This window comes from Mariniflexile sp. TRM1-10 (assembly GCF_003425985.1).
Taxonomy (GTDB): Bacteria; Bacteroidota; Bacteroidia; order Flavobacteriales; family Flavobacteriaceae; genus Mariniflexile.
This window is the reverse complement of the sequence record NZ_CP022985.1, coordinates 1190927-1248597: the sequence shown is the minus strand read 5'-3', so window position 1 is coordinate 1248597 and position 57671 is coordinate 1190927. Positions and strand designations below refer to the sequence as shown.

Annotated in this window: 32 protein-coding genes (2 of these 32 running past the window's edge); 16 read left to right on the top strand and 16 right to left on the bottom strand. The window is 34.7% G+C overall.

The window, feature by feature from the left end; translation table 11 throughout:
• The 4 genes from uxaC to CJ739_RS05290 all read left to right on the top strand — a co-directional run.
• Positions 1–1050, top strand: partial view of a glucuronate isomerase gene (gene uxaC, locus CJ739_RS05305; protein WP_117173143.1) — the 3' portion only. 351 nt of this gene lie to the left of the window's left edge; the window shows 1050 of its 1401 coding nt (coding positions 352–1401); the start codon falls outside the window, past its left edge; the stop codon is at positions 1048–1050.
• Between the two features lie 57 nt (positions 1051–1107).
• Positions 1108–2406, top strand: coding sequence for an MFS transporter (locus CJ739_RS05300; protein ID WP_117173141.1), 1299 nt, complete (start codon positions 1108–1110; stop codon positions 2404–2406).
• Between the two features lie 70 nt (positions 2407–2476).
• Entirely contained in the window at positions 2477–3922 is a 1446-nt protein-coding gene (locus CJ739_RS05295) for a tagaturonate reductase (protein ID WP_117173139.1), read from the top strand.
• A gap of 24 nt (positions 3923–3946) precedes the next feature.
• Entirely contained in the window at positions 3947–5554 is a 1608-nt protein-coding gene (locus CJ739_RS05290) for a UxaA family hydrolase (protein ID WP_117173137.1), read from the top strand.
• Positions 5555–5664: 110 nt separating this feature from the next.
• Here the strand turns inward: CJ739_RS05290 and CJ739_RS05285 are convergent, their stop codons facing one another.
• A complete protein-coding gene (locus tag CJ739_RS05285) occupies positions 5665–6705 on the bottom strand; it encodes a LacI family DNA-binding transcriptional regulator (RefSeq protein ID WP_117173135.1) in 1041 nt (346 codons plus the stop codon).
• Between the two features lie 415 nt (positions 6706–7120).
• Between CJ739_RS05285 and CJ739_RS05280 the strand changes: the two genes are divergently transcribed.
• Together CJ739_RS05280 and CJ739_RS05275 are read left to right on the top strand one after the other, a co-directional pair.
• On the top strand, positions 7121–10414 hold the full coding sequence (locus CJ739_RS05280; protein ID WP_117173133.1) for a SusC/RagA family TonB-linked outer membrane protein: 3294 nt from the start codon (positions 7121–7123) through the stop codon (positions 10412–10414).
• 19 nt (positions 10415–10433) lie between these two features.
• Positions 10434–12554, top strand: a complete 2121-nt coding sequence (locus tag CJ739_RS05275; protein ID WP_117173131.1) for a RagB/SusD family nutrient uptake outer membrane protein — start codon at positions 10434–10436, stop codon at positions 12552–12554.
• A gap of 298 nt (positions 12555–12852) precedes the next feature.
• Here the strand turns inward: CJ739_RS05275 and CJ739_RS05270 are convergent, their stop codons facing one another.
• The 11 genes from CJ739_RS05270 to CJ739_RS05225 form a co-directional block, all read right to left on the bottom strand.
• Positions 12853–15738 carry a polysaccharide lyase family protein gene (locus CJ739_RS05270; protein WP_117173129.1) on the bottom strand — a complete coding sequence of 962 codons (2886 nt, stop codon included), beginning with the start codon at positions 15736–15738 and terminating at the stop codon, positions 12853–12855.
• Between the two features lie 84 nt (positions 15739–15822).
• A complete protein-coding gene (locus CJ739_RS20275) occupies positions 15823–15978 on the bottom strand; it encodes a hypothetical protein (protein WP_162880135.1) in 156 nt (51 codons plus the stop codon).
• Between the two features lie 12 nt (positions 15979–15990).
• On the bottom strand, positions 15991–17058 hold the full coding sequence (locus tag CJ739_RS05265) for a hypothetical protein (protein ID WP_117173127.1): 1068 nt from the start codon (positions 17056–17058) through the stop codon (positions 15991–15993).
• Between the two features lie 154 nt (positions 17059–17212).
• The gene (locus CJ739_RS05260; RefSeq protein WP_236951610.1) at positions 17213–19009 is read right to left on the bottom strand and encodes a prolyl oligopeptidase family serine peptidase; all 1797 of its coding nucleotides are present in this window, start codon (positions 19007–19009) and stop codon (positions 17213–17215) included.
• Between the two features lie 88 nt (positions 19010–19097).
• Positions 19098–22097: a glycoside hydrolase family 2 protein gene (locus CJ739_RS05255; RefSeq protein WP_117173125.1), complete on the bottom strand. Its 3000-nt coding sequence runs from the start codon at positions 22095–22097 to the stop codon at positions 19098–19100.
• A gap of 7 nt (positions 22098–22104) precedes the next feature.
• Entirely contained in the window at positions 22105–25014 is a 2910-nt protein-coding gene (locus tag CJ739_RS05250; protein ID WP_117173123.1) for a glycosyl hydrolase 115 family protein, read from the bottom strand.
• A 108-nt stretch (positions 25015–25122) separates the two neighbouring features.
• Positions 25123–26247 carry a glycoside hydrolase family 88/105 protein gene (locus CJ739_RS05245; RefSeq protein ID WP_117173121.1) on the bottom strand — a complete coding sequence of 375 codons (1125 nt, stop codon included), beginning with the start codon at positions 26245–26247 and terminating at the stop codon, positions 25123–25125.
• 130 nt (positions 26248–26377) lie between these two features.
• A complete protein-coding gene (locus tag CJ739_RS05240) occupies positions 26378–29113 on the bottom strand; it encodes a glycosyl hydrolase (RefSeq protein WP_117173119.1) in 2736 nt (911 codons plus the stop codon).
• 77 nt (positions 29114–29190) lie between these two features.
• The gene (locus tag CJ739_RS05235) at positions 29191–30459 is read right to left on the bottom strand and encodes an oligogalacturonate lyase family protein (protein WP_117173117.1); all 1269 of its coding nucleotides are present in this window, start codon (positions 30457–30459) and stop codon (positions 29191–29193) included.
• A 233-nt stretch (positions 30460–30692) separates the two neighbouring features.
• Positions 30693–32069, bottom strand: coding sequence for a glycoside hydrolase family 28 protein (locus CJ739_RS05230; RefSeq protein ID WP_117178753.1), 1377 nt, complete (start codon positions 32067–32069; stop codon positions 30693–30695).
• 268 nt (positions 32070–32337) lie between these two features.
• Positions 32338–32931: an RNA polymerase sigma factor gene (locus tag CJ739_RS05225; RefSeq protein ID WP_117178751.1), complete on the bottom strand. Its 594-nt coding sequence runs from the start codon at positions 32929–32931 to the stop codon at positions 32338–32340.
• A 109-nt stretch (positions 32932–33040) separates the two neighbouring features.
• On the opposite strand from CJ739_RS05225, the gene CJ739_RS05220 reads away from it, so the two are divergent.
• From CJ739_RS05220 to rhaM, 6 genes are all read left to right on the top strand, one after another.
• Positions 33041–34198 (top strand): FecR family protein, encoded by a 1158-nt coding sequence (locus CJ739_RS05220; protein WP_117173114.1) that lies wholly within the window; start codon positions 33041–33043, stop codon positions 34196–34198.
• A gap of 92 nt (positions 34199–34290) precedes the next feature.
• Positions 34291–37716 carry a SusC/RagA family TonB-linked outer membrane protein gene (locus CJ739_RS05215; RefSeq protein WP_236951609.1) on the top strand — a complete coding sequence of 1142 codons (3426 nt, stop codon included), beginning with the start codon at positions 34291–34293 and terminating at the stop codon, positions 37714–37716.
• A 40-nt stretch (positions 37717–37756) separates the two neighbouring features.
• On the top strand, positions 37757–39718 hold the full coding sequence (locus tag CJ739_RS05210; protein WP_117173112.1) for a RagB/SusD family nutrient uptake outer membrane protein: 1962 nt from the start codon (positions 37757–37759) through the stop codon (positions 39716–39718).
• A 210-nt stretch (positions 39719–39928) separates the two neighbouring features.
• Entirely contained in the window at positions 39929–41269 is a 1341-nt protein-coding gene (locus CJ739_RS05205) for a glycoside hydrolase family 88/105 protein (protein WP_117173110.1), read from the top strand.
• A 15-nt stretch (positions 41270–41284) separates the two neighbouring features.
• The gene (locus CJ739_RS05200) at positions 41285–42664 is read left to right on the top strand and encodes a sulfatase family protein (RefSeq protein ID WP_117173107.1); all 1380 of its coding nucleotides are present in this window, start codon (positions 41285–41287) and stop codon (positions 42662–42664) included.
• A gap of 320 nt (positions 42665–42984) precedes the next feature.
• On the top strand, positions 42985–43308 hold the full coding sequence (rhaM, locus tag CJ739_RS05195; protein WP_117173105.1) for an L-rhamnose mutarotase: 324 nt from the start codon (positions 42985–42987) through the stop codon (positions 43306–43308).
• Positions 43309–43345: 37 nt separating this feature from the next.
• Here the strand turns inward: rhaM and CJ739_RS05190 are convergent, their stop codons facing one another.
• From CJ739_RS05190 to CJ739_RS05175, 4 genes are all read right to left on the bottom strand, one after another.
• Positions 43346–44851 (bottom strand): rhamnogalacturonan acetylesterase, encoded by a 1506-nt coding sequence (locus tag CJ739_RS05190; RefSeq protein WP_117173103.1) that lies wholly within the window; start codon positions 44849–44851, stop codon positions 43346–43348.
• A 151-nt stretch (positions 44852–45002) separates the two neighbouring features.
• On the bottom strand, positions 45003–47864 hold the full coding sequence (locus CJ739_RS05185) for a glycoside hydrolase family 2 protein (protein ID WP_117173101.1): 2862 nt from the start codon (positions 47862–47864) through the stop codon (positions 45003–45005).
• Between the two features lie 6 nt (positions 47865–47870).
• Positions 47871–49172 carry a rhamnogalacturonan acetylesterase gene (locus CJ739_RS05180; protein ID WP_117173099.1) on the bottom strand — a complete coding sequence of 434 codons (1302 nt, stop codon included), beginning with the start codon at positions 49170–49172 and terminating at the stop codon, positions 47871–47873.
• Positions 49173–49292: 120 nt separating this feature from the next.
• On the bottom strand, positions 49293–50339 hold the full coding sequence (locus CJ739_RS05175) for a GntR family transcriptional regulator (protein ID WP_117173097.1): 1047 nt from the start codon (positions 50337–50339) through the stop codon (positions 49293–49295).
• Between the two features lie 286 nt (positions 50340–50625).
• Between CJ739_RS05175 and CJ739_RS05170 the strand changes: the two genes are divergently transcribed.
• The 4 genes from CJ739_RS05170 to CJ739_RS05155 form a co-directional block, all read left to right on the top strand.
• Positions 50626–52107 (top strand): glycoside hydrolase family 28 protein, encoded by a 1482-nt coding sequence (locus CJ739_RS05170; RefSeq protein ID WP_117173095.1) that lies wholly within the window; start codon positions 50626–50628, stop codon positions 52105–52107.
• Between the two features lie 121 nt (positions 52108–52228).
• Positions 52229–53527 carry a DUF4861 domain-containing protein gene (locus tag CJ739_RS05165; RefSeq protein ID WP_117173093.1) on the top strand — a complete coding sequence of 433 codons (1299 nt, stop codon included), beginning with the start codon at positions 52229–52231 and terminating at the stop codon, positions 53525–53527.
• A gap of 17 nt (positions 53528–53544) precedes the next feature.
• Complete coding sequence (locus CJ739_RS05160) at positions 53545–56976, top strand: DUF4450 domain-containing protein (protein WP_117173091.1); 3432 nt, start codon at positions 53545–53547, stop codon at positions 56974–56976.
• Between the two features lie 147 nt (positions 56977–57123).
• Positions 57124–57671, top strand: the 5' end (the start) of a protein-coding gene (locus CJ739_RS05155; protein WP_117173089.1) for a family 43 glycosylhydrolase. 1081 nt of this gene lie beyond the right edge of the window; only the first 548 of its 1629 coding nucleotides appear in the window; the start codon lies at positions 57124–57126; its stop codon lies beyond the right edge, outside the window.

Genomic DNA, 57671 nt, shown 5'->3' with positions numbered 1-57671 from the left:
TTATTAAATGAAAAATCTGCTGAGAAAATTTGGGAACAAACTCAAGAGAAATTAACATCTGGTAGTTACAGTTGTCGCCAATTACTTCAGAAAGCAAACGCAGAATTGGTTTGTACTACCGAAGATCCTATAGATAATTTACAGTACCATCAACAATTGGCTAAAAGCGATTTTAACGTTAAAGTTAGTACTGCTTTTAGACCAGATAAAGCCATTTTAATTAATGCAGATGGCTATAATTCATATTTGGATTCTCTTGCAAATGCTGCGGGTGTTTCGATCAATTCTTATGAAGATTTATTAAGTGCTTTAAGAAAACGTATTGAGTTTTTTAATGCCAACGGATGCAAACTTTGTGATCATGGATTGGATCAAATTTATTTTGAAACCTACACCGAAAGCGAAATAAAATCAATTTTTACCAAGAAAAGAGAAGGTAAAGCGATCTCAAATGACGATGCTTTAAAATTCCAAAGTGCTGTTTTAGTATTTTTATGTGAAACGTACCATGAATTTGGTTGGGTGCAACAATTCCATTTAGGTGCTTTAAGAAATAATAATGCGCGTATGCATCGTATTTTAGGACCAGATACTGGTTGGGATTCTATTGGCGATTATCCACAAGCACAAAAATTATCAGCTTTTTTAAACGCTTTAGATAGTAAAGATAAATTAACAAAAACCATTATATATAACTTAAATCCTGCTGACAATGAGGTTATGGCTACCATGATTGGTAACTTTAACGATGGGAGTGTAAAAGGTAAAGTGCAGTTTGGTTCTGGTTGGTGGTTTTTAGATCAAAAAGATGGTATGATAAAACAGTTAAATGCACTCTCTAATATGGGGCTTATTAGTTGTTTTGTAGGGATGTTGACCGATTCTAGGAGTTTCTTATCGTTCCCAAGACACGAGTATTTCAGACGCATCCTTTGTAATTTATTGGGTGATGAAATAAAAAGAGGCGAGTTGCCTAATGATATGGAATGGATAGGGAAAATGGTTTCAGATATCAGCTACAATAATGCAAAAGAATACTTTAAATTTTAAATAAAATTGTTACTTTACCAACCAAAGGTATAATTAACACCAATTAAACTAATAATTATGAATAAAACGCAGAAGATAGGTAACTATCGTTATAGAATTTTAGCACTGTTAATGTTTGCTACCACTATTAATTACTTTGATAGAAGTATCATTGGTGTAATGGCCCCAACATTAGAAAAATTGTTTGGATGGACAAATAGTGATTACGCTAATATTATGATTTCGTTTAAGGTTGCCTATGCACTTGGTATGCTTTTTATGGGAGGTTTAATTGACCGTTTAGGGACTAAAAAGGGATATACCTTGTCAATTGCTATTTGGAGTATATTTGGAATGATGCACGCTTTGGTGCGTCCAGGATTTAGTGTCATTGGATTTGCTGCAGCACGATTTGGTTTAGGCTTTGGGGAATCTGGAAATTTTCCGGCTGCCATTAAAACCACTGCAGAATGGTTTCCAAAAAAGGACAGAGCGTTTGCAACAGGTCTATTTAATGCGGCAACAAGTATAGGAGCTATTGCAGCACCGTTTGTTGTTGGTTGGATAGTCCATGAAGATGGTAAGAATTGGCAATTACCTTTTTTAATTACAGGAGCTTTAAGTGCACTTTGGGTGTTTTTATGGTTTAAAATGTATAAAAAGCCAGAAGTCCATCCTCATGTTACCAAAGAAGAACTAGCTTATATTCAAAGTGATTCCAATACAGAAAATGAAGAAAAATTACCTTGGACAAGTGTACTTGGAAAAAAAGAAACTTGGGCATTTGCTTTAGCAAAAACTACCGATGCTGTATGGTGGTTCTATCTTTTTTGGGGCGCGAAGTTTTTAGCAGATACTTTTGGTGTTAATATTCATAATATAGCACTGCCATTCTTTGTAATTTATATTTTGGCAGATGGAGGAAGTATTTTGGGTGGTTACCTTTCAGGAGTTTTTATAAAAAAGGGATGGTCTATCAATAAAGCAAGAAAAATAACGCTTTTAATTTGTTCCTTAATTATATTACCAGTAGCATTTGTGGCTATAACAGACAATAAATGGTTGGCTATTTTCTTGATAGGATTGGGAGCAGCTGGTCATCAGGCTTGGTCTGCCAATATCTTTACTTTGGCTTCAGATGTATTCCCTAGAAAAGCAACGGCCTCTGTAGTAGGTATTGGTGGAATGGTAGGTGCTGTAGCAGGTATTATTGCAGATTTTGCTTTAGGTTCTGTTCTAGATACAGCAGGAAATACTGGTTATTTTTGGGCGTTTCTTATTGCAGGATCCTGCTATTTAATAATATTAGGATTTGTTCATATATTAATGCCTAAAATGACGCCTTTAGATGAAAATTTAAAGCATATTATAGAATAATTAAATGATGTTTGTTTCTTACTGTTGTTTCAATTACTATGCAGTAGATAAAAGAGTATACAACTAAAAAATGAAAAAATTAAATAGAAAAAATGTTGGGTTGGAAGAAAAACTTCCAATCAAAATAGTACAATTTGGAGAAGGTAATTTCTTAAGAGCCTTTATAGGCTATGCATTTCAAGAATTGAATAAAGCTGCCGATTTTAATGCAGGGATAGCTGTAGTTCAACCAATTGATAGAGGTTTAGTAAGTATGCTAAACGATCAAGATGGTTTATATACACTTTTTATGAAAGGTGTTAAAAAAGGTGAAGAAATTCAAGAAGTTGAGTTAATTTCAAATATTGTTAAAGCAGTAGATCCTTACGCTAACTTTAACGATTATTTAAGTTTGGGAAAGGAAGATTCATTAGAATTTATTATTTCCAACACAACCGAAGCTGGTATTGCTTATGTAAGCTCGGACACACCTGAAATGCAACCACCAAGTTCGTTTCCTGCAAAGTTAACGTTACTTTTACATGAGCGTTTCAAGCATTTTAAGGGCGATGCAAGTAAAGGATTAACTATCATTCCTTGCGAGCTTATTAATCATAATTCCGAAACTCTAAAAGAAATCATTTTAAAGTATGTTTCCGATTGGAATTTGGGTGATGATTTTAAAACATGGTTATTAGAAAGCAATTCTTTTCACAGTACATTAGTAGATAGAATTGTTCCTGGATATCCAAAAGATGACATTGAAGCCTACAATGCACAATTAGATTATCAAGACAATTTAATAGTTGCTGCCGAAGTATTTTTACTTTGGGTTATTGAAGGAGGCGATGATTTAAAAGCAAAATTACCATTCGACAAAACAAATCTAGATGTTAAGATTGTTGATGATATGCAACCATATCGCACCAGAAAAGTACGTATATTAAATGGTGCACACACTGCAATGGTGCCTTTTTCATTACTTTACGGAAACAAAACAGTAAAACAATCTGTAGATAATGAATTTACGGGGCCTTTTATAAACAAAGCGGTATTTGGTGAAATAAACGATACCCTTGAAATGGATAAAGACGAATTAAATAGTTTCTCTGATGAAATTTTCGATCGTTTTAGAAACCCGTTCATCGTCCATAATTTATCAAGTATTGCACTAAATTCAATCTCTAAATTTACAGTAAGAGTACTACCAAGTTTATTGGGATATATAAAAATCCATAATAAGGTGCCAACCAATTTAACCTTTGCCTTTGCTGCTTTAATACGTTTTTATAAAGGTACATGGCATGGAGAGGCTTTACCGGTTCAAGATAGCAATGATATTATTGCAACTTTTGCCGACATTTGGAAATCTACCGATTATACTGAAATTGCTAAAAAGGCATTAAGTATTGAAGACTATTGGGGTGAAGATTTAACAAAAGTTGATAACCTAACCGAAGCCGTTGCTTTAGCTTTACAAGAAATTGATGCCAACGGTATTGAAGCTGGATTTGCTAATTATAGCAAAAGGTTTTAAACACAACTAATTTAAATTATTAGTATGCAAAAGAAAATCATGAAAGTAAATGCATCAGATAACGTTGCAGTTGCTTTAGTCAATTTAAAAGCAGGAGAAGTTATTTCTTTTGAAGGACAAGATATTAAAGTACTGTCAGATACAAAATCTAAACATAAAATAGCTTTAGAAAGATTTGAATCTGGTGAGAGAATTATCATGTATGGTGTTCTTGTTGGATCTGCCAATGGAGTTATTGAAAAAGGGGATGTTTTAACTGTTGAAAATGTAAAACATCAAAGCGAAAAAGTATTTGGTAGAACAGAAACTTTTAGTTGGACAGCACCAAATGTTGATAAATGGAAAGATAAAACCTTTTTAGGCTATCATAGAGAAGATGGACAAGTTGGTACAGAAAACGTGTGGTTGTTTTTTCCATTGGTATTCTGTGAAAACCGAAACATTGAAATTTTAAAAGAAGTTTTTGAAAAAGAGCTCTTAAAGCAAAAAGTGAATCCACATCAAATGTTACTTCGCTCGTTAGTTAGTGGTAATGAAGAAACAGAAGTAGTATCAACAACGCCAGATGTGTTCGATAATATTGATGTGAAATTTATAACCCACCCAGGTGGTTGTGGAGGTATTCGTCAAGATTCTGAAAGTTTAGCAAAACTTTTAGCAGGGTACGTTAATAATCCAAACGTTGCAGGAGCAACCGTTTTAAGTTTAGGCTGTCAAAACCTTCAAATAAGTGTATTTAAAGAAGCCTTGCATAACATCAATCCAAACCTAAACAAGCCAGTTCTTATATACGAACAACAACAAATGGGAACGGTAGACGAGATGTTAACGGCAATCGTTAAAGAGTCTTTTGAAGCTATTAAAAAAGCCAATAACATTAAACGCGAACCAGCCCCTTTGTCTAAACTACGCGTAGGTTTGGAGTGTGGTGGTTCAGATGGTTTTTCAGGAATATCTGCCAACCCAACTTTAGGAGCGGTATCAGATTTATTAGCAGCCCTTAACGGAACCGCAGTTTTAGCAGAATTCCCGGAATTATGTGGTGTAGAACAGGAATTGGTAAACCGATGTGTTGACGACGAGGATGGCAAAAAGTTTTTAAAGTTAATGAAAGCTTATGAAAAATCTGTGGTTGATGCAGGTTCAGGGTTTGATATGAATCCGTCACCAGGAAACATTAAAGATGGTTTAATAACCGATGCGATGAAATCTGCAGGAGCTGCTAAAAAAGGAGGTACATCGCCTGTGCAAGATGTTTTAGATTATGGTGAGTATATTACTAAGCCAGGTCTTAATTTATTATGTACGCCAGGTAATGATGTGGAAAGTACAACAGGCTTAGTAGGTTCTGGGGCCAATGTGGTTTTATTTACTACAGGCTTAGGAACACCAACCGGAAACCCCATTGCACCAATTATTAAAGTTTCTTCAAATACAGAGCTTGCAGAACGCATGCCAGATATTATTGATATTGAAACAGGCGCCGTAATTCGCGGTGAAAAAACAATTGAAGAAATGGCTGATGAAATGCTTGAATTTATTATTAAAGTAGCCAGTGGAGAAGTTCAAACAAAAGCAAAATTGTTAAACCAAAATGATTTTATACCTTGGAGACGAGGTGTGTCTTTATAAAAAGTAAACAAGTTAAAGAATTTGTTTAATATTTGAAAGCATAAAAAAACCAAGAACTATATCTTGGTTTTTTTATGCTTTTATTAAACGGGTTCATTTTATGAACATATTTAGCTATTTGCCAGCACAGGAGATTTAAGCGAAGAATCTCTAATTATTAATTCTGGTGATAAAATAACCTGTTTTTCAGATTTTATTTTTTTACCGTTATTGGCTTCTTCTAAAAAAACCTGTGCCGAAATTCTGCCCATTTCTATTGGAGATTGATCTACAGAAGTTATTGAAAGTTCCATAAATCGAGTAAATGGTTCGTTACTAAAACCCACAACACTAATATCTTCCGGGATTCTAAGCCCATGGGCTTTAATTTCTTCAATAGCACCTAATGCAGTAAAATCACTGGCAGAAAATATAGCATCAGGACGTGTTTCCATAGCTAAAAGTTGTTTTGTTACTTTTCTACCTTCAAGAACTTTACTCATGGTTTCTATTACTAAACCTTCATCAAATACAAGGCCATTATCAATAATCGCTTGTTTATAACCCAAATACCTGTTTTTGAAAATTTGTATTTCACGATTATTAGACAAATGTGCAATATGCTTACAGCCTTGGTCTATTAAATGTTGAGTCGCATCATAAGCGCCTTTAAAATCATCAATGGTTACAGAACTAATCCCTTCAATGTCTTTTTTTCTATCGAAAAATATTAAAGGAACTCCTTTTCTAAGAAGTTTTTGGAAATGGTCGTTTGTTTCTAACTTAGCATTGGAGATGGACATTAAAATACCGTCTACCTGAGCGTTTAGCAACGAGTTGATATTTTCCATTTCTAAATTTTCTTGATCATGAGTCTGACAAATAATCACGTGATAGCCGTTTGGATGTAATTCTTCTTCAATACCACGAATTACCGAGGCAAAAAAGTTACTATCTATACGAGGTACAATAACTCCAACATTAAAGCTTTTGCCACTTTTAAGTGCTAGAGCAAGCTTGTTTTGCTCATAGTTCATTTCTTTAGCGGTATCATTAACCAGTTTACGTGTAGCTTCACTTATTTTAGGATTGCCATTTAAAGCTCTCGATACAGTAGCAGCGGTTATGTTAAGCTTTTGAGCTATATCATAGATGGTTGTTTTTTTTCTCATGAGTTAATTGGCTGGGTTTATGTGAGTACAAACTTACTAAGTTATTTGAAAACAGTTTAATGATAATTAGTTAATAAAAATAAAAATTATTTTTTATGGGCGCAATATATAATTTTTAGGTTATTTAAAATTTACCTTTTGCTTATTTAATAAAAATTTAAGCAATAATAGTGCAATATATAGATATTTTTTTATTTTTGTTGTAATCGATTGCAATTTTTAGTTTCTTATTTTTCGTAAATAATCGAAAATTTTAGTAAATAAAACAAAAAAAACATTCTTTTTGCTGTATCTCTCTCCATTAAAAAGAATAATAATCATTAACCATCTATTATAATGCCTATGGGTAAAAAGAACTGCCTTTACATTAAAAAGCAATTAAAAACAATTAACACAAAAGACAAACTAATCAAGAATGAAGACAAAAATGAATTTTAAATATTATTTCCTGTTATTAGGTATACTATTTTACTTGCCAATTTATGCGCAAAACACATCCAATGTAAAAGGAAACGTTTCAGATGAATCTGGAATACCATTGCCAGGGGTGTCTATCGTCGTAAAGAATACAACAAAAGGAACTGCTACCGATTTTGACGGAAATTATTCGATAGATGTTAAGTCTAGCGATATATTGGTATTCAGCTTTTTGGGTTATAAAACTCAAGAAATTCCTGTTAGCGGAAAATCTACCATAAATGTAAGTCTAAGTGAAGACAAAAATGTTTTAGATGAAGTGGTAGTCATAGGGTATGGGAGTACCACAAGACGGGATGTTACTGGTGCCATTGCTTCTGTAACAGGAGAAAAATTAGCGGCAGTACCAGTGCCTGATGCAGCTCAGGCTTTACAAGGTAAGTTGCCAGGGGTTAGTGTTACTACTCAGGATGGACGTCCTGGAGCCGATATTGCCATACGTGTTCGTGGCGGTGGTTCAATATCACAAAGTAATCAGCCACTTTTTATAGTTGATGGGTTTCCTGTAAGTTCTATTAGCAATATTCCTGGAAGTCAAATACAAAGCATTGACGTTTTAAAAGATGCCTCTTCTACAGCTATATATGGAGCACGTGGTGCAAATGGTGTTATTATTGTTACTACAAAAAGTGGTAGAAGTGGTAAAACAACAGTTAATTATGATGGGTACACACAGTTTAGTATGATACCAAAATACATCCCAGTTATGGGAGCTTATGATTATGTTGCATATAACTGGGCATATGCAGATGCGGTTGGTAGCCAATATTCAGATGCTTGGGAAAAACTATGGTTAATAGGTGATGAAAGTGGTTCCAATACTGCTGGAATTGATTATTACAGGAATGTTGGAAGTCGAGATTATACAAAAGAATTGTACAATTCAGCTTTTACACATAATCATAATTTTAATATATCTAGTGGTAATGAAAACACGAGATACCTTTTAGCGTTTAATCATTTAGATCAAGAGGGTAACAAAGTAGGATCAGGTTATGAAAGAAGCAACTTATCTATCAAGCTGGATCAAAAATTAGGAGACAAATTAGATTTTTCTTTAAATACCCGTTATGCTCAAGAAAAATCATTAGACAACGATGGTAATTCTACGGCTTATTATTTCCGTCCTATCAACACAAGTGATGTTTTGGGTGATTTAGATGTCACTAGTAATTCGCAATTAGGAGATTATAACAATATCCTTCAAGATGCTTACAATCCAGTTTCAATAGTAAATGATAATGTGCAATTAGATAGAAGACGTTCTTTAGTTAACAATGCGTCATTAAGTTGGGAAATAATTGATGGCCTTACTGCAAAAACAGATTTAGGTTTAGGTGTTACTTGGAGAAGACAAAAACAATGGACAGGAGCATATACCAATAACTATTTTGATGATTTTGGAGAGAAGACTTTTGGAGGTAACGCACGTATTATATCAACTGAAGGTTGGAATTTACGTTGGGTGAATACCTTAAATTATGAAGTTCAAGGTTTAGGCGAAAACCATAAATTAAGCATCCTTGCAGGTATGGAAGTAGCCGATTCTGGCTCTGAAACTCTTGATGCTAGGGGGGTAAGATATCCTAAAGCTTATGATGCCGATCGTGCTTTTGCAAACATGCGAGATTATGATACAACCGAAGGTGATAAAAATTACTTTACTTCAACAGTATCACCGGCAAATAGATTACAATCTTATTTTGGTCGTTTAAATTATTCCATGTTTGATAGATATTTACTAACAGCAACAGTTCGCGCCGATGGGTCATCAAGATTTGCTCCAAGTAACCGTTGGGGGTATTTTCCAGCAGCAGCATTTGCATGGCGTATGTCTGAAGAAGACTTTTTGAAAAACTCTAGTTGGATTAATGACTTAAAAATGCGTGTATCTTATGGTTCTGTAGGTAGTGATGCCATTAGCTCAGAGTTATGGAAACAAAGTTGGGCTTCGGGTGTAGGAACGTATTCTATTAACGAGGAATTACAACCAAATTATACGCCTGCTTCAGATTTATTGGCTAACCCAAATTTAAAATGGGAAACCACCATTACTAGAAACTTAGGTTTGGATTTTACATTATTTGATAATAAATTATCTGGTACTATAGAAGTATATAAAAATACCGTTAAAGATTTATTATTAGTCTCTCCTGTTTCAGGATTAACAGGTTTTAGATTTACGCAAGAAAACGTAGGGTCCACTAGCAATAAAGGGCTAGAAATATCTTTAAATGGCGATTTAATTTCTTCTGAAGATTTTAATTTACAAGCAAGTATTAATGTGAACTTTAATAAAGGGAACGTAGATGAATTGGCAGATGGTATCGACGGCAGTTATAGTGCTGGTTGGGGCGGTGTTGCGCAAAACCCAAGAGAAGACTATGTATTTGAAGTTGGTAAACCAGTTGGATTAATTCAAGGTTATACACATGATGGTTGGTATACTACAGATGATTTTGATTATGACCCAAGTACTCAAATTTATACGCTAAAACCTGGAATAGCCGATTACGCTAGTGGTGTTTTAGGATTCGTTTATGGAACAAACGCTAACAAGCCAGGTTCCCAAACAGCATATCCAGGTGTTCAAAAAGCAAAAGACCTTAATGGTGATGGCATTATAAACGATGAAGACGTTACCATTATTGGAGATACGAACCCAAGTAATACGGGTGGTTTTAGTTTGTCTGGAAATTATAAAGCGTTTGATTTTGCCTTAAACTTTAACTGGAGTGTTGGAAACGATATCTATAATGCAACACATCAACAGGCTTATTTAGGAAATAAAGAAGCAGGAGTTTATAGAAATAGATTTCAAGAACTGGCTGGACATTATAAAATTTATGACATCGTCAATGGTCAATTAACAAAGGTTGTAGATCCAGCGGCTTTAGATGCACTTAATGCAAATGCAACTACGCACTTACCATATCCTGAAAGTACCATAGTTTCTACTTTTGCTATTGAAGATGGCTCCTATTTAAGGCTTAATACAGCTACACTAGGTTATACACTTCCTCAATCTGTTGTCGATAGATTTGGAATAAATAAATTCAGAGTGTATGGGTCGGTCTTTAATGTATTTACCCTTACAGGGTACAGTGGATTTGACCCTGAAGTAAATGCTGACGAGAGAGGTAGGAATGATTTTTATCCGACACCAGGGCTTGATTTCGGTTCATATCCACGTTCACGCACGTTTACGTTTGGAGTAAATATTGAATTTTAATTTAATCAATTTATAAATTATGAAAAAGTTATTGTATAGCATGCTTACTGTATTTATATTAATAAATACGGCATGTTCAAAAGATTTTTTAGATGTAGAAGCACCATCTAATGTAGATGAAGACTTTGTGTTGGTATCACCAGAAGATGCACAAAAAGTATTAGCAGGGATTTATGATATTTGGTATGATTTGGACAGACTGTTGTATTATGAAACGGAAGTAGTAGGTTCTGATTCTGAATGTCATCCAGAGAATTATGCCTCTCAAAACCGTCACATTCCAGAAGGGTTGTTTGCTACAGAACACCTTATAGACGATTCTAATGCGCGCCCAACATTTAATGAATGTTATCAAATCATTAATCGTTGCAATATTATTTTAGAGGCTTTAGAGGCAAAGGATGCCTATCAACAAGCAAAAGCCGTAGGGGAGCCAAGTGCATGGACTCAGGTTTATGGAGAAGCAGTTGCTGCTCGTGCCACCTGTTATAAATTATTAGTGCGTTATTTTGGTGATGTGCCTTATTTTGATTATGCTGTTAGAACAAAATCACAAACCGATACCATGGGTCTTACATCAAGAGATGTTATTTACGACAAGGAGATAGAAGCGCTTCAAAAAGCAGTGCCTTTAATGTACCGATTGGGAGCAGGAGGTTTAACTGCTGAACGTTTTTCTGGGACTTATGGCGATGCCTTAATAGGTCGATTAGCGTTTGATGCAGCAGGTTATCAATTGCGCCGTACCGATTTTGATTATGGAAACGTGTCTTTTGATCAAATAGGTATTGAAAATGCTACTTGGAAGGCTAAATATGTAAGACGTACCGATTGGAAATCCTATATGGAAATAGCTAAAGAATATTATTTAAAAGTAGTTAACAATCCAGGCAGTGCACGCTTAATTGAGTCTGATGAAAGAGGGGCAGGCTTTAACAATCCATTTCAAAGAAATTTCCAATATTTAATGGATTTAGAGGTAAGTCCTGAGTCTTTATATGAATCAGGTTATACACAAGGCTTTAATTCAGATTTTCCATATTCATTTGGACGTCCTTCTGGAGGGCCTGGATCTAACGGATATCCTGCCAAAAACTATGGACAAGCACGTATTTATGCGAGCTTTTATTATGGTGATTTTATGCCAAATGATAAACGTCGTGATGTTACGGCTTGTGTAACAGGTAATTCTGGAAAAGCTTCAGAGGTATTAATGAATTTTGCCCCAGGAAGTCGTGAAAAAGGAGGTTTGGCCATGAATAAACTAGATGAAGCGCGTTTTAAAGATCCTTATGAGGCTAGACAACGTCAATCTGGATGTAATTGGCAACAATTACGTATGGCCGATGTTATGTTAGATCTTGCTTATGCTTCTGCGGCTTCAGGTGATGAGTCAACTGCTAAAACATACTTAAAGAAAGTGCGTAGTCGTGCATTTTCTGCTGCAGATCAAGCAACTTTTGTTACAGCATATGTTGATGGAAAATCGGGTCAGGCATTATTAGATGCTATTGCTTTTGAGCGTAAGTTAGAACTAGCTGGCGAAGGTAAAACCCGTTGGGACATGACACTTTATGGTAAAATGCCAGAAAGAATTAAACAGCTTCGAGATAGACAAATTGATATGTTTAACGGTTTAAAAAATAATGGCTATTATACATTTCCAGAAACTGGAATGACGATATCAAATTATGTTTGGACAAAATATGTTAATATTAAAACAGATATTGATCCATCTTTAAACTTATTGACAGCTCAAACTCCAGAAGGTATTACAGTATCAGATCCTAGATATCCTGTTTTAGTTCCAGGATGGCGTGGCACTAGTGATACTTGGACAGATTATATTAGCACATTACCTAGTAACAAGGTTAATTTAGCTATACGTGGTTTATATGAATATATAGACCCAAATGGGCCAGTTGCCTTGGCTCTTGAAGCCGATGGTTACGTTAAATCACCTTGGGGTATCAATATTGTTGGCAATGAAAGTCAATATACTTCAGATATTTTTAAAGGGTATCCAGATTCTTATTATAATGAAGGTCAACCGCCACGTTATATAAGGGCAATACCTTCTGAAACATTAGACCAATCTAATGGTAATATTACGCAAGGATATGGACATGCATCTGAATAGTTAATGTCTCTAAATGATTGATAATTTTAAAGACCCGCTGCATAAACGTAGCGGGCCTTTATTTACATGATAATTTAAACACTCACTAATTATGTTTGAACAGATTATTGAGTTTTACTTACGTCCAATTTACTTTCAAGATGACCCAGATGCTTTTTAAAGCAGAAAACAAATTAAATATTTGGTGTTTGGTTAATGGTAATTTAGAAAATGATTAGAATTATTTATAGTAAAAAGCCGTCTCAATATAAATTTTAAGACGGCTTTTCTTGTTTGTGAATCTTTTTTTTATAAAAATCTATTTGATCACTATTTTTGAGGTATAATTTCCTTTTTCAGTATCTATTTTTACAATATATATCCCAGAAACTAATTTGTTTTTTATATCAATGGAATATGTGTTGGAAATAGACTTTATGGGAGTTGTTTTAATTAGTTGTTTCCCTAATAAATCATAGACAGATAAAGTTAAACTATCAAAATTTTCATTTTCAATTTTCACATGAATAGATTCAGATGCAGGATTAGGGAATATTTTAATTCCAAGATCATTTTTGTCAAAATCATGAGTGTCTAATGTCGCTGTCAAATTTCCTTCTAAACTTATATAGTCATACATCATATGACTTGAAAATGAACTTGATGGCATAACAAAAGTAAATGTGTTTGCTCCTAAATTTAAATTACTATAAGGAATATTAAACGAGTCTATTCCGTATTTGGCATGATTTGATTGTCTTATAAAAGCATTTCCACGATCTGGTACATTTGGATAGTATGTTGAAGGCGTAATGCGTGTTCCATTTACATATAAATCAAATCGTGACCTATCCACACTTGCAAAGGCTATAGTTAATTTTGCATTACCAGTAGTGGGTATGTTCCCTTCTAGATTAAAATTAATATTCCAATCCCATATATCTTCATTTCCATCAGATTTGTAATATCTTGAATGCACATAAGGAAGCGCCGTAGACCAGTTTTTATCGGCTACATTATATTCTATTGGATTTGGAAAGGTACTTTCGAACTTATCTTCTACATAGCCTTCACAGTAATCGAAATCACCAAATTTATATTCACCAGCTGTTCTATCAGGAATACCTATATCCCATACAAGGTTTCCATTGTTACGGGGTATTGTCCAGTTAATATTACCTAAATTTGTTGTTCCTCCAGCGGTCACTGTAACATTTTCTATCCTGTATTCATCAATTTCACCCGTTTTAAAAGCAAACAGCGTATAGGTTCCTGGACGTATATGTTTAATATCAAAATTGCCAGAGGCATCTGTTTTAACCCAATATTGATAGCTTCTGTCTTCAAACTGCCAATCACCATCAGATTCAGGAAGTAATTGGGTAACACCAATCCAAGCGTTTCCGCCATCTATTTCTGGTTTTTCAGAATCTGTTATTGAAAAATTACCAACTATATTACCTCTACCATCGGCAAGTGGATATTCTGGTGTATTGGTTAACCATGCATAAGGCCATTCTGCACGTTCTTGTGCTGCTCTTGCTTTTGCATCTGCCCAATTTTCGTCGCCCGTAGGTTTTTCAGAAGTGTACCATAAATAGGGACCATAAATTTTGGACCATTCTTCTCCCTGTGGGATATTAAAGCCTCGAGAATTGTAATGAACATTGGTCATATCTATATGAATGATGCCTGCAGCTGCATTTAAATCATGACTGGTTGGTCCTGCTGGAAAAAATTCGTGACTTCCAAATACGGCCCAAGTTCCAATAGAATTTACATCACTGGCATGGCCCCAAACAGGGAGATCGTATAGATTTTCACAGTATTCATATTTTCCATCATACTTTCCTGCTCTAACACCTGTATTCAGTTTTACAATTTCTTGAATAGGTGTTGAAGATGCATTTTGAAAATCAAAAACAGAGGGCATTTGCCAACTTTTTTGTTCAGTAACGTAAATTTTTTCAGTTAAGTAATTAGTGCCATCATTTCCAAGCCAAAGTACTTGTCTCCAAGAGCCCAAATCAAAGTCTGGATATTCGGCTTTATGTGTTAAAATAGAATAGGTATATATACCTGTATCATTTTTTTTAAGCACATAATGTATATCGGCATCACAAGGTGCTAGAAAAGTGCCATCAGAATACGTTCTTTTGAATGAAACATCAATATAATCTTCGGTTTCTTCTTTAATAGAAAATACAGTTCCTGAAATTTTATCAAAGCCATAAGAACCTGTAAAATCGTAATAAGTGCCAACCCTACCACTATTTGCTGGATTTGAAGTAGCAACTGTTTCCTTGCCATTTACTATTAACGACTGAATATTACTTGTTGCTTTGTCTATTTTTGCTTGTAACGGACCACTGTCAAGAATTATATAACTTGCATATTCTGTTATTAAGCTATTTGGGTTTTGGGATATAGCCACCGTTGTTTTAGAACCATCAAACGTAACGGCTAAAGTTGTACTTACTGGTGAGGTAATCTTTCCGTTTGAAATGTAGTTATTTATAGTGGTCGTGTGATCGCCTGTAATTATTAAGGCACCTAAATTAGCAATATGGATACTTCCATTGGTTCCAATATTAACACCCGATGGTACTTCTACAGTGCCTCCATCTATGGTTAAAACGCCAGTAGGATTTGTGCCGTTGGGGCTAGTTCCAACTTCTAAATAGGTTCCAACATATAAAGTGCCTCCTAATACGTTTACAGTTCCATTTCCGCCAGTATCGTAGCCTATGTAAAATTGAAATCTACTATGCAGGTTGCCTCCATTTAAATTTATAATTCCATCTGTTGCTTTACCAAGGTAAACAGCACTTCTAAAATTAAGGTCTGCAGGAGCGTTTAGCGTTATGGTGCCATTAAGATAGTCATTATTCCAAGGAAGTAATATACCATTAAATATTGCGTTAGCACCCTGAGAAATATTTAATCTTCCTGGACGATAATTAATATTACCAGCATTGCCTCCTGTTTGTATAGGGTTATTTGGTGAACCTACACCAATAACAAGGGTTTCACTTTGTATGTTGGTAAAGTCAATAGCGGTGTTGCTCCAATTGTTTGCGTTATAAAAATCGGTATCAACTGCACCTATCCAATTTGTTTGGGCAAATAGGGAATGTGTGAAGCTGAAAAATATAAATACAGTAATGTACGATAGTAATTTTGGGGATTTTAATTGTTTTGTCATGATTACACGTTAGTTTTTTATACAAATGAGGATGTATATTATAATAATACACATCCTTATTTTTAATTTATTGGTATATTGAACTCATTTAAGTTTTTCAATTTGCTGAAAAATTGCTGATTTCAGCTCTGTTTTTGCCTTTTCTTCCTTCCGTAGCGCTGCTATGCAACTCAAAAAGCCTTCAACAGAACTAAAACCCCCTAATTTTCGCTTAATTTCAAAAACTTTAAATGAGTTCATTAAAACAAAATATTATTTCATTAATAATTTAATGGATTTTTGACCTTCAAGAGTTCTAACAGTAGCGATCCATAAACCAGATTTAAAACTAAAGTTAGTATCTTCATTTGTTTTAAATGATTTTACTAAAGCACCTGTAATACTGTAAATGTTAATTTCTGAAGTTGATTTAACATTAGATACATAAATTTTATTTCCAATAGCATTAACATTTGTAGAAACAATTGATGTTTCATCATTAATACTTAAAGGTGTTGTAGCGGTTACATAAGTAACAGCAGCAGTTGAATCGTAAGTAACAACAATTTGTTTGCCTGCTGCAGGTTTTATTTTGCCAGCTGTAACATAACCTTGAACGAATGTTTGTTGGTCGCCTCCCATCTGTAGTGTTCCATTATCAATCATCAAATAACCAGAAGCATTTGGATCGCCTTTACCATTTTCTGCAATAGTAAGCGCAGCAGTACCATTCAATAATGGGTTAGTTTTAAGAGTGCCTTCGTTAAGATTTACTATTCCAACAGCATAATAATTACCTATTATAATAGCCCTTCCATTACTATTTTGATCTACAGATACTGTACCTCCATTTATATTCATTGTACAGTCACTTCTTTCACTAATAATTAGAAATGACTTTGAATTAAGAGTCCCACCATCGATATTTACTGTTGCAGGATTGCTTGTAATCCCTAAATAAAGTGCATTTCTAAAATTCATACTACCTCCATCTTCAAGCTTTAGGTTGCCTCCTGTATAATTATTTCCACTACTGGTAATGTTTATAGGTGCAGATACTGTTAATTGTCCACCAGATTGAATTATTAAATGGCTGATATAATTAGTAGAATTTCCAGAATCAACGGTGCTTAAAGCCATATTGTATATGGAGCTATTAGTAGAGGCGGCAATAGTAACATCGCTGGTAGAATTTGGTATTGTGCCCAAATCCCAATTGGCTGTGTTTAGAAAATTGGAATCAGATACTCCTGTCCATGTAATTACTTGCGCATTTATTGCCCCCACAGAGAAGACCAAAACACACATGGTTAAAATGTTTTTTAGTAAAGTTGTTTTCATAATTTAGTTAAGTTGTATTAATTAGTTAATAAATAGTTATTAATGTAATGCATTACACTTCTTAAAAATATTATGATACAATTGTCTTAGCATCCTGTACCTACCTGTTATTCATCAGAATATAGATGAAATACATTTTTACAGGGCAAATGGTTTAGTGAAGTTTTAATTTTGAAAAAGTTGAAGCTGATGTTTTAAAAATACTACCATGTCTGGCACCTTTTGGAAATTGTACGTTATCTGAAATGTCTTCCCATGTTTTTAGATCTTTAGATTGTATGGCACCATATTTATGATCTCTATATTTATCAAAATAGACAATCCAATTGCCATCAATTTGAATGGCTGTTGGTCCTTCTGCCCAATAATTGCCTGTAATGGGTTCACTGGCATTCGTGTAAGGGCCTGTCAAATGGTCGCTAAAAGCTACCTTAAGGTTTTTTTGTGCAGGTTTTTTGGTTTCGTCTTTTAGAAACATCACAAATTTGTTATCTAACTTCTGAATGGTTCCATCAATCACATTGAATCCGGGTTCGTATAAAAGTTTGGTTTTACTAAAAGACTTAAAATCTTTGGTGGTTGTATAGTACATTCTGTGGTTATAGCCGTCGTCTTCGGTAGATTGTGTTTCTGGAAATGCTCCTACAATAGTAGAAGCCCAATAGATGATATATTCTTTTGAAGTCTCATCATAAGTTATTTCTGGAGCCCAGGTGTTTCGTGTGCCTTTTTCATGTTCCATAACAGGGATGAATTCTTGCTTAGACCAATTTATTAGGTCTTTTGAAGAAGCGTAACCAATACCTTTATCTGTCCAGCTCACTGTCCATACCATATGGTATAAGCCATCGCCGCCTTTAATAATACATGGGTCGCGCATTAATTTATCCTTGCCAACTTCGGGTGTTAAAAAAGAGGTATCGTTTTTAAGAGCTTCCCATTTGTAACCATCTTCACTAAAGGCTAAATGCAAACCATCTTCGCCGTTTCCTTTAAAATAAGAAAACATATAAATATCTTTTTCAGGAATAAATTTATTTGCTGTCAGCCAGTTTTCACAAGCTTTTGGCCAATTAAGATGTGTTCCAAACCTACCCAAACCAAAACCGTGACCACCATTTTCGTAAATGTGCATTTCGGTAGGTACGTTGTTTTCTTTTAAAGCTAAGTAATAGTTGATGCTGTTTTCAACCGGTACAGCACCATCATCGGTAGCATGAATTAGAATGGTTGGTGGTGTTTGCTCATTTACTTGTTTTTCGTTTGAATATTTTTCAATTAATGCTTCCGAAGGGTCTTTCCCTAATAAATTTTCTTTTGAACCATTATGGGTAATGCCATCTTCCATAGAAATAACGGGATAGATTAGCATTGAGAAATCGGGGCGCGCACTTGTTTCATCTGAAGCATATACCTTATCATTATAATGGGTAGCTATTGTTGAAGCTAAATGCCCACCTGCTGAAAACCCTATGACGCCAATTTTATTGGGGTCTAAGTTCCAATTTTTGGCATTTCGTCTTAACGTTCTAATGGCTTCTTGCGCATCTTGTAAAGGACCTATGGTTTTGTCTTCCATAATAATATTACTTGGCAGCCTATATTTAAGCACAAAAGCAGAAATACCTATGGAATTTAGCCATTCCGCAATTTTATCACCTTCTTTGTCATGTGATAAAAGCGCATAACCACCACCGGGACAAATAACAACTGCGGTGGTTTTTGAATGGTTGTTATCTGCTAAAAAAACCTTAAGTGTAGGCTCTGTAACTTTTCGAATACCGGTAGCTTCACCTTCAGAATTTAATCGGAATTCTTCTTTGTAAGTTTTATTTTCGATAGCTCCCGGAACTTTTTTCCAAAGTTTAATTTCTTCGTTTTGGGACATGCCCATATTTGTTAGTCCAAAAAATACGAATCCGAAAATTAATGCTTTACTTAGTTTACTCATCTTGCTTTTTATTTCTTTAATTTTTTTGGTGGGTTGTCTTAAATACAATCAAATGGATTTACATTAAGTAAGTCTTGTTAAATGCCCATTATGGGCTTTCATAAAATTCAATTTCTACAATACGCAATTGCCCTTTGGCATTGGTAGCATTTTTGTCTTTATATAAGTCTAATTCTTTTGTAGGATCTACTTCTACAATTTTATCGAAGGCGTCTTTATCGGTATTGTCACCAACCAACTCAATGGTTATTTTTTTTGCCAAAACTGGTTTTAAAGGGATGGTAATATATCCTAAACTTTGCCAAGTCTTTCCCTGATATACTTCTTCGTCATCGGCTAGTATTCGAATCGGGTAGCTTTTAGTGCGCCACCCTGTAAGCTTAACAACACATGTGGTTACTACCGATGGTTTCGCTAGGGTATAGGTTATTTGTCCTGTACTTATTCGGCCATCATTGGTCCATTCGGTGAGTTCGTTATCATCATGACTATTATAAGCAGTATCGTTATTGGATTGTGCCGAAGCATGACTTATAAAAACAGGGTGTCTTTTTATGGTATAAGAAAGTGTCTTTGGAGTAGGACCTCTTTCTAGATTTGAAGGTAAATTGTGGTTTGGTAATTCTGTTGAAAGACCATTATTGGTAATAAAAGGACGTGTTTCTAAGACGATTTTTGCAGATTTTAAATGATTCGATTTAGCTATAACACTAATTTTATCTGCTTTCAAACCTGACTTGATCATAATTCTGTTAACACCATTTTCAACAGGAAGCTTTTTAGAAAGGACGTAATTACCTGGACCTTGAGCAATACCTCCTAACCATGTTGCATCGCCTTTTAAAGAAAATTCAATTAGGCTATTATCAATAGGGCATCTATGGCCATTTTTGTCTACCACTTCAACATCAACTAAAGCAACATCAGCATTGTTTGCCAGAAACCCCGTAGGATTTGTATGCGGTGTCAATTTAATTTCAAAAGGCTCTCCAGCGGTTGTTTTACTGGCTTCACTAATTATTTTTCCATGTGTGTTATAACTAACAGCTTTAATCGTTCCAGCTTCCCATTTTATGTTTTCAAAAGTGAATAAAAACTGTTTGCTTTGTTTTCCAAAACCTTTAGATGTGCCGTTTATAAAAAGTTCCACTTTATCACCAGAAGATACAACATAGATATTTTTTATAACATTTTCTTTATAATTCCAATGGCCTAAAATATGGCTGTTGTAATTTTCAATATCAACCCAGCCATCCCACATGACTTGATGTGCAAAAAAGCCATCTTTAGGAATACGCATGGGATCTACTTCACCACTTCTCCTGTAATTTTCGGCACCTCTAAAATGGGTATTCGTGTCAGAAAACACAATATTTACGCCGCCAGAGCTCACTCTGTGCCCTGTACCAGGTCTTTCTATATAATAATCATACCAGCGGGTAACATTCTCAATGGCATGCGAATCTTGGTTACGGTTGTAGGGGCTTGCATCTACAACTTTACTTCCGTTAACATTGGTATGCGTTGTACCACCTTCTCCATCTTTATGGTATGGTGGACTAAATTCGTCCCAATACTTTCTCAAGCCTTCATCTCTGGAATACTCGGTTGCCCAAAGGGGTTTTCTGGCACTTTTGTTTATGTATAACATTTCGCCACCATATTCTGCTTCTTGGCTATCTAGCATTTCGCGTGAACCAATGGCGCGACCACCATGGGGATCGTAAGTGTTCCTAAGGCTTTTCATTTCATGCATGTGCGCTTCACTTATAACTTCGTTACCACATTCATAAAAAATAATACTGGGATTGTTTCGGTTGTAAATAATGGCATCACGCATTAGTGCAACCCTTTGTTTCCATTGATCACCTTGTGAATCTTTTTCGGCATCACCTGCAGGCATGGCTTGCATGAGTCCAACACGGTCGCAAGATTCTATGTCCTGTTTCCAGGGTGTTACATGCATCCATCGTACCAAATTTCCATTGCCTTCAACAATCATTCTATTGCTAAAATCGCTTAACCATGCAGGAACCGACATGCCAATGGCAGGCCATTCGTTACTGGTGCGTTGTGCATAACCTTTGATTTGAATAACGCGGTCGTTTAAAACAACTTCACCATGTCTAAAGGCTGTTTTACGAAAGCCAGTTTTTGTACTCACTTCATCAATACTATTTCCATCAACTTTCAAGATGCTTTTTACTGTATACAAATAACCATACCCCCAACTCCAGAAATTTAGGTTTTCAATATATTTATCAGCTTTTAAAACTAAAGTTTCTTGAGGTTGTATTGAATTTTTACCGCCATTGAATTCGGCTATTTTATGGCCATTTAGATCATGGACTTCAACATACAACTCAACAATTTTAGGTGTATTGAATTCGTTTTTAATTTCAGATTCCACATGTATTGAGGCACTTGCGCTTTTTATATCAATATCCTTTGCGTACACATAAACGCCTGTCGTTTTTAAATTTGAGTAGAGAGGAAGGGTTTGATATAATTTATTGGTAACATGTAAATATACATTTTTAGGAATACCACCTAAATTAACATTAAAATTGGTATTATTCCAACGGTATGTAGCCCCTGTTGCAGTCTCTTTGTATTTCCAGTCGTTATCGATGCGAAGCGCTATAATATTTTCAAAAGGAAAAGGTTTTACAAATTTTGAAATATCGAAACCAAATGCCATAACACCATTTTCATGCAAGCCTACCTTTTTGCCATTAACATAAATGGTGCCTCCTTGCCGAACACCTTCAAACTCAATAAATACTTTTTTATCAATGGTATTTTCAGGAAGTTTAAATGTTTTTCTATACCATACAATACCTGTGGTAAAATTGGTTATCTCTTCTTTAAAGGTTTCTTGTTGATTGTATGCATAAGGTAGTGTAACTTGTTTCCAATTGCTATCATTAAAATTACTGTCGATAGCTTGTGGGTGTTCACCTGTTTTTAATTTCCAATCAGAATTGAAATTATATTTAATTCTTTCAAAATCTTGGGAATGTGATAGGTTTATGTTTAGAAAAAACGATAATAATATTATTGTTGTTACCAGTACGGCCTTTTTCATGTAATAATTATTTAAAAGAATTAATTTTAGTTTCTGGTATGAGTTGATATGGTAATATGTTTTTGTCTTTTGTGTTTAAAATAATATAATCTAATAACACGCCAGGATCCATCATGTAAATTTTAAGCGTCTGTTTTCCTTTTTCAGTGATAGGAACTTGTATTTTGCCAACAGTTTTATTACTTAATACATTATCTTTCCAAGTACTGCTTCTGCCTTCAGTTTTAAAATTCACCATTTGGATTGGTTCGTTGTTCCATTGTACCGCAATCCTAAGTTCGCTATCTGTGGTTATGGGATGCGTTGGGATGGCACTTAAATGAAGTGTCGCATCTTGGGTTACTGTTTCGGTAAATAGCTCATAGCTTAAAACCGGAGCGTTTTCATGATTTAATAAGGGAGAACTATTTAAAGGAAGCGATTCCATGACTGATTTAGAATGTCCAAGCCCTATAATTTCTTTCCAAAGAAAATTGTTTTTCGCTTCATTGTTTGAATAATGGTTTGCGTATAGAACAACCTTTCCGTTTTTTTCAACAACATTGTTTTTAGAAATGTTTCTATAGCTATTTGAGATATTAATTTGAATATGTTTTTCTTCGGAATTTAATTGGATTTTGATGATTTCAGAGATTGGTTCACCGGCTTGTTTCCATGCATCCCAATCTATTGAAACAAAAATTCTGTCTTCCAACATGTCTGTATTATTTAAAATTCCAGATAATTTGGTAATATGTATCCAATTAGGCAGCTCTTTAATTTGCCAAGCAACCCGAGTCGCTTTTTTTAGAAAAATATCTATGAAATATGATGATGAATCTCCTACATAAAATGTTGGTAAACGTTTTATCCCTTCTATTGTTGATAGCGTGTCTTCTAAGGCGAATCCAAAAGCGTCGTTAGCTTCTGCAAATTCTAATTCTATTGAAGGATTATCGAAAACAGGAAGATTTCGCGGTTTCATATCCATAAAGCCTTGCCATTTTCCGTTAGATAGCCCATTATAGTTTTTAGTTAAGGCTTCAATATATTCAAATGCGTCATTCGATAATGTTTTATATTTCGAAGCACTCAAACGCCCTTGTTTAGCATAGCTTAAAGCCTTATCGCGGTATAAAAACTTTTTGTTCATGCTAGTCGATGCTTTTACCGGATAGCTTATCAATTGTGTAAATGAACTTTTTAAATTTTCTGGCAATTGCATTTCAATAGCTTCAACGTGCTTATCTATAGTTTGGTATGCATCCATTCTTTTTTGAATTTCATCACCATTTGCAAAGGGATTATAAGCCGTCGTTGAAATTGGCGTGGTAGGTTCGGTTTGGCTCCAACCCATAAATTCCGGTTTACGTTCAAAGGCCAGATCGAAATAAGATTCTTTAATTTTGGTAATATTTTCAGCAAATTTAAAGCCAAAAATATCACCATAAAATTGTTGTTGATGCTCGATAATATATTCTGGATTCTGAAACTTTTCTGCGTCATAAGCCATATCTAAAAACAGTTGGGTATTATACTCTATAGGTTTGATATCACCTACATTTAAAATCCAAATCTCATTGTTGTTTAAGTTGTAAGCTTTCATCATTTCCTCGCGTATTAAAGCAGGGTGTGTTGTGCTTAACCACAAATAATCATGTGGTCTGCCCCAATAGGATGCATGGTAATAAACACCGCCACCGCCAGAACGTTTTTGTTCTTCGGCATTACTTAAAGCTCGAATGTATCCGTAGTTATCGTCCGTCCAAACGAGCGTTATATCATCAGGAACTTGAAGGCCATTTTTATATAAATCCAGCACTTCTTTGTAAACGGTGAAGGCTTGTGGTATTTTTTCAATGTTTGGATTGATATGCTTTTTGAGCAAACCTCGTTGGTCTGAAATAATTCCGTCTAATAGCGAGACAGCTTCATCTTTACTTTTCACACCTTCCATACCGCTATCATGAACACCGCGCATGCCCATGGTGTAAATAGCATCGATATTTTTTGCTTCCTTTACTCGGGTTTCCCAATACTTGTACACATGGTCTTTGTTGGTTTTGTAATTAAAACTTCCAAATTTATTTTTATCCCATTCGTCTACATTGTTACGTAGCATAGGTTCTGCATGGGAGGTGCCAATAACTATGTTATATAAGCTTGCCATTTTAGCATTGTTTGGATAATAAAAAAATGCTTTGGTACTTGGATGCATAGCGGGCCAAATGGTATTGGCATTTAGGCGTAATAAAAGTTCAAATATTTTGGAGTATGTTTTAGGTCCAATATCGCCTGTTTCGGGTTCAAAAGTTTTGGCTGCCCATGGTTGCAAACCCCAATCTTCGTCATTTAAAAAAATGCCACGATAAGTGACTGAAGGCGGATTGCTATAATAGTCTGGTTGGTTTAAAATGAGTTCGTTACTTTGTTTGACAGGCACATCAGCCCACCAATACCATGGTGAAACGCCTATTTTTTTTGATATATTAAAAACGCCATAGGCTGTACCACGTGGATTGGTGCCTGCAATAATAAAGGCGTTTTTTATTTTTCTGTTTGGATTTGAAATGGTTTTATAGAGATAGCTTTCCCATTGGTTTTCAAATCCTGCCTTTAGTTCTTTTTTATTTATAAAGGAAGCAATAAGTTTGGAATTAATAGTTCCAATAACAATTACGTTACCTTTTGCTTGTTTTATGCTTGTAACAACTTCGGGTTTGTAATTGGTGACTTTAAAAATATCATCTGCTAGTAAATAAGCCGATATAGAATCTAAAGGGTTTCCATTTTTTTCATATAAAATAACGGCTTTAGTGTTTTGTGAATAAATCTCGAAATCGAGCGTTTTAATTGTGTTGGTTTTTTCTACAGACGTATTATTCGGCATTGATTTGTAACCAAAAAATAATGTACAGGCAAATATTAAATATTTCATCTATTAATGCTTATTGTTTTTTAAAGGCTAAATATAATATTTAATTATCATTTGGTTTACAAATCTACCCGTTGGGGGAAGGCAGATTGTTACTGGGTGTTTTATAATTTACTGCATTCTATAAATTTCAGCTCCAGCTAATAGAAAACATCCTAAACCATAATCTTCAAAATCAGGAACTTTATCATAAGACAATGGTTGTCCATCTTTAGGTTCTTTTCCTGTAGATTGCAAGTAACCTAAAAAGCCATTTTTGTGTAAGGCTTCCTTAATCATGGCATTCCAAGCTTTTTCTATTACAGGCAAGTATTTGTTTTTATCTAAAATACCGTTGTTTACACCATAAGCCATGCCATAAACAAATAGGGCAGTACCCGAGGTTTCTTTACCACCATAATGGTTTGGGTCGTGCAAGCTTACGTTCCAAAAGCCATCTTTTCTTTGTATTGGCACTAAAGCTTCTGCCATCGATTTTAAATCGACAATATATTGTTTTCTGTGTGGAGCATCTTCAGGAATGATAGCCAATACTTTTGCCAATGCCGCAATTACCCAACCATTACCACGGCTCCAATAGGAATCTTCGCCATTAGGTTCTGTGTAAGGCGGGTCGAAATCGGCATCGCGCCACCACAACCCATCTTTTGGGTTAAAAAGTCCGTTATCACCATGCTTGTTTCTTGTGTACATGTACATGTCGTACATTTTCTCATAATAGCGATTATCGTTTTCTAACACACCCAATTTCGCAAACACAGGCATGCCCATTTGTATGGCATCAATCCATGACCAATCGTCTAACTGTGGGGTATTAAGCAACATGTTTATGCAAGACTTTGTGTTTTTAAGTTTCTTAGGATCTGGTTCTAAATTGTATAAATCTATATAGGTTTGAGCGGCACAATAATCGTCTGCATTGCGGTTGGCGTTACCGTTTCTAAAACCCCAATTGTGAAATTCAGACCACGCATAAGCATAATCATAATAGGCTTCTCTTGGGTAAATTTCATATAAAGCCATTAAACCTTCATAATACACCCCGCGCGTCCATATATTGCTTGGACGTTCTCTATTGGTTACTATGGTTTTGCCCACATCTGGCCATTTTTCCATAAAGTATTTGTTGGCTAATTCCATTTGTGCCAATACCTCTTTTTTATTAAAAGGCTGTTGGCCAAATGATATTTGAGCAATTAAGAAGCCCAGGCTTATAAATAAAAGTGATCTTTTCATCTGTTTATATTTATTATTTTAATTTGGTCATGCTTCGACTGCGCTCAGCACAGGCTTGGAACATCCATATATCATTCCCATATATATCGTGAAACCGTATATGGATGTTTTATTTTATATTGTTTAAATTTTATTCAGTTTCTTTTAAAGGCGTTATTGAAATGGGGCCCAGTAAACCAGAAGGCATGGGTTGCCATTTTGTAGCGTCAAACTTATTATAGTCTTTATCTACCATATTGATTTCATAGAAAATTTTCCATTCTTCACCTCTAAGTTCTTTGGCACGGATTCTATTGGCAGCAAGATTGGTAACCTGTACTTTTAATTCATTTTCCCCTTTTTTTAGTTGTCCTAAATTGATGCTGAAAGGTACAGACCAAAGATTTCCAATATAATTCCCGTTAAGCCAAACTTTAGCACTTTCCCTAACATCACCTAGATTTAATTTCCAATTGTCTGCCTCAACATTTGGCGCATTAAATTTCAAGGTGTAAAGTGCAGTGCCTGAGAAAGCTTCTGCCTCAGGGCTTAAAGTAGTCCAAGATTGTAACGTGTTTATTTTAGCCGATGGAGGCAATTCCGGTCCTCCTTTTTCAAAACTAATTTGCCAGTCACCTTTTAGTTCTATGGGATTTTCGCTGGCTTTAAAATAATTCCAATTTTGATAAGATTTAGTGTTTTCTGTTTTAAGAATAAACGATTGCCCGGGTTCTATACGAAGTTTTACTAAGGTAGCATTGGTTTCTTTTTTTACAAGGGCATTGCCATATTTTTTAGTTAAAGGGTCTAAAATGATGACTTCTTTGTTTTCTATGGCCAGTGGAATATAATCATCTATAATTTGGGATGTGTGATTAACTATATAGTATATTTTTTCACCATCAATAGCTCTTTTAATAAATTTCAACCCTGTTTTAACTAAAGTTTCTGGGTAAACCTTTGCCGTTTCTAAATCTTTAAACACGTTTGAAGTTAGGCTTAAAAGACCGCTGTTTTCTGAAATTACTTGTGATAATTTTGAGTTTTTCGCTTCGTAATTATAAAATCCTGGAACCGAATTTGGTAAGCCTTCAAAAATAATAGGTGCGCCCGACTTTTTTAATGCTATTAACTTTTCTAAAGTCGCCATTGGCATTTTTTCGCAATTAGGAATGACTAACGATTTGTAGTTGCCTCCCGGAAGCATAATCAGTCCGTCTTTAAAAGTTGCTTGTGCAATAAAATTATCGGAAATAAAATCGACGCCATAGCCGTTGTCCATTAACTTTTTTGTTGTGTTGTAAAATGGTGTATCGTGCAACCATTCATCTAAAGAGTGGATTTTAAATTGAAAAAATAAGTTTCCTCCTAAGTTTTTGCCCCAAGTATCATAAATAGGCCAATACAATAGGGTTTCATTGTCTGGTTTTCCCGATTGAAGCATCGATTGGCAGTTCGCTATATAAGAAAACAGTGAAGGCACATCTTCCCAAATGGTATTGGTAGGGTTAAAGTTAACCGATGCATAGAATTTCCATCCAGGCCATTCGGCTTGTTTTGGCGAGTAGGTAGAGCCATGTAAAAACACATGGTTTATACCGTTTAAAAATAAATCTTCAACTTCAGGTTTGCATTGGGACAATGCTGTTTTAAAATGGTCACGTAGCCAAGTAAATGTTTCTGATGAGGTTAAAGGTTTGCCCGAAATATGTGCTGCCGATGATGAAAACTTCAACATAACAGGATCGGCATCGCCTTCTCTAATATCTTCTTGTTCCCGTCTAAACCCTGGGATATCATAAGGCATGGAGCCAAAAGTTTCACATTCTGGAATATCGGCAGAAGCATATAAATCTATTAAATTCCCGGGCGACCCATGTGCTTGTAACTTTGTTTTAAAGTTTTTAAAATGTGCCCAATTTGTCCAAGGAATATCAAATTTGTTTAATAGTAAATCTGATATGGTTTCTCTATAATCGCTTTTTATTCTATTACCAATTTCGGTGTCTTCATTATCTAATAATTGTGGTAAATAGGGTCTTAAATCATAGCCACGGCGTGATTCAAATTCTCCAAAAAATAGCGGAGTAAAATCGGTGCCATACACTTCGTAACTGTCGTTAAAAATAGCGCGTAATCTACCTTCAAAACCTTTAAGTGCTTTGTTAAAAGGTTCGGTGTACGTGAATAATGCTTCAGATGAATAGTGGTCTAAGGTAAATCCACTTCCACCGGGAGCAGCACGTTTAACCTGTTGCCCTGTTTTACCAGCAAAAACGGCATAAATGGTGTAATTGGTATTTGTTGCTTTCCATTCTAAATGGTTTCCTTTTAAATTTGAGGTTAAATCTACATAGGATGAGTCGCTGCCATAGGCTAAAACATTTAGTAGTTGTGCGATATCTTTGTTTTTATCGTTTTGTGCAATAATTTCTTTATTGAAAGTTTCATCTTTTTTTACTTCATAAGTTTCAACCAATAATTTTGTTGCGGCATTATTAGCAGTAACTTGTGGACCACCATAAGGCCAGCCTGTACCTAAAACCATATCAACTTGCATGTCCAAACTATCGGCCACTGTAATGGTGTAATTTAGCATATCTACCCATTTTGGCGATAGGTAATCAATAAAATTGTCTTCTTGTCCTTTTACACCATAAATGGGCGTTATTTCTACACCACCAATACCGGCTTTATGAAAATCTATTAAACTCGATTTAATGTTGGGTTTATCTACGGCGCTACCCATCCACCACCAACGTGTCCAAGGTTTGTTTACATTGCTTTGTTCTGGCCAAGGCGATGCTTTGTCTTGGTCATTCACTTTACAGGTAAAAAAAGATATAAAGGCTAAAAATAGGAGTGCGTGTTTAAACTTAATTTTCATTTATTTAATGCTTTAGTATGTATTGGTTTTTAAAAATAAACTTTTCAAATGATTATAAATTTGAGTTGGTTTGAAATTTATAAGGAAGGTTTTTCAATGTCTACAGCATAAATTTGTGTGCTTCCTTCAAAATTGGCTCTAAAAATAATTTGTTTTCCATCTGGAGAAAAGTGAACGTTTGGTTCTAGATCATAATCGTGATTTTTCATGTTTGCCAATTTAGTTGAAACCAAACTGTCTCCTTTCGGTGTAAAATGGTAAAGCCACATGCCATCTTTAGCATGGGCCACCTGACCTTCATCGCCACCATCGCCAGCAAAGGTTTTTTGATCTGGTGATATATTGAAATGTATAGACCATTCGTCCCGTTTTAAGGCATATTTGGTTTCTTCTCCCGTATCTAAATGTTTTCCTGCTAAATAAAAGGTTTCACCTCTGGGAATTTGAAGGTCGAACCAAATGGTGTTTCCGTCAGGGCTAAAAAATTCATGACCCGCAATTTCTCTGTAAACGGTTCTTTTATGAATTAGTTCATTCTTTTTTGTTTTTATATGGATGTTCCAAATACGATCTACTTTATGCCAAGGTCCTTCATGGCAATACATTAATAAATCGGGGTCTGTTGGTGAAAATTGGATGTGGTTTAACCAAGCGTTTTCAGAATAAATTTTATTAAATTCCTTAGTATTCACATGGATGGTGATAAGGCTTCTTTTAAGCTTTGCTTCATAAATTTTGTCAAAATAATCCGATTTTTTAGGATTCTTTTTAAAAATATCGTTTTCTTCCTTGGTTATTAAAGCGCCACCCAATAAAGTTTCATCAGCGTTTAAACTGGTGACAGAACCAATAACATCGTTACTGAATTTGTAAATGAATTCAGTTTTATGGGTATCAATATGGGTTGCAAAAACACTGTCTTGTATCATATAAAACACTTTTCGTGTTTTTTTGCCAAGAATCTCACCTCTTTTATGGCCTTTTCTTGTGGTAATTTGGTCTATGTTTTTTGTTTTTAAATTGACTGAAAAAAACTGGTTGCCCGTTTCTGTGCTTCCAGAGAAAATCATTAAATCGCTGTTGCCGTCTTCCGATTTTAAAAATGGATTGTTATGGAAATAAAAACTACGGTTATCGCCAGCTCTATTTACCAATTTTTCTATTTTATGTCCGGTAGTAGAATCTATCCAAACTTTAGCTAACGAACTTGCTTTGCTTGTTTGCATTATAGGAATTTGAATGCTAGTTGTTTTAGCGTCTTTGGCTGCATCCGATTTGGTTAGTTTTCCTTTACAAGAGAAGCTTATCAAAATTAAGAATAGTAGGAGGGTTTTAATAGGTTTCATCTTTTTTATATTAGTATCAAAAGAGATACTTATTTAATTTTATTTCTATTGACACATTAAGCTTGTCGAAATACATCTTTTGAATGTCTTCGACAAGCTTAGACTGGTAGTTGTGTTATAATTGACTTTAAATTTTAATATAATCAACTACATCCAACAGGATATTTTAGTAAAAATATAACTTGCCACAATAAACTCTATCCTGTGGCATCCTGTTACCTGTTTAACAATTGTTATTCTGTTTTTGATAACTCACTAAAATTAACAACATGGTCATGAATGTGTTTTTCGCTTGTAATGGAATCTACAACGACATAGTTTAGAAAAATATTTTTTATAGGAAGTTCAGCTTGTCCTGTGATTTTTGATACGTATTCGGTTTTGGTAGCCCTTATGTTTTTTAAATAAACATGTTCTATGGGGGTTAGCTTACGTTCTATAGTAGGCACTAAGTCCCGCCATTGGTATAGCACATCGGTTTCTATACCTAGAACACCATTTTGTATGCTGCCTGCCTTAATATTTTCTACGTATATATTTTTTACATAGCCGCCACGACGCTCATTGGTTTTTATAAATACCAAGTGAAACATTTTAGCACCATCAACCACATTACAATTTTCAACAAACACATTCTCTATACCACCAGATAATTCGCTGCCTATGGCCAATAATTGGTGACCGTTTTTCATGGTACAATTTCTCATGACGATGTTTTTTGAAGGGGTGTTTAATCGCCAGGCATCTTGGTTTCTTCCAGATTTTACGGCAATGGCATCATCTCCTTGATCAAAAATACAATCTTCAATTAGGATGTTTTGACTCATCTCTGGGTCAACACCATCATTATTATGTCCATGAGCTTTCACTTTTACATTTTTAATAAGCATGTTTTTAGAAAGGTAAGGGTGAATGGTCCAAAACGGACTGTTTTCAATAGAAACACCTTCAAGTAAAATATTTTCACTGCGGTTAAATTGAATAAAGTGTGGGCGGAAGTTAGCAGAATCGTTAACCATTTGACGTTCTTCAACGGGTTTGTTATAAGATGCTAAGTAGTAAAGCCTTTTTAAGCTGTTCATATGTGATTTTGGGCGTGCAAACCATGTTTCCCAAATAGCCATTTTGGCTTTTAGCTTTCCTTCACCTGTAATAGCAATATTTTTACACTCATAGGCATATATTAGAGGTGAATAGTTGTAACATTCCATGCCTTCCCAAGTGGTGTGTACTGCCGGTAAATAGTCCTTAGGATTTTCAGAAAAAAGCAATATGGCATCTTTGTTTACATGTAGATTAACATGGCTTTTCAAATGAATTTTTTTAGTAAGCCATTCGCCCTTAGGAATTATAACGATGCCACCGCCAATTTTGTTTGCTTCATCAATGGCTTTTGAAATGGCATTAGATGTGAGTTCTTTGTCACCTTGAACCGCTCCAAAATCTGTAATTAAAAATTGCTTACAGTTGCTAAAGTCGGGTACCTTAATAGTGGGCATTTCAAAAGGTGCTTCAACTTGTATTTCTATTATTTTAATATGAGTATCTTCTTTTTTACATGAAAATATTATGGGGATTAAAATAAGTAGCAGTGTTTTAGTTATTTTCATAGATCCTTTAGTTAATGCTTTTAGCATTTAGTAAAAATAGAGCATGCATTAATTAATTCTATCCTGTGGCATCCTGTTTGGGCATATGGTTCAATTTTAATTCTAGTGTGAGTAGAACTTGGGAAATAAAAGCTGTACTTAAAAAAGGTGTGAGTTTTTAAGCAATTATGAATGATGCTTCAGATTGGAACGATGTCGTATATAATAACTAAAACATTAAAGAAAAGATATTATTTTAAAGATGGAGATTTTAGAATAAAATACCTTTTTATTTAAGTTGACTCATTTCTTTTTTAAAATCATAAAGTAAAAAAAGAATAGCATCAACCTTAGGGGTTAATTTATCTGCAAGGACTTTAAATGCCCTTGTCATGTGACCTTCAACAGTTTTTATGGATATGTTTAAATATTCAGATATTTCAATATGCGTTAAACCATCTTTTTTATTAAGTATAAAAATCTCTCTACATTTAGGAGGCAAGTTCATGATTTCTTCATTTACCAGTTGAGTTAATTCATCTAAATTTTCATAATCATTTTCAACTACCAAATCAAGAGCTTCTAAATACTTTTTCTCTAAATAAATTACGGGTTTATTTTTTCTAAATTGATCTATAAACTGATTGTAAACCGATTTGTAAACGTAATTTTTAATAATAAAATGAGAATTAATGTTTTTTCTATTTACCCAAATTTTCACAAACACATTTTGAACAATATCTTCAGCTTTACCTTTGTCGTGAGTTAATGTAAAAGCATAGCGACATAAATTTTTATAATAGGTATCCATTAAGAAATCGTAAGCTTTTGTATTGCCTAGATTTAATTGTTTTGCTAACGTAATATTTTCAGTAAAATCCAATTTTTTATTGTAAATTTTTATTATATGTGCAAACAAATCTAAAAAAAATTATCATATAAATAGAGGGGTAAGAAAAATTATCACGTAATTAATAATAGAAACATGCAAAATGAAGAAGTCTAAGGCGCATAAAATAATAGTTAAATTCCTTGATAAGGAAGCAGCGTCACATGAATTAAACAAATTAAATAATTGGTTAAAAAATAAAAAAAACCAAACTGATTTTAATCGTTTTGTAAAGGCAGAATATTTAACAATAGCAAGTATGAGCGATTATGATTTGCAAGAAGCAAAAAAAAATATATACAAAAAACTTGAAAAAGTTAAGAAAACACATAGAATAGCCATTTACAAAAGAATTGCTGTCGCAGCTTCTTTTGTGCTACTATTTACATTGGGTTTAATAGAAATTAATAAAAAGGAAAAAGGTGTTATACAAACTGAAACCATAGAAATTGGTTCCAGCAAAGCCATTCTTACCTTGGAAAATGGCAATCAGGTCAGTCTTGAAAAAGGAAAATCCTATACCAATGGAAAAGTTAATAGTAATGGGGAAGAACTCTTGTATGTTGCAACGTCTCAAACTAAAGACAATCAGGATGTGCCTTCATATAATTGTTTAGCTATTCCAAGAGGTGGGAAATTTTTTATTAGGCTTGTTGATGGCACAAAAGTATGGTTGAATTCTGAGTCTAAAATAAAATATCCAACAAGATTCATTAAAGGAGAAACACGTATGGTTGAACTATTATATGGTGAAGCATATTTTGAAGTGTCTCCAAGTACAAAACATAATGGTGATGCTTTTAAAGTAATTACTAAAACTCAAGAAATTAATGTATTAGGAACGGAATTTAATATAAAGGCTTACAATAACGAAGATGAAATTGCCACGACATTAGTAAATGGCAGTGTTGAAATTAATAATGGAAAGATAAAAAAGACTATAAAACCTAATCAACAATCGGTAATTAATAGTAAAAACCCTGATTTAATAAAAATATTAGAAATAGACGCTGCACAAGAAACCTCATGGGTAAAAGGGATTTTTTCTTTTAATGAAGAAACCTTAGAAGAAATGATGCAGGTTTTATCTCGTTGGTACAATGTTGATGTTGTTTTTGAAACAGCAGAACGAAAAAGTTATGTGTTTACAGGCGTATTGGAACGCACCAAATCCATTAATGATGTTTTAAAACTTATTGAGGGTACAAGCGATGATGATATAGAATTTGAGATTAACCAAAAAATAATTATAATAAAATAAAAAAGGAAAAGGCTACACGTTCGAAGGTAATAGCCTTATTCCAAGTCGATTAATCAATTAAAACTAAGTTTAACTAAAACCAAGACAAAATTATGAAAATTAATTTTATTAGGGAGATATCCTATAAAAAGGATTTACTCCTAAAAGCTATTATGAGAACATTTATCTTCTTATGTTGTACAATTTCATTCGCCTTTGGGTCTAAAGAGGCATTTTCGCAGAACACTGAAATTATAATCGATTCAGATGTCACCTTAAATGTCAAACAACTATTTAAGCTCATAAAGGAACAAACCGATTACAAGTTTGTTTACCGGCATGATTTAATAAAGAAGGCACCCGAATTATCGTTAAAAAAAGGAGTTATTAAAGCAGGTGAATTATTAAATAAATTTTTAGATCCCATAGATTTCACCTTCGAATTTACTAAAAATCAAACCGTCATTGTAAAAAGAAAACCGCGTGGTTTGGATTCTAATTCCAAAATGGTTCCTCAAATGCAAATTACAGGTAATGTAAAAGATATTAACAACATGCCATTGCCAGGAGTAAATATTATAGTTAAAAACACTAGTAACGGAACTCAAACAGATTTTGATGGTAATTTTACAATCCGAGCTAACACAGGAGATATTTTAGTGTTTTCTTATATTGGAATGAAAACTACTGAAATTATAGTAGGTTCTAAATCTACTTATAATATAATTATGGAAGAAGATGCAGCAGAATTAGAAGCTGTTGTAGTTGTTGGTTATGGAACTCAAAAGAAGTCCGACGTAACTGGAGCGCTTGTTAGCGTAAGTGCTGAAGACTTAACGTCTCGACCTGTTAATAATGCTATTGAGGCTATGCAAGGTAAAGCAGCCGGTGTAGATATTTCTTCAAACGAAAGACCGGGTCAAGTTGGAAGCATTACCATTCGTGGTGTACGTTCTTTATCTGCTTCAAATTCACCTTTATACGTATTAGATGGTATTCCTTTAATTACTGGTGGCATTGAGAATATAAATCCACAGGATATCGAATCAATCGATATTCTTAAAGATGCATCGGCAACTGCCATATACGGCTCTCGTGGTGCTAATGGTGTTGTAATTGTTACCACTAAAAAAGGTAAAACAGGCAAATACACATTAAGCTATAACACATTGGTTTCAACTGAGAAAATTCGTGAATTTGCTCCTATGTTTAATGCTGGTGAATACATAGAATACCGTCGTTGGGCAAAACATTACCAAAACCCAACATTAGTTCCACGAGGCGATCAGCCAACCCAAGCTAATGATGCTGCCATATTCACTGGTGATGAAACCGCTTTTGACAACATTTTAAAAGGATGGGCAAGTGGTACTTGGGATGGATCTCAACTTACAACTACGGACTGGACTGATTTTGTAACGCAAACAGGTATAACCACACAACATACTTTAAGTGCTAGTGGTGGTTCTGAAAAAATGAAAGCCTATGGTTCTTTTGGTTACACAGATAATAAAGGTGTAATAAAAGGACAAAGCTATGAGCGTTACAATGGAAATTTAAGTATTGACATAACTCCTACCGAATGGTTTTCATTTGGGGGTAATCTTAATACCTCTTATAGTACCCAAGAGTATGGTCAATCTACAGCGGGGAATAATGGTGTTTCTGTTCGTGGTGGTTTATACGATAGCGCTCGAGAGGTTTTCCAATATACACTACCATATGATTCTGATGGCAATAGAATAGAATTCCCAGGTGGAGATATTGCTGTAAAAACTATTATTGATGAATATAAGTATTCTCAAGACCAACGTGTAACCCTACGTGCTTTTGGTAGTTTTTATGCACAACTTGATTTTGGAGCTTTCACGCCTGCCTTAGAAGGTCTAAGGTTTAGAACAAATTTTGGTCCAGATATTGAGACATATCGTAACGGAACTTTTCTTGATGCTTTATCTGTTGTTAGAACAGGGTCTAGTTATGCCTCTTTAGAAAAAAGACAGCGTTTATCCTACACTTTAGATAATTTATTGTATTACAACAAAACTATAGATAAACATGATTTTGGTGTAACCTTATTACAGAGTCAAACACAGTTTAAAGAAGAATTTAGTCTCATGAGTGCAAACAATATTCCATTTCCAAGTCAAAAATGGAATGCTTTAAGTTCATCAAATGTTTCTCTAAGTAACTGGGATTCCAATATAATTGAGAGACAATTACTATCCTATATGGCACGTTTAAACTATGGTTTTGATGAAAAATATTTAATAACATTATCAGGGCGTTACGATGGTGCTTCTCAATTAGCTGAAGGCAATAAATGGGCATTTTTTCCAAGTGCTGCTTTAGGATGGCGTTTAGATAAAGAAGAATTTTTGGCTAATTCTAGTTGGATAAACCAATTAAAACTTCGTTTGGGTGTTGGTGTTACTGGTAACTCAGCCATCGATCCATATGCAACAAAGAATGCTTTATCTCCTTTATTCTATGCAATTGGCAATACACCAACTGCTGGTGTGCAAAATGCCATAACGGATATAGACGGAACAGATTATACGCTATTAGCCAATAACGAATTAGGTTGGGAAAAAACCACCCAATACAATATTGGTTTAGATTTTTCATTATTAAAATCGAGAATTTCTGGAGGTCTTGATATTTATGCCTCTAAAACAACTGATTTATTACTTCTAAAGGCAATTCCAACAGTCACTGGGTACGATGCTACTTATGCAAATGTTGGTGAAACAAAAAGCAACGGTATAGACTTAACAATAAACACCATGAATGTAAGAAATGATAATTTTCAATGGGCTACCGATATTAGTGCTTCATATCAGCAAAATGAAATTGTTGAATTGTCGAATGGCAAAGAAGATGATATTAACAATGAGTGGTTTATAGGGGAATCCCAAGATGTAATTTATGGATTTGCATCTAATGGCATTTGGAAAGAATCAGACGCTGCTGAAATGGCTCTATTTAACGCCAATGGCCACACATTTACTCCTGGGAATGCGCGTCCAGTAGATCAAAATGGCGATTATAAAATTGACAATAATAACGACCGAGTTGTTATAGGTAGTGAAATACCTAAATATATCGTTGGTTTAACTAATACGTTTACATATAAAGGTTTAGAATTATCAATATTTTTATATGGTAGGTTAGGCTATACCTATAATACTGGTGGTGAAGGTTTAGTTGGAAGATATAATTCAAGGAAAGTTAATTATTATACAGAAGTTAACACAAATTCCGATTACCAAAAACCAATATATTCAGCAGGTAATGGTGATCAATATTTTCAAACACTAGGCTATAGAAGTGGTTCGTTTATGAAAATTAGAAATATTTCTTTAGGGTACAATCTTCCTGAAAATGTTACAAGTACTTTAGGGCTTTCTAGACTACGTTTTTATGCGCAAGCAACCAATCCAGGCATGCTGTTCTCTAAAGTAGATTGGATTGATTTAGATGTAAGAAGATCTTCGTCTAACAGAGGTTTTGCATTTGGAATGAATGTGGAATTCTAATTAAAGGTAAATTCAAAATAATTCAAAAAGAATAAGATATATGAAAAATTTAAAAAAATATAGCACTTACCTTTTTACTGCATTAGCATTAATTGGTAGTGTAACTTCTTGTACCAAGGATAGTTTTCTTGATGAAGATCTAACGACTCAAAGGAATTCTGAATACTATAAAACAGAAGAAGGCATTCAATCATTAGCAGTAGGAGCCTATTTTCAAGTATTAGCCTCTCCTTTTCCATCTGAACAACAATTTGCTACCACAAATTACGGTACCGATGAATTTCATGTGGGTGGCGACGATACAAATAGCCCATGGAACAATTATGATAGTAGATTTAATTCAATTGTAGTTACTACTAGGACTCAAGCTGCTGAAGCTTGGGATAATTTTTATATTGGTATTGGATTGGCGAATCAACTCATTGAATCTGCAACTAATATTGAATCTACAAATCCAGAAATAAAGAATGTGGCTTTAGGCGAAGGTTATTTTTTCAGAGCTTATAATTATTTAAAATTAGTAAGACAATATGGAGGTGTGCCATTAAAACTAACAGTTAGCACTACTGTAGAATTGGAATTTACCCGCGCAAGTGCCGAAGAAGTATTGGCTCAAGTTATAGACGACTTTACCCAAGCATACAACTTGCTAGATAACTCAGGCGTTCACCCTCATAAAATAACAAAAGATGCCGCTGCTCATTATTTAGCAAAAGCCTATTTAACACGTGCAAGTGAAATTAATGATTCATGGAACTCGGCTACAAAAACAGCCGATTTACAACAAGTAGTATCATTAGCTGACCAAGTAATTGCTAATCACCCATTGGCTAGTAATTACCAAGAACTATGGGATTACACAGAACCAGATGGTGCTAATGAATATTTACCAGAGTTAATTTTATCGGCTTCTTTTGGTCGTGATCAAGCACTAGCTACTAGTAACTTTAGTACAGTGCCATTTACTGCCCGTTATGATGATTTATCTATGATGAAACGTGATCTAACAGGAATGCGCCCTTATAGCCGCTTAGCTGCAACATATTTCACTTATGATGTTTTTGATCATATAAATGATTCACGATTTTGGAAAACATTTAGAACAAAGCATCGTGTAAATAGAGGTGGCACTTTTGATGGCATTAATTATACTCCTGGTGTAGATTTAGGCATTATGTATGTAATTAATTCTCCTACCGATAATCGTTTTGCATTAACAAAAAACAACAATAATCCTAATATTTTATACAATGGAAAAACGATTCCTCACGTATATGTGGCTTATGCAGCTGATGGTGTTGGATTATTAAAGGATGTTAGATTTCCTTCATTGACTAAACATTTTGACGCAGCAAGATTAGCTATCAATGACAATAGGGGGTTCCGAGACGAAATTTTAGCTCGCTCTGCCGATACATATTTAATGGCAGCAGAAGCAAAAGTTCGTTTAGCAGCTTTAGGTTCTGGCTCTTATGCTGATGCTCTAAGTTATATTAACCCAGTTCGTAATCGTGCTACCTATAAAAGTGGAGAGGACCGTTCGTACTACACCGATGGTGCAGCAGCTTATGTAACTTCAGAATTTATCCAACCATTTGCAGATAACTCATTTATGAATGAAAATTCATATTACGAATCTAATAATATCCCTATAGTAACAGCTGCTACAGACTTAACAATTACTAGTACAACAAGTTTGCCAGCTGAAGATGAAGCTATAATCGCCGAATTAGGTTATACTAGCGAGTACGATCGTATGCTATGTTTGATCTTAAATGAGCGTACTAGAGAACTTTGTGGTGAATGGCACCGTTGGGAAGATTTAAGTCGCACAAAAACATTAGTGGCTAGAGCTAGGGCTTATAATCCTGAAGCGGCTCCAAATATTCAAGATTATCATAATTTAAGACCTATTCCTCAAACATTCCTTGATGGCGTTTATACAGAAGGTCGACCACTAAATGCTAGTGAAAAAGCAGCAATGCAAAATCCTGGTTATTAAAATAATAGTTTGTTTAAGTTTAGTTAGGTTGTTAAAGCGTTATGGTATTTTTTCCATAGCGCTTTTTTTGTAAAATTTATCATGGCACAGTATAGCACAGGATGCCCTTAAAGCAGCCATTATATATATTTGATATTAATTGTTTAAAAATGGGTGTCTTAAGATTATCTGGATTAAAATTCATTAAAACATTTAACATAAAAAGGTATTATGAAGTATTTAAACACAACTATAAAAAATGTCATCTTTTGTTTTTTATTAACAACAATCCATGCTAATGCTCAGGTTAATGATGCAACAGCACCATTACACGCGCTTCAAGCGGATTATCCAACACCTTATATAGTTCCTCAAAAGGAGACTATAAAGAAGGTTCTGGATAGGGTTTATAACTATCTAGAAGAAAACAGTGCTAGTAAAATTATCAATGCTACGACTAAAAATGGAATTACAGATTATAAAAAAAAGGATGTAGATATTACTTTTGAGCCTGGAGCTTTTAGGCTTACAAGTTATGAATGGGGGGTAACCTATGCGGGAATGTTATTAGCATCTAAAGCTACTGGTGAAGCATATTATGCAGATTATTCAAACAAGCGAATAAAATTAATAACAGATATAGCCGAAAATTATCCAGCAAAAAATATTAAAGATCCAGATATGCTTAAAACACTGCATCCAGAAGCATTGGATTTTGCTGGTGCACTTTGCGCAGCATTTATAAAAGCTAAACAAGATGGTTTAAATGCAAATGTAGATCCGTTAGTCAATAATTATATTGACTTTATTAGCAATAAACAATTCAGATTAAAAGATGGTACTTTAGCTAGAAACAGACCACAAGACAATACTTTATGGCTTGATGATATGTTTATGAGTGTGCCTGCACTTGCCCAAATGGGTAAATATACAGGAGATGTGACATATTTTGATGATGCTGTAAAACAAGTAGATCAGTTTTCAAAAAGAATGTTTAACCATGAAAAAGGGATCTATATGCATGGTTGGGTTCAATCCATGGAAGTTCATCCTCAATTTCACTGGGCGCGTGCAAATGGATGGGCAGTTATGGCAATGGTAGAACTATTGGAAGTATTACCAAAAGACCATCAAGGCTATTCAGAAGTTTTGTCTCAATTACAGGCTCACATAGCAGGTTTAGTTAAATACCAAGACGGAACAGGGTTTTGGCATCAACTTTTAGATAGAAATGATACCTATCTTGAAACTTCAGCAACAGCGATATATACTTACTCCATTGCGAGAGCTATTAATAGGGGGTATATTGATAAAATGGCATACGCTCCTGGGGTATTACTTGGGTGGAACGCTGTGGCATCAAAGGTAAATGATAAAGGACAAGTTGAAGGAACTTGTGTGGGGACAGGTATGGCATTTGATCCGGCTTTTTATTATTACAGACCTATTAATGTTTTCGCAGCTCATGGTTATGGACCTGTTCTACTAGCTGGAGCAGAAGTTATTTTGTTATTAAAAGGTAATGAGTTTGAAATGAATGACAGTTCATTACAACTAAAAGTAAAAAAGTAATCCAATATTAGTTTTATGATGAAGTACAAACGGTTTCTGATTATATTTTTGCCAATGCTTTGTTTTTGTAATTTGTTTTCCTGCAAAGAGCTTCCAAAAGGAATAACAAAACAAAAACCGCTAAACATTTTAGTAATAATAGCCGACGATGCCGGTTGGAACGATGTGGGTTATAATGGTTCTGAAATCAATACCCCTACTATTGATTGGCTAGCAAATAATGGTGTACAACTTAATAGGTTTTATGCAAACCCAACCTGTTCGCCTTCGCGCGTCTCCCTATTAACGGGCATGCCGGCAAGCAGAATAGGTATTGTGGCGCCCATTAGTGATAAAAGCAATAAAACCTTGCCTGATTCTACAGTCACACTTCCACAAGCATTAAAAAAGCACAATTATCAAAATGCGTTATTCGGAAAATGGCATTTAGGGCTCAATATTTCTAACGGACCAAACGCATTTGGTTTCGATTATTCGTATGGATTTCTTCATGGGCAAATAGACCAATACACACACAGATATAAAAATGGTGATGCCAGTTGGTATAGAAACGATACCATGATCGAAGAAGAAGGGCATACCACAGATTTGGTAACTAATGAAGCTATTACTTGGTTAACAAAAAAGCGGGATACTACTAAAAACTTCTATATTCAATTAGCATATAGCGCACCGCACTTTCCTTTACAAGAAGAAGATAAGTGGAAAGCCCCTTATCTAAATTCCATAACAGATAGTTCGAGGAGAGATTATGCAGCAGCTATGTCACACATGGACCATAGTATTGGTTTGGTTTTAGAAACCTTAAAGCAGCAAAATTTAGAAGACAACACTTTAGTTATATTTATAAGTGATAATGGCGCTATGGAAAATTGGTATCCCTTGAATCAATATGATGGTAAATTTGAGCCAAACCCAGTATTGGGCAGTAATTTCCCGTTACGCGATTGGAAAACCTCAAACTACGAAGGTGCTATTCGAGTGCCGGCCATTATGTATTGGAAAAACCATTTAGAACCACAAACCAATGCCAACTTTATGTCTATTAGCGATGTTATGCCTACCATACTTTCGTTAATTGGTCAAAATATTCCGAAGGGTGTAGAAGGTGTTAATGTGTGGCCATCCATTCAAGATTCAGAAACAAAAACAACACACGATATTTATGTACGCGGTCATATTCAAGAAAGTTTAATACATAAACCTTGGAAAATTATAAGATCTCGAAATAAAGATGATTCACCTGCGTCATATGAACTGTTCAATATAGAAATTGATCCCGAAGAAAAAGATAATATCATTAGTAAAGATATTGCCGTTACTTCAAAAATGAAGTTATTATTAGATAAACAATTTGCGAAAGATGATAAAACGGTGAATAAGGCATTAGAATAATACTAATACCATTTCAAAATTTAAATGGTGTAAACACAACGCTAAATATTAATTGGAACCGCCACGAACTTAACATTTTACAAAATCCCGGTACAGGGATAGATGATGCCGTTATAGGAGAGCATCCCGACGTTGTTGTTAATGGAGATAAAGCCTATGTTTTTTACTTTACCCACCAAGAAAGATTACCGGAAAACAAAGGAAAAGAACTTACCAAACACGACGAAGTTCTATTCAAGTAGCCGAATTGGAATACGTAAATGGTGAAATTTTTGTAATAGAAATAATCCTGTATATATTAACCTCAAACGAACAGAATAATGAGTAATACAAAAAGAAACGCTTTTAAAATGAAACTAAAACCAGGTTTTGAAGCTGAATATAAAAAGCGTCATGATGACATTTGGCCCGAATTATCGGAACTACTTTCAGAAACTGGTATTCAGGACTATAGTATTTTTTTAGATGAAGAAACCTTAACACTTTTTGCGGTTCAAAAAATAAGTAAAGATTTTGATGAAGCCTACTTGCCCAACCATCCTATAGTAAAAAAGTGGTGGGCATATATGGCAGATATTATGGATACTAACCCAGACAATTCACCAGTTTCCAAACCATTAAAAGAGGTTTTTCATTTAGATTGATTTTTGTTCTTTGTAAGAAATACCATTTAATGATTTATTATTGTTCAATATAAATATAGCCTCTTAAACCTATTTCCTTTGCTTTTTTAAGAGTTTCAGCAATAGTTAAAGCTGTAAAAGTGGCACCTTCTAAATTAGTATGTGTATGGTCTTGAGGAAAGAATGCTTTTACTTTTTCTTTTCCTAAAGCTTCATATCTTTTGGCAACAAGATCGCTTACGTCTATAAAAAATGCGTCTTCGGCAATGGCAACCTCCTTTGCCCATTTTACATAGGTTTCAGTTCTTCGCTCAACTTTGTCATTCGGCCATTCATTGCGAGGTGTTAAACTTAAAATAATTGGAATAGCACCTTTTTCTCTTGTTTCTTGAATCATTTTTTTTAGGTACCAACCATAAGTATGCACGGTTTCAGTAATACTACTATCTCTAACAATAGTTTGTGTTTCGTCACCAATGCCTTTTAAAGAACCACGGTATTTGGCTTTGTCAATATTTCCTGCGTCGTTATGTCCAAACTGAATGAATACAAAATCACCTGATTGAAATTCTTTTTTAGCAGCCTCCCATAATCCTTCAAAATTAAAGGTCCTAGTGCTTCGACCCCCTCTTGCTTTATTAATAACATTTACTTGAGTAGTGTCGCAAAATTGAGGAAAAGGCACGCCCCAACCGATGGTGTTTGGATTGTCGCTACTTGCCATGGTAGAATCGCCTATTAAAAAAATATTTTTCTTTCTGGGAAGTTCTGTTTGCGGATTTGAAGCTATATGATTTTTGAGCGAATTAGTTGTTTCCTTTAGTTCATCAATAATAATGGAGGCCGCCATAAGTGCGCCTCTTGCTGATGTATGTGTGTGGTCGCGTTTGTAAAAATAGGTTCCTGTAACTTTTTCTTCTCCAAACTTTTCTAATTTGGAAGCCATCTTATCATTTAGATCAATAAAAGTAACGTTGTTTCTTTCAGCTATTTGTTTTGCCCATAATCCATAGGAGGTGTTGTTTCTTGATACCTTGCCTTCTTTCCAATCGTTTCTAGGTATTGGTGACATTATTATAGGAATGGCACCTTTTGATTTTGCGTCTTTTACAATTTTTTCAAGATACCAACCATAGCTGTACACTATTTCATGCTTTTTGGTAATCATATTATCAATTTCTTCGGTTTCATCGCCGATACCTTTGATGGTCCCTCTGGCTCTAAGGGTATCGTTTATTGGACCATTATCGTTATGTCCGAATTGAATTAAAACATAATCGCCTGCTTTTAGTTTGTTGTTTACGGCGTCCCACAAGCCTAGGTTTTGATAGGTTCTGCTACTGGTGCCACCTAAGGCATGATTTTTAACGGATACTTTTGTTGAATCTAAAAACTGACCAATAAAATCGCCCCAACCCCAAAGCCCACCAGAACCATCACCACGTCCGTTTTTCACGGTTGAATCGCCCACGGTGTACACTGTTGGTTTGGTGTTTTGTGCTGTGATGCAACTTGTAAATAAAAAGGTTGAACATAAAAAGGTTAAAAGCTGTAATGTTTTCATTTGTATAAATTGTAATTATTTTTAAAAGGTCAGATGGAAACCAAAGGCTCACGAATTCCATCTTCCAATATTTATGTTATGAGTAATCCCCTTGTTTATCATCGGTTGGTATGTTAAATGTGGTTTATTGGGATTTTATAATAAAATTTAATTAATTGTCTCTAAAGTCAAACCATAATGTCATTGGGATACCATCATCGCCACTTTTAATTCGAATATTGGTAGGTTGGCTCTCTGGTCCTTGATGTTCTAAAGGTTTAAAAGATCGCATGGCCGGTATTTCATACATGAATGATATGTTGCCTTCTGGAAATTCGGGTTGTGGATGCGAGCCAGGGAAGCCGTTTTTAGGCAAATCTGGCGTAAATAATCTTAAAAACAATTTATCATTTTCACTAAAAAATTTAATATTGCCTTGTTCTGTTTTAAGATTGGCGCCTATCAAATTGGCATGATAGCCTTTAAACTCAGGATACACTAAATTTTCAAAACTTTCTCCTGTTATCGTATTGTTATAGTCTTTCTCCCAAAGACCGAAGGTGGTGCCTTTTATTCTGTTTTTCCAAACATGGTAAGGGCCATTTCCAAACCATTTCATGCTTTTTACGCCTACTTCTGGATAATCAAACGTGATACCAAGTTTACTGATTTTATCTTCAAAAGCAGCCCCATCAAAGCCATCGTTTCTGCCAGCATCTTTTAATATAATCATTTCCATTTTTAGTCTTCCATCGTTAAATAAGGTCCATTTTATAGAATGAATACCACCAAAATAGTTAAAGAAGCATACGGCACCGTCTTTGGTTTGTTCTATGGAAACGTTTTCTACTTTAGCTTTCATACCAATAGGTTTCGGACCATTGACAAAAGGCACATTCCCTTGATTGTTTTCAATACTTATAATTTCGCCAGTTTTAGCGTTTAAATTGACACGTAGTTTTTCGCTAGATAAAAGAATAGTGTCTTCTGATTTAGTAGCAGTGGCGGTTTTTACTGAAGCTTCTTTGGCCATTAACTTGTTGGCAAAATAGGGAGCGCGGTGAATTGGCCATGACCAAGTGTAGATTTCTCTACCATGTTTATCATGCGCAGTAATTTCTAAATAGTCACCATCAAAAAAGTTGCTGGGAACTTCAAAATGCATGTTTCTGGTTTCACCCGGTTCAACACTTTCAATATGAATGGTGTTTGAAGCAATAACTTCCGTTTCATCATTGGTGTAAAGCACGTTGCTAGCTGCTTTTAAAACACGGTATTCTAATTTACATTCGTTTAGATTGGTATAGATATATTCGTTTGTAATTAGGAAACTACCATCAAACTTTGATGTGATTAGTTTGGGTTCAAATTGAATGGGTGACCACACTTCTTTTACAGTATAGAAGCTACCTTCTTTTTCTCTGTGAGGACCTAAAACCCCATCGGCAGCAAGCGATCCTTTTGAGTCGTATTTTTGTTCGCCAGTCCAATCGGTTCGTAATACGGCTTCATCTAACATCGCCCATATAAAACCACCTGCAAAAAGCGGACTTTCTTTATAGCGTTTCCAAAAATCTTCTAAACCGGCGCCAATACCATTATCGTAAGTACCGTGCATAAATTCGGTTGGAAAGAATACGTTTTCACCATTATTAAAACGGTGCATACCTGTTAAATAGGTAGGGTAATGGTGGGTGTCCCAATCATTAAAATCAGCCCAAGGATGAATAACAATTCGTTTTTGTGGGTCGTATTCATGAAAAACGTGATCGATATCGTAATTCCAGCCACCTTCATTACCATGGTTCCAAATAATTACAGATGGGTGGTTTACATCACGCTGAACGGTTTCTTTAATTAATTTTGTACCTGTTTTGGTATCGTAGCCATTTTGCCAACCAGCCAATTCATTTAATACGAATAAGCCTAAGGAATCACAAACTTCTAAAAAATGGCTGTCAGCTGGGTAATGAAATCGAACGGCATTCATATTCATGTCCTTTAACAAATTAACATCTAAAATGCTAATTTGCTTATCAGTACTTCTACCAGATTCTGGCCAAATAGTATGGCGGTTGATGCCTTTCATGATAATTTTTTTACCATTTACATAAATGCCATCTTTCTTAAGAAACTCAAGTGTTCTAAAACCAATTTTTGTTTTATAGGTGTGAAGTATGTTGTTTTTGGTTTTTAAAGTTAAAGTTAGGGTATACAAATTTGGGGACTCAGGATCCCAAGTATTAACATCGTTCCATTTGGCATGTATGGTTTGGGAATTTTCCTTTTGATTTAAAGGAATGCTCATCGTAGGATATGTTTTGTTATCACCAACAGGTGTGATGCTAGCTTCGATACTGGCATTTTTAGGTAGGTTTACAAGGTTTAAATCGGCAGTAAGTGAACCGTCCATTTTTGCGTCAACAGCAACATGTTCTATGTACGATTTAGGCGAAACCTCTAACCAAACGGGACGGTAGATGCCTCCAAACAACCACCAATCGGTTTTTCGTTCAGCATTATTAACGGTATTGTTACTTGAATGTTTAGACACATGGACTTCTAATAGGTTTTCAGCACAGTAATTTACTAAGGAGGTGATATCAAACTTAAATTCATAAAATCCACCTTGATGCGTTTCGCCCGCCGATTTACCGTTTATTTTCACATCGGTATCCGTCATAGCGCCACCAAAAACAATGGTGATATTTTTTCCTTTATAACTTGCAGGAATATTGAATTTGTGTTTGTAAAATCCTTCTTCTTTACTGGGTTCTTTTTCATTTAACTCTTTATACCATCTGCCATAGGTATAAGTTCCAAAACCCTGTAGCTCCCAGTTTGATGGGACATTTATGGTACTCCAAACCTTGCTGTTATTGCCATCGGTACACATAAAATCCCATTTTACGGGGTTTTTGAAATCTTTACCCGATAAGTATATTTTTTGAGTTTCTTGTGCAGAAATATTCAAAGAAATAAGAAAAGCAAAAAATGCAATAAGCTTATTGATGTATGTTATTTTGTGTATCATAATTTTTTAGTTTCCGTCTGGTTTTATGTTTTCGAATCGTGTGCTCATTGGTAAAGTCCAATCGCTAAAATTGTCGGGTTTTTTAGGATTGTAGTTTGGTAAATCTGGTTTTATATATTTAGCAATATCTAACTTTAAATCTTTAATGCTTTGTACAATACATTTAGCAATTTCATTTGCTCCAAAACTATTAAAGTGTGTGTTGTCTTCTAGTTTTTCTGTTTGCCTCGGAAATGTGTTGGCGGGATATTGTACAAAAGCTTTTCTAGAGGGTTCATCGCCCCAACTTTCATACATATCTGTTGTCATTTTAGTAACATCTATTAAAGGTACTTGCAAATCTATTGCCACTTTTCGCATAGCATCTGGAAAATCGCCATGAGTTGGTTTTAAAGAGCCGTCATCATTAAAAGCTCTGCGTTGTGTTGGTGTAACTAATATAGGGATGCCGCCTTTTTCTCTAAACTTGGAAATGAATTCTTTTAAAGAGTTTTTATATAAGCCCCAAGCACCATTGCCTTCGCCTTTTATTTTTTCATCGTTATGTCCAAATTCTATAAAAACATAATCGTTTGGCTTCATAAGTGTTAATATTTTGTCCAAGCGTTTTGCACCTTTAAACGAACTTAGTGTAGCGCCCGATTCAGCATAATTGGCTATGACAACTTCATTTGAAAAATAATTGGTGATAAATTGCCCCCAAGATGCCCATGGTTCTAAATCTTGGTCGGTTACAGTAGAATCACCAGCTAAAAACAGGGTTTTTACATTGGTGGCTAGCGATATGTTTATGCTCTGAACGACCGCAGTTCCTGAGAACTCTAAGGTTAGTTTGTCATCCCAATTTAATTGATTTTTATCTCGGTCTTTAACTTTAATGTATTCTGTATCATTAATTTTTGGAGACCTAACATTTACTGTAAACGCATGCTGCTCAGTATGGTTCTTATCTAAAGTTATTTCTTTTAGCATTAATCTTCTAGATTCTGCTTTTACAGTGGTTTTTGAACACTTTTTACCTCCTAAAACCACATCTATTTTGTAATTGCCTTCGGGAAGTTTTACCGAGAAGTATATGCTTTTTTTACTGGTAATGAAGTTTTTTTTGAATTTTATGTTTTTGGCAGATTGAAAATCGAAACCGTAACCCAACGTGCTATCATACACGAGTGGTTTAGTTATGGAAATGGCATTATTTTCGTTTGATTTCGTACCAAAATCAAAACGTTTGTTTAGCTTGTTTTGTGCAGTTGCATTAAAAAAGATACTGTATAAAAGCAGAAAAAAATAAGGTTTTAGGTGTTTCATTCATTAAATTTTTCACTAAAGTATCTTCAAAAAAAAAAAGATCCATCCTGTACTATGATGTACCATGATAAATCTTTGAAAAGTCAAAAAGAGTTCTTGATAAAAAAGTGTGCTTAAAAGTTAAACAGAGTTGCGTTTTATATATTCAAAAACATTTTTAACTTTTTCCCTTTTATTATTTAAAACCAAATAGGCAGCAGTTTCTCCCATCGCTTTAAAATGGGTACTTACTACGTTTATACCTAAAAGGTCTTTTAAAGGTGTGTCATTATAAGAGATAATGCCTATGTCTTTTCCTAGTTTTAGGTTTTTGGCACGTACCTGCCTTACTAAATTAACCAAATCGTTTTCTTCTATAATGATATAGGTATCCTTGCTATCTAAATCCATATCATCATAAATTTCATTTAAAATTTCAAAATCGAAGTTATATTTTGAACAAAATTTTCTAAAGCCATGAACAATTCTAAGTGGGTAAGGATAAACGGATTTTAGGGGGTAAACCAAAACTAATTTGTCATATTTTTTAAGCTTCTTTAAGCCTTTTTTTAGAGCATCGTAAATATCTTCTTGAAAATCTTGATATACCGCACCATAATTTCCCTTAATTTCTAGGTTGTTATTATCTATAATGATTAATTTGTCTTTCGGGACTTTTTCAATCATATCTTTTGCCATATTGGTGATGCTTATATGATTTAAATCGTCTGTTTTAAAATGAGGCATAATCACGTAATAATCAAAAGCTCCAAGACTTTTTTCTAAAGTTCTGGCAAAAAGGGATTCTTCACAGTGATACACAGATAGGGTTACATGACCATTTATACCTATACTGTTAACAAACGAATTATAAATCATCATTTTATAAGAACTTAGCTTGTTAATCATGAAGAAGATTTGAATTTTGGATATCAAATCGGTTTTAGCAGTGTAATACCCTTTTCCTTTAACGGAAATAATGACTTTTTGCTCTTTAAGTTGTTTGTATGCTTTTTCAACGGTATCTCTAGAAAGGTAGCAAGATTCGCTTAACTCATTTATAGAAGGTATTTTTTCTCCAATTTTCAACTTTCCCTTTGAAATATCGTTAATTATTGAATCTACAATTTGCTTGTATTTTGGAACACGAGAAGATTCATTAATTTTTATATCTATTAATTGGGACATAAACCGAGACCGTTTTGTTGATTGTGTATTTAAAAAGTGAACTTAGCAAAATTAACATAAAATTGTTACCATAAACAGTATTCCAATCAATATTTTTAGATGGTTGCTAAGTTCTTATTGTGAAATCTCATGTATGTACAGGATACGTTCTCTTTTTCATTATCATAAATTTACCTTTCATTATTATAAATTTATATATGAAACACCCATGGGAATTGCATTCACACACGAGGATGATTGTTAAGGGTGTTGCATCTGACAATTAAAAACCAATAAAAATAAACAGATGAAAAGAGTCGAATGGTTTTCTGTTCTAATAATTATTTTTTCAATGCTGTCGTGCAAACAATATGTGACGCCCGATGAAAAAAAAGCGGTATTAAATAATTCATTTAAGCCAGATTGGGTAGATAAAGTAGGAGCAAACACATTTAGTATTAGCAATAAAACTTATTTCGTAAACGATTTTGGCGCCATTAACGATGGTAAAACATTAAATACGGAGGCCATTCAAAAAACCATTGATGCCTGTGCAAAAAATGGTGGAGGTACAGTGACGTTTAATCCAGGAGAATATCTAACGGGTTCTGTTTTTATAAAAGAAGGGATTAAGTTTTTAGTGCCAAAAGATGTAAAAATTAAGGGGAGTGAAAGCATTAAAGACTATAAAGAAATCGATACCCGTGTAGCAGGTATTGAAATGGTATGGCCTGCAGCTTTAATAAATATTATTGACCAAAAGAATGTGATTATTGAAGGTGAAGGTATTATTGATGGGCAAGGTAAGGTGTTTTGGGATTATTATTGGGATTTAAGAAGAAACGATTACGAACCCAGAGGATTACGTTGGATAGTAGATTATGACGCCAAACGCCCACGAACTATTTTGGTTTCCAATTCAAAGAATGTTTTTGTTAAAGATTTAAATGTGCAACGTGCTGGTTTCTGGACGGTTCAAGTACTGTATTCAGAATATATTACAGTTGATGGTTTAAAGATCAAGAATAATATTGGCGGCCACGGACCAAGTACCGATGGTATAGATATCGATTCATCTAAATGGATATTGGTGCAAAATTGTGATATAGATTGTAACGACGATAATTTTTGCTTGAAAGCAGGCAGGGATTGGGACGGGCAACGGGTTAACAAACCAACCGAGTATGTGGTGATAAAAGACTGTATAGCAAGACAAGGTGCAGGGTTGTTTACTTTGGGAAGCGAAACATCGGGAAGTATTCGTCATGTTTACGTTTCCAACATTCAAGGTTTAGGTACTAAAAACGGATTGAATATTAAATCGGCAACCAATAGAGGAGGTACGGTTGAAGATATTTATATGGAAAACATCACCATGGAAAAGGTGGGTACTTTTATGCAAGTAGGGATGAACTGGAACCCTAATTACAGTTACTCAAAATTGCCTGACGGATTTAATAAAGATTCCATTCCAGAACATTGGAAAAAAATGCTTCAAAAGGTGGAACCGGAATCAAAAGGAATTCCAACATTTAGAAATATCAGCCTCAACAATATTCATATAAAAGGTGCCAAAACTGCTATCAATGTTAATGGAATAGCGCGTTCCATAATTAGCAATATTACGTTAAATAATGTGTATATTGAAGCAGAAAAAGCAGGACAAATAAGTTATAGTGCCCATTGGAAACTTAATAATGTAAAAATATCTGCAAAAGATGGTTCTAAAGTATCTTTAGAAAACACAACTGAAATTGATTTTCCAGAATCAATATATCAATCAGAATAATAATTAGGTTAACATATTAAAGTAAAAGTGATGAACCATCCATGCTAAAGACAGCTTTAACACAAAGAAACATGATTATGGATACACCATCTGACCATTAAAAAACAATAAATATAATCAGATGAAAAAACTAATAAATAGAAGCTTAGTCATAATAATTGTTACGGGATTCTTAGCATCATGCAAAACAGAAAAACAAGAGCAAACACCTATAGCGTTAACAAACGGTTCTGGTATAAAGTTAACAGATAAAGCTGTTTCAATAAAAAGAAACCAACTCAAAATTACAGATAGTAATAATACATATCCTTTACTAGTTTCGGGAACAGATACCATTCCATCGCAATTGAACGATACAGATGGGGATGGTCATTGGGACGAACTGTTTTTTGTTGCTAATTTTTCTTCAAATGAAAAAAAAACAATGCAACTAAAATGGGTTAGTACACAACCTAATTATGTGGTAAGGACTAGCGCCCGTTTCGGAAAGCGCTCAGCTATTGATAGTCCTGTAAAGCCAGCAACAGAGGAGGTTTTAACTTCAAATGAATTACCAAAAAGTTTGGGCTATCAACGCTATCAAACCGATGGGCCTTCATGGGAAAACGATAAAGTAGGCTTTAGACATTATTTGGACGGCAGAAATGCCAAAGACCTTTTTGGTAAAAAAATAAGCGACATATCTCCCGAAACGGTTGGTATAAACTCGAAAGGAGAAGTAGAAGACAATTACCATGTGATGGAATCTTGGGGGCGTGATATTTTAGCTGTTGGAAATTCAGTGGGATTAGGTGGATATGCATTAATCTCCAATAACGAATTAATGCGTTTGGGCGTTACGGTTAACGATTCTATTAATAATATTGAAAAAACCACATTTAAAATAGAAGCCGAAGGTGCTGTAAAATCGGTTTTAATTTATGATTACCAAAACTGGAAACCAAACAATAATAGAACCTATGCTGTTAAAGAAAAAACAACCATTTGGCCTGGCATGTATGGCTACAAAAATACCGTGGCAGTTTCAGGACTTCAAGGTGATGAAAATTTAGCAGTAGGCTTGGTAAACATTCATAACGACAATCCATTATCTGTTATTGATGAAAACGAAAAATTTATTGTGCTATACACGCACGATAAACAAACTTATGATAAAGGTTGGTGGCTTGGTATGGCATTAATTCTTCCAAAAGACAGCTATGTAGGTTACACCGAAGCACCAGAAACAGGAAATTTAACCAACACCTTTTTAGCGAAGCTTAAAATTACAGATAACGAACCAATAAGTTATTATGCTGTTGGTTGTTGGGAGCTTAGTGACGCTAATTTTATAGATAAAACTTATTTTGAAACGTATTTAAAACAATTAACGAATCAATTATCTGCGGAAATAAAAATTGAAATAGGAACCTCAAACTAAACCGATTAAAGCATTAAATGAATTTATTGAAGAATTTTATAAAATCCATTGGTCTATTTTTTTTTATTGGAGCAACATGGCAAGTCGCTGCACAGGAAATAACTACTTCAAATACTGAAATAAGAAAAATTCATTACGCGCCTGAAGGCGAAAGTTTCATTTTAAAAAACGGCTCAAGAAAATTTAATCGTGCCTTATACGGAACCCATACTGGATTTAGAGTGGAAACTGGCGATTTGCCGGAATTCGCACTTTATATGCCTGGTATGGGCGGAAATTTTAAATTGGGCATTGTTACAAAAACGATTAGTAAGTGGCTTACGGAAAGCGACTCTATTCATACAACGTATATTCCGGGAACGATGCTTTATGAAATTAGAGACTCGCTACTTCAAAATGGGGTGATTAAAATACAAGTTGTTGCCCATGCCGAAAATGAAGCAATGATTTTAAAGGTTGAAACCGAAAATATTCCTGAAAATATCGAATTAATTTGGGTATATGGTGGGGCAAGTGGTAAAAAATTTAGTCGTGATGGTGATGTTGGTGCCGATCCGGAATCTGTATTTTATTTGCAACCAGAATATTGTGTGAATAACCAATATACACTTCAAAAGGATGGCTTTGTGTTGTATTTTGGTTCAGAAAATAACAAACAAAAAACAGGAAATAATAGAAATATCATAGGCTATTTTCCAAAGTCGGAAACAAAACTTGTTGAGGTCAATCCTGAAAAAAATCCAATAGAATTATTTCAATCCAAAGTAAAGACCTTACCCGTAGTTATTGGTAAAATCAATTTAAATTCTAAAGACAAACTACTTTGGAAATTAGAAAGCAATGATGCTGTAAACGCTATAAGTCAGATTCAAATAGAAAATGAATTCAACCAAGCTTTACAAAAAGTAAAACAATTGCGTTCTAGGGTGACCTTAAAAACGCCCGATGCTTATATCAATACCTTAGGCGGCGCATTAGCGGTAGCTGGTGATGCTATTTGGGAATCTCCAGCTTATTTGCACGGTGCCATCGCTTGGCGTATGCATTTAAACGCCTGGCGTGGTGCGTATGTGGCAAACCCTTTAGGTTGGCACGATAGAGCCAAAGCCCATTTTGAAAGTTATGGCAATTCTCAAGTATTAGAACCAGAAATGGGTCCTGTTGTTTTAGATAGTTCCCGAAACTTTGCCAGACAAAAAGAGGTTTTGGGCACCGCCATGTTTAGTCGTGGGTATATTAGTCGACGCCCTAATAACAATACCATTGCCCATCATTATGATATGAACTCTGTGTTTATAAACCAATTGCTTCGGGGTTATCAATGGACAGGCGATTTAGAATTTATGCAAAAGATGTGGCCGGTTGTAAAACGTCACATCGCTTGGGAAAAAAGGAATTTTGATGCCGATAACGACGGACTTTACGATGCCTATGCAACCATCTGGGCAAGCGATGCATTACAATATAGTGGTGGCGGTGTTACTTATGCATCGGCCTATAATTATAGTTGTAATCTGTTAGCGGCAAGTATTGCCACTTTATTAAATGAAAACCCAAAGCCTTATTTAGATGAAGCCAAACAAATCAAATCGGCTATAGAGACTAAATTATGGGTTGCGGAAAAAGGTGTTTTTGCTGAGTATAAAGATTTATTAGGAAACCAATTAGTGCACGATAATCCAGGGATTTGGACCATCTATCACGCTTTAGACGAACAGGTTGGAAACACGTTTCAATCCTATCAATCATTACGATATATAGATACTGAGATTCCACATATTCCCGTAAAAGCAGAAGGCTTACCACAAATTAATTTGGCATTAATTTCCACTACCAATTGGCAACCCTATACGTGGTCTGTTAACAACGTAGCATTAGCCGAAAATTTGCATACCGCTTTGGCATATTGGCAAGGAGGTAGAAGTGAAGAAGCCTTTAAATTATGGGAAAGCGCTTTGGTCGAAAGCATGTACTTGGGGGCTTCACCAGGCGGATTTCAGCAGTTATCGTATTACGATGCCATTCGTGGCGATTTGTACCGAGATTTTGCCGACCCTATAGGTATGGCTGCCCGCAGTTTGGTAGAAGGTTTGTTTGGTATTCAGCCTAACGCTATTGAAAATACCTTGGTTATAAAACCAGGATTCCCTAAAGATTGGAAGGAGGCTTCATTGGATATTCCCGATATTTCTATCGCTTTCGCGGAAAAAGAAAACATGTTAAAATATATAATCAATTCTAGATTTGAAAAGGAAATGGCACTTCATTTTTCTTTAGATGTTTTAAATGAAGGGATTGAATACATTAAAATAAATGGCGAAAACGTTTCATGGAAATTTGATGAAACGGCCATTGGTAACCCAAAGGTTGTTGTTGAAAGCCCATATCAAAAGCACTATGCCATCGAAATAAAGTTAAAAGAAGAAAAGCTTGAACAACCCAAGTTTGAGTTTGAAGGGTATCAAAACAAAAAACTTCAATTTAAAACTTCAAAAGCCGAAATTATTAAAGTTTATGACCCACAATCAGCTATTTCAAATATTGATAAACAAGTACGTCAAGTAAATTTTACTATAAAAGCCAAAGAAGGTAACAAAACCTTTTTTGTTCAATTGAAACAAAACGACCTATTTTGGTGGCAACCCATTCATTTAAATGTAAAACCTGAAGAAAATAAATTTGAAAAATTCCAGAATTGGGATGAAAAATGGCCTTCAAACACCACGTTTGAAAAGATTTCCTTAGAAACTATTTTCAACAGTAAAGTAACCAATATTTTTGAAGAAAAGTATTTAAGTCCGCGACCCACATCCCCAACCTTGCAGCTACCGACACAAGGTATTGGTAATTGGTGCTATCCTTACATAAAACCAATCATTGTGGATTCTGGGTTAAGAGAAAAAGCAGGTAAGAACAACACCATTATAACACCACAAAATATTCCTTTTGCCACACCATCTAGCACAGATAAAAATAATATTGCTTTTGTATCGCAATGGGATAATTTTCCAAAATCAATTGAAATCCCACTTTTTGGAAAAGCCTCTCATGCCTATTTCATGATGGCTGGAACCACAAATCCTATGCAAAGCAGATTTGTTAATGGTGTCGTTGAGGTTACTTATACGGATGGAACGATGGATGCCTTAGAATTAAAAAATCCTGAAAATTGGTGGCCCATAGAGCAAGATTATTTTATTGATGGTTTAGCATTTACAACCGATGCACCAAAACCACCAAGAGTATATTTAAAATCGGGAGTCATTACCAGAGATTTTAAAGATTTTGAACCTATGAAAGGATTTACGGACTTTGGTATAAATGGTGGAGCAGCTACCATATTGGATTTGCCGTTAAACCCAAACAAAACCTTGAAAAATATCCAATTAAAAGCGGTTGCTAATGAAGTGGTCATTGGATTGATGAGTGTCACATTAGTAAGAAATTAGTCTAAATAATACCCCGAAGGCTCTGCCTTGGGGTTCCCATTCACCTCTCCTTTGGAGAGGTCAGAACTGCCCGAAAAGGCAGTTATGGGTGAGGTAAAACAAAAGCAAGCGTAAAAATAAGATTCTTAACTGTTAAAATAATATATTATGAACCATATTAAACCAAAAGGAACAAACCTTCATTCTAAGCAAACCTTATTATTAACGATATTGTTATCATTTTGTCCAATAGTTATTTTAACGTCTCAAACGCTAAATATTAAAAATGACAGGTTTTGGGATACTAAAAGCGGAGAGCCTATCTATAGTCAGGGCGGAGGGATTTTTAAATTTGTAGATTCTAATACAAATCTTGAAAAATACTACTGGTATGGTGTTCATTATAAAGAAGCAGAACTTTATCGAAACGATCCGTCTATAACACAACCTCATGCTAATTTTGTGTCTGTAACTTGTTATACTTCCACAGATTTAGTAAACTGGGAATCTGAAAAACCTGTTCTAACCAAAGAAGAAGTTGATCAAAATTTCAGTCGTACAGGGTGGATGGGACGATTAGGGGTTGCCTATATAAGCGAGTTGAAAAAATATGCTATGTTTATTCAACACAATAATGAGGTTTTAATAACAGTTTCAGACAGTCCAACAGGACCATTTAAGTGGCATCAAAGAATAAGTATGGAAAGTATGATTGG

Coding starts and splice junctions, on each gene's coding strand:
- rhaM (WP_117173105.1), top strand. CDS start 42,985: ATGAGTAATACAAAAAGAAACGCTTTTAAAATGAAACTAAAACCAGGT.
- CJ739_RS05165 (WP_117173093.1), top strand. CDS start 52,229: ATGAAAAAACTAATAAATAGAAGCTTAGTCATAATAATTGTTACGGGA.
- CJ739_RS05220 (WP_117173114.1), top strand. CDS start 33,041: ATGAAGAAGTCTAAGGCGCATAAAATAATAGTTAAATTCCTTGATAAG.
- CJ739_RS05290 (WP_117173137.1), top strand. CDS start 3,947: ATGCAAAAGAAAATCATGAAAGTAAATGCATCAGATAACGTTGCAGTT.
- CJ739_RS05160 (WP_117173091.1), top strand. CDS start 53,545: ATGAATTTATTGAAGAATTTTATAAAATCCATTGGTCTATTTTTTTTT.
- CJ739_RS05280 (WP_117173133.1), top strand. CDS start 7,121: ATGAAGACAAAAATGAATTTTAAATATTATTTCCTGTTATTAGGTATA.
- CJ739_RS05270 (WP_117173129.1), bottom strand. CDS start 15,738: ATGACAAAACAATTAAAATCCCCAAAATTACTATCGTACATTACTGTA.
- CJ739_RS05240 (WP_117173119.1), bottom strand. CDS start 29,113: ATGAAAATTAAGTTTAAACACGCACTCCTATTTTTAGCCTTTATATCT.
- CJ739_RS05285 (WP_117173135.1), bottom strand. CDS start 6,705: ATGAGAAAAAAAACAACCATCTATGATATAGCTCAAAAGCTTAACATA.
- CJ739_RS05260 (WP_236951610.1), bottom strand. CDS start 19,009: ATGAGTAAACTAAGTAAAGCATTAATTTTCGGATTCGTATTTTTTGGA.
- CJ739_RS05170 (WP_117173095.1), top strand. CDS start 50,626: ATGAAAAGAGTCGAATGGTTTTCTGTTCTAATAATTATTTTTTCAATG.
- CJ739_RS05245 (WP_117173121.1), bottom strand. CDS start 26,247: ATGAAAAGATCACTTTTATTTATAAGCCTGGGCTTCTTAATTGCTCAA.
- CJ739_RS05205 (WP_117173110.1), top strand. CDS start 39,929: ATGAAGTATTTAAACACAACTATAAAAAATGTCATCTTTTGTTTTTTA.
- CJ739_RS05190 (WP_117173103.1), bottom strand. CDS start 44,851: ATGAAAACATTACAGCTTTTAACCTTTTTATGTTCAACCTTTTTATTT.
- CJ739_RS05185 (WP_117173101.1), bottom strand. CDS start 47,864: ATGATACACAAAATAACATACATCAATAAGCTTATTGCATTTTTTGCT.
- CJ739_RS05300 (WP_117173141.1), top strand. CDS start 1,108: ATGAATAAAACGCAGAAGATAGGTAACTATCGTTATAGAATTTTAGCA.
- CJ739_RS05230 (WP_117178753.1), bottom strand. CDS start 32,069: ATGAAAATAACTAAAACACTGCTACTTATTTTAATCCCCATAATATTT.
- CJ739_RS05180 (WP_117173099.1), bottom strand. CDS start 49,172: ATGAAACACCTAAAACCTTATTTTTTTCTGCTTTTATACAGTATCTTT.
- CJ739_RS05215 (WP_236951609.1), top strand. CDS start 34,291: ATGAAAATTAATTTTATTAGGGAGATATCCTATAAAAAGGATTTACTC.
- CJ739_RS05275 (WP_117173131.1), top strand. CDS start 10,434: ATGAAAAAGTTATTGTATAGCATGCTTACTGTATTTATATTAATAAAT.
- CJ739_RS05200 (WP_117173107.1), top strand. CDS start 41,285: ATGATGAAGTACAAACGGTTTCTGATTATATTTTTGCCAATGCTTTGT.
- CJ739_RS05255 (WP_117173125.1), bottom strand. CDS start 22,097: ATGAAAAAGGCCGTACTGGTAACAACAATAATATTATTATCGTTTTTT.
- CJ739_RS05210 (WP_117173112.1), top strand. CDS start 37,757: ATGAAAAATTTAAAAAAATATAGCACTTACCTTTTTACTGCATTAGCA.
- CJ739_RS05235 (WP_117173117.1), bottom strand. CDS start 30,459: ATGAAACCTATTAAAACCCTCCTACTATTCTTAATTTTGATAAGCTTC.
- CJ739_RS05265 (WP_117173127.1), bottom strand. CDS start 17,058: ATGAAAACAACTTTACTAAAAAACATTTTAACCATGTGTGTTTTGGTC.
- CJ739_RS20275 (WP_162880135.1), bottom strand. CDS start 15,978: ATGAACTCATTTAAAGTTTTTGAAATTAAGCGAAAATTAGGGGGTTTT.
- CJ739_RS05250 (WP_117173123.1), bottom strand. CDS start 25,014: ATGAAATATTTAATATTTGCCTGTACATTATTTTTTGGTTACAAATCA.
- CJ739_RS05175 (WP_117173097.1), bottom strand. CDS start 50,339: ATGTCCCAATTAATAGATATAAAAATTAATGAATCTTCTCGTGTTCCA.
- CJ739_RS05295 (WP_117173139.1), top strand. CDS start 2,477: ATGAAAAAATTAAATAGAAAAAATGTTGGGTTGGAAGAAAAACTTCCA.